The sequence below is a fragment of the Paenibacillus sp. FSL R5-0713 genome (assembly GCF_037973325.1).
Classification (GTDB): Bacteria; Bacillota; Bacilli; order Paenibacillales; family Paenibacillaceae; genus Paenibacillus.
The window spans coordinates 4383035-4440705 of sequence record NZ_CP150229.1; the positions used below are offsets into that span (position 1 = coordinate 4383035).

Consider the following 57671-nt stretch of genomic DNA (forward strand, 5'->3'; position numbering starts at 1 on the left):
TCGATGATACATACCGTTGTTTTCTCAACAACTTTATCACCTGCGCTCACAAAAGGACCCGCTTCCGGCGAGGAAGCTCTGTAAAAAGTACCTACCATCGGAGATACAATTTTATGTAAATGACTTGTAGTATCGACCTGCGGTGCAGCTTCACTTACCACTGCTGCCGGCTGTACTTGCGGAGCAGCAATCATTTGCGGTTGCACAGCAGCTGCTTGAACATACTCCGTTTTGCCCGGTTTGCGGATCGATAACCGTGATCCTTCATTTTCAATTTCCAACTCTTGAACGGAACTTTCATCTACCAGTTTGATCAGTTCTTTAATCTCACTCAATTTAAACATTTCCATTATTCACTCCTTCGGCATCATGCCAGTCTCACTAGGACGGTCATATGGCTTTATGTATTATATCATAATCATTAAAAATGGAAAGAGCCCGAGAGTGGAACAAGCTCCCGGGATTGCTTTTCCATGATTTGGATTACTGCTCTGTGACGTATTGCACACTGATTTTGTTCTGTGAAACGGCTAATTCTTTCATCACCAGATCCACAATGGATACCGCCTGTTTTACATCCAGTTTGTCACTGAGGACCACCACTTTATACTTGTCGGAATCTTCTTGAACAATCGCATTGGCGAACTGTTGGGAGAGGGTCTCCTCAATGCCTGTGATTTTGGCTTCTTTTTCTTCCAAGGTACGGAGTTGCTCCGTTGCTTTGGCATTCTCTTCTGGTGTTTTACTCAAGTCGCCTGCCACAGTCATCAGTTCTTCATACTTGCGATTGTTGCTCTCTTCACGCTGCCATTGATAGTTCTGGAACTGGCTGCTCGCAGATGCTGCCGTATTCTGCTCTTCCATTTCCTTGAGGACTTCCTCATCAGTCTTGGTTGCAGTGCCCCCAGCCTGACCGTCTGTCTCCGGTGTGGTTGCTGCCCCTTTGTCGGTCTCTTTGCCTGCTTCACCCTTATTCTCTCCCGGTTCAACAGCAGGTGTTTTCTCTGTATTTCCAGCTTCTTTACCTTCCGTAGCCGCCGGTTCTTCCACAGCGCCAGCCGCACTTGGATCACTTTCAACTTCGCCGCTACTTACTACTTCATTCACAACCAATCCTTCTGTAGGATCAAGAATGCCTGCCGTCTCCTTCGCTTCCCCTTGCTTGATTCCATCGACTTGCTGACTGTCAGCCACCGGCGCGTTGATTGGACCGGAATCTTCAGTGAACAGATAATACGCGGACAAAATGACCATCAGACTCAGCATGGAAACGAGCCATACCGTTTGACGTTTGTTATTCATTAGAACTTCCTCCTCAAATTGGCTTCAATCTTATGAGAATTGAATCTTGTGATTCAACAAACCAAATTAGTCTTGTTTGCGCGGTACAACCGAGATCCGGTAGGCTGCCACATTCAGTCCTTTTTCTACAGCATCGGTTATCAGGTCCTTCACAACCTTATTCTCTGCACCCCTCGCAACCACAAGCACACCACGGATCTGCGGTTTGAGCTTTTTGGTCACTATGGGTGTCTGATCCCCTGATATTTCGTACGTAATAATCTCACCATCACGGGTATACTGCGTCATATGTCGTTTGCCCCCGCTGGCATCCGTTTCTTCGGTAAGTTGCTGAGAATCCTTAACGTTCCGCTGAACGACCAGTTCTTCTGTGGAGTCCACGGTAACCATCACATCAACCGTCCCCACACCAACGATGTTTTCCAACACACCTTTGATTTTGTCTTCAAATGCAATTTCGATCGCCTGAAAAGGATTCTGTTCCGACGGATCACTCTGTATGGATGCCATGGATGTTGCAGGGTCCGGTGGTTCCCGACCGATATTTTCGGAATCAATTTTTTTGACATTGACAAAGGAATTGAACAGCATGATTCCCACGCCGATCAAACCAAGGATAATCAGCCAGCGGAAGGTTTGACTCCGCCTTGCCCCACCCTCTCCGCCACCCATCCAGGTTTCCATCTTTTTGAACCATTGTTTCATCGGATACCCTCCTTCTCAGAGCACTTCAGCACTTTTCGGTTCTGTCACTTGAACTTTATTTGCATCAACATCCCACTTTTCAGTCAACAAGGTAATAATCTGCACTGCATGTTCAGACCTTGTGGATGTCTCACCTTGCTGCTTAGTTTCATCTGCTTGATCACGTATAACAGGCTCGGAAGACGCTTCATTTCCAGCACGCTGTCCTTTATTTACATCAATCTGTACATCAGGCACTTCAATCTGACCGATCTGGATGGGCTGCTGCATTTGAGATGACTCATCCTTGTCGGTTGCTGTGTCTGTACCGAATATGGGTTGTGTATTTACAGCGACTTCTTGCTGTGTAGCTTTCACTTCACTTCCTGCGTCCTCTCCTGCCATCTCAACCAACACACGCTGGATCACAGGCAGTTCGACGGATGAGGCAGCTTCCATCTCGGTTTCATATTTACTCATTGCTAGCTGTACCTCTACGGATCGAACCCTCGCTCCTGTAGTTTCTTCAATCTGGCCTTTCATGACATTAGCCAGTTCTTTTGCTGTCCATTGCAGGGATTGTTCCTGTTCACCCGCTTGCAGTCGTTTTCCCTGAGCCAAAATCTGTTCAAGTGTTGCATTCCCATCCGATGGAGCATCCATTGCCGACATTGCCCGTTTCAGTTCGCCAACCGGATCACTTTTGAGCAGCTTGGTTATGGGTGATAAAAGGGTCAGCAGGATGAGAAGGCTCAGCACAAGCTTGACGTAACGTTCCATGGATCGATTCGGCAATAGCATATCCACGAAAGTCGCCAGCAGAACGATCATAATCAATTCCTGGAGCCAGTTGCTCAGCCACCCCATCCTTTCCATCCCCTTTCTTGCCAGCATACATTCAGCGCATCATGACAGTCAGATTGCCCGCGGTCAGCAGGATGGTAATTGCCAGGAAAAACATCAGTCCGACGGCTGCGAGCGCCGCAAATACATAAATCATGCTCTTACCAATGGCCTGCAGGCATCCTACAATCGGGGTGTCTCCTAGCGGTTGCATGATGGCTCCCGTTACGTTGTATATCAAGGCAAGGGCCAGGATCTTGAGTGCCGGAAAGGCACATAGAAACAAAATGATGATCACCCCGGTGAGCCCAATTGCATTTTTCACCAGTAGAGAAGCTGTAATGACCGTATCTGTCGCATCCGCAAATGTTCTGCCCACAACAGGGACAAAGTTACCTGCGATGTACTTGGCGGCCTTCAGGCTGACTCCATCCGCTACGGAACCCGATGCCCCCTGAACCGAGATTACGCCCAAAAACATGGTCAACAGGATACCCAGCAATGCCACACTAATATTGCGCAGGAGGTCTGCCAGCTGTGTCAGCTTGTACTTGTCAGACAATGAACTGACGAGATGCAGAACAGCTGAGAAGAAGAGTAACGGGAATACCAGCAAGTGAATCAATGTACTCACCAGATGAATCATGAAAATGATGAGTGGATGGGTCACGGAGACGGTGATGACATTCCCCATGGACGCGAGCAGTGTGAATAACAAGGGAACCATGGCCATCATGAAGTTGATCATGCCGGTAATGGCATCCTTGGCGTATCCAATCGCCACACTGAAGCTGTTGATTGCAATGATGATGATGACCATATAACAGATGGAATAGGCGATTTTGCTAATATTATTTTTCTCAAATGCGGTCTGAAGGGTCTCCAGAATCATGCTGAGTACGCTTAACATCACAATCGTGACCAGAAGCTTGCCATTATATAAAATTTCATGCAGCATGAAGGTGCCTATGGCTACAAACACCGATTTCAGGCTGAACCCTTCATTGCCGGGGATTAACATATCCATGAAGGAAGGGGTCTTCCCATCCGGGAAGAAACCACCGTATTGTTGCATCAGTTGGTCCCAGTATTTCTCCACCTGATCCTTGGGAAGCTGATCCGCCTGTTGCTCCATCCACTCACCGGAAGGTGCACTTGCAGTCACCTGTCCCAGGACTCCGAACAGAAAACAGAGCATCAGCACAACCGTAAGGCGCCACTGCGGCTTATGATGCATTAATTTCATATAAGTCCGCACACCCCTTCTACACCGGCATCAGCTTCATGACGGTTTCGATAATAATGCTGATGATCGGTATAGCAAGTACAAGGATCAATACCTTACCGGCCAGTTCAATCTTGGACGCAATGCTCTCCTGACCTGCATCCCTGACAATCTGCGCTCCAAATTCAGCAATGTACGCTATGCCAATAATTTTCAGCACCGTTTTCAGATAGATACTTTCCATGCCTGAGTTCTCGGCAAGCCGCTTCAACACTTCGATGACTGCACCAATTTTGCCAATCAACAACATGAAGATGACAATGCCGGTCGCGGCTGCAATCAGAAAGGCAAACATCGGTTTCTGTTCCTTAATGACCAGAATGAGTACTGTTGCGATGAGCGCCAAACCTACAACTTGTATAATTTCCACAGGTCACCACCATCCGGCTTTATGACCGTTTTTCATTGAAAAAGAAATATCGATTTGATCTCTTGCAGCAGGCTGTCCAACATACGGACCACCATGAACAATACAACGACAAATCCGATTACGGTCACCCAGTGAGCCATATCTTCCTTTCCCATTTGTTTCAGTACCGTGTGAATCATGGCAATGATGATTCCGATACCCGCAATTTGAAAGATTGCGTTCACTTCTAGATTCATGACCTTGGCACCTCACTATCCCGGCTATTTCAGAAGATCAGAATGACGATTAACGCTCCGACAAGCATCCCGAGGCTTCGGCTCATTCGTTCATATTTCATTTGATCCGCCTGAGCACGGGATTCCTCATGCATTAGTTGTTGAATGGCTAACGATATATGTTTGGTCTGATCCTGACGGTCACTTGTGCCAAGGCTGAAGCTTAATTGCATCATGACCTCACGCTCGTCAGCCTTCATGGCTGATCTTCCCCATGCCACATCCACGCCTGACTGCAGACTTTCGCGGGCGGTGAGTCCATGGGGAGGTTCCATCTGTGTGGCTGCATGAAGGAACAGCGTCTTAACAGGTTCTTTGGTCTGGGCTCCCATCTTACTCATGGCATCGGGAAGTGGAGTGAGCCCATAGTTAATCTCCGTCATTAGTCGCTGGAGGGCCGCAATGAGTTCTCGCAACTGTCTCGGTCTTAATGCATACTGTCTGGCCTTGTAAAAACCGGCGAGGGTGCTGGCTAATAGAATGATTACCGCACCAAGCATGTTAACCAAATCCTTCACCTCCCGCCCCGCTCTGCTGCAACCCACGCATTTTGCCATCAGCCAGCCGAAAGGTCATGCCCCGGCTCGTCCGTTGCAGCTGGACATAACGTTGAAACATCTGCTCTGTAATTAAGGTTCTGAGGGCGGGTCTGGCCGACAGCTCCGACAGGTCACGGCCATGAGCAGTCGCGATCACAGAGACTCCTGCATGCAGGGCTTCCATCACCGCCTCAGCATCCTCCGGGCGACCGATCTCGTCCACAATCAGGACATCGGGCGACATGGATCGAAGCATCATCATCATGCCCTCAGCCTTCGGACAACCGTCCATCACATCAGTTCGGGGACCTACGTCGAAGCCAGGTACTCCTTTGTAGCTACCAGCGATTTCGGACCTTTCATCCACAATGCCTACTTTCAGACGTGGACGAATGCCTTGAACCAGTTCATTGCCCCCTGTAAGCTTTGTACCACTGCTAATTTGTCTCGCCAGATCTCGCAGCAACGTCGTTTTTCCTTGTTGTGGTGGTGACAGGATTAACGTGTGCAGGACCTGTCCGCTCTTCATGTCGAGAAGGTAAGGAAGGATACGATCAGCCACTCCATGTACCTCACGGGCTATCCGAACGTTAAACCCGTTGATGTCGCGCAAGTATTCAACACGCCCATCACTTAGTACCGTCCGGCCAGCAAGTCCGATTCGATGTCCGCCAGGTATGGTGATGAACCCTTTGCGCAGCTCCTCTTCCAATGTATAAAGTGAATGATTACTGATCAGATCCAGCAACCTGTGGGTCACTTCTTTCTGAGGGACATACGCTTCATCAGGATTCCCGGTCGGACAACCTTGAGGTGTCAGGAAGTGGTATGTGTTGTCTGCATTAATCTCCAGGGGTCTGCCTTCACGAATACGTACTTCCTCCACTTGTTCCAATAGAGCGGGTGGCATCCTTCCGAGAATGGTTCGGATCGGTTCCGGAAAAAGTTCCTTCCAGTTCACCTTCATGAGTAGGCTCCTCCAACCTTGAGATCATTTGGTTCACGCTTCTGGCGCTTGTTCATATCTCAAGTTTATGCCTGTACATTTAATTTATGACGCTGAAATCTATCAATTCTTCAGAATACGGTTGAGAGTTGAAAGCATAGACCCACCTTCTGTTCTAGGCACCCGTCTAGATGCGCATGCATACAATAATGGCAGATAGGTAAGTTCCATTCGGGTTCAAAACAGAACTACCGATCCCCAGATACAGAAAGGAGCTGTGGGGAGTGCGAGTCGATGTCATTGGCAATGTGAATGAAGTACGTACCATTGATATTGCAGGGCGAAGTGCAGTTGTCATTGATGTATTGTGTACGACCAGTACAATTGTTACGGCTCTGGCGTATGACGCTTCGGCTGTGATTGCCGTAGAGACGGTTCCACAAGCCAAACAAATGGAAGTGAAAGATTGCATTCGAGGCGGAGAGCGTTTTGACAAAAAAATCACCGGATTTGAGGTGGGGAATTCCCCCTATGAATATATGACCGCAGGCATTGCAGATAAAACCATTATTCTAACCACAACCGATGGAACCCGTGCTTTGATCAAAGCTTCCAAGGGGAAACATGTATTCGCTGGTTCATTCCTCAATGTGCAGGCTGTTGCAGCAGTTCTATGTGAACTTCAACGAGATGTATTGCTGTTATGTGCGGGGAACCAGGATGAATTTGCACTGGAGGACGCTTTATGTGCCGGATGTATCATCGATGAACTGCACCGTCAATCCTGTTCTCCCCTCCAACTAAACGATCTCGGCACAGTGCTTCATCAAGCCGTATCCCAAAAACAGGAGAGCATCCCGGATCTGGTGCAAAAATCGGTTAGCGGGCGGAGGCTTGAAAAGTTAGGCAGAGTTCATGATATATCGTATTGTTCTCAATTAAACCTGCTGGATTGCGTTCCCGAGATGGGGGAGGGGAACCGCATGCAACCTTATAGAGGCATACGTGGGGGGAAGATGTTCAAGTTAATGTGAGAATGGCGATGAGTAAAACAAAAAAAGGTGTACTGCTGCCCGTTGGCAACAGTACACCTTTGCTAATTTACATACACAGAAACAACTTATCTGCGATCTTGTGGTCCACCGATAACGGCTTGCTCGGCAGTGTCGAGATCATATGCTGTATGCAATGCCTTAATGACGTCATGCAGCTTATCTCCATCAATAACACAGGATACTTTGATCTCCGAAGTACTCACCATTTTGATACTCACGCCTTCAGCGGAGATGACTTTGAACATCTTCGCAGCTACACCTGGGTGACTGACCATGCCTGCGCCAACAATGGAGATTTTAACGAGGTTCTCCTCTGATGTGACTTCACGGTAAGGCAAACGGCTGTGAAGGCCTTCAATGACACGCAATGCGTTCTCACGATCAGACAGCGCCACAGAGAAAGAAAAGTCCGCTTTGCCATCCATCACTCCGCTCTGAACGATAATGTCCACATCCAGCTGATTTGCCGCAAGTGCACCAAATACTTCGGCCAGAACTCCTGGTACATCCGGCACACCCAAAATACTGATGCGAGCCACATTTTTGTCATAGGCAATCCCACTAACCACTACGCCTTGTTCCATTGCTGCTTCCTCCTTCACAACCGTTCCTTCATTATGGTTAAAGCTGGATCTTACAATTAAAGGTACACCGGAATGCTTCGCGTACTCTACAGCACGCGGATGCAGCACCGCTGCCCCCAAATTAGCGAGCTCCAGCATTTCGTCGTACGATATTTCCTTCAACTTGCGCGCAACCTTAACGATCCGCGGGTCCGTAGAATATATTCCGTCTACATCCGTATAGATCTCACACGCATCAGCCTTAATGGCTGCTGCCAGCGCTACCGCTGTAGTATCCGAACCACCACGACCCAATGTTGTGATCTCGCCGTCTTCCGTCATGCCCTGGAAGCCTGCAACAATAACGATGTTGCCTTCAGCAAGTGCTGCATTCACACGGTCTGGATGAATATCATGAATACGTGCTTTTCCATGAACTGGCTCTGTGCGGAAACCCGCTTGCCAGCCTGTAAACGATACTGCCTTGCGCCCAAGCGCTTGAATAGCCATGGATAACAAAGAGATCGAAATCTGTTCTCCTGTGGTTAAGAGCATATCCATCTCACGAGCAGGCAGCTCACTATTCAGTTGTTTTGCCTGATCAATCAAATCATCTGTTGTATCCCCCATGGCCGAAACCACGACTACACACCGATGTCCTTCATCCGCTTTTTCTACAACACGTCCGGCTACACGCTTCATGCGTTCTGTATCTCCGACCGAGCTGCCCCCAAATTTCATGACGTACAATGACAACGCAAATCCACTCCCTACCTTGTGCAGTATGCATAATTGATGTCCATCGTCATTATTCTCTACGAGAAATGACTTTAACCCAGTATATTACGAAAGCGCCTGATAGGCTAATCTTTTTTCGAAAAAAACCCTCTGCCAAAGGAATGGCAAAGGGTTGTTAATACCGTTTATTAGCTTACAGCTTGTGAAAGTTACGCACGGGAAGAGTATTTGCCTTCACGTGTGTCAATCAGGAGAACGTCACCTTCGTTAATGAACAAAGGAACCTGTACGTTCAAGCCTGTTTCCACTTTTGCATTTTTGGTAGCGCCTTGTGCAGTGTTACCTTTAACACTTGGCTCAGTCTCGATGACTTTCAACTCAACGCTTGTTGGCAAGTCGATTCCGAGGATTTCACCTTGGTAGCTAACGATTTTAACGACCATGTTTTCTTTCAGGAAGTTCAATTCCCATTCCAGTTGATCACTAGTCAATGTGAACTGATCATAAGTTTCGTTATCCATGAACGTGTGCTCTGTACCACTCGCATACAGATAGGATACGCCGCGGTTTTCGATGATGGCACGACCAATGGTTTCGCCTGCGCGGAATGTTTTTTCAACGGTGTTACCATTACGCAGGTTTTTCAATTTGGAACGTACGAAGGCAGCGCCTTTACCTGGTTTAACGTGTTGGAAATCAAGCACGGTATAGATATCGTTGTCTACTTGCACGGTCAAGCCTGTTTTAAAATCGTTTACTGAAATCACAAAAAATCCCTCCTGATATGGTTGAAAAGTAGGTGATATAAGACGATGGGTTAATGTAAAGGTGGGTTTATTCTGAATTGATGACCATGTGCGATGTGACCGTTACGGGTTTGGATCGTTCCTCCGATCGCTGTTGTCTCCTCATTTTCCCGACTAGATTTTAATAAGGTTTAAAATGAGGAGACAAAGGCGAGCGCTTCGCTTCTTCAGAATCGATTCCGCTCCCTTCACTACTTTTGCATATGGTCCAAAACATTCAGCAATAACCTGTACCTTTATATTAAAAATCGTCTTATATCCCTTGTGGCTGTAATTTAGCCGATTACGGTGAACTTCTTGTCCGACTTCGTGAGAATATGAATACCCGTCTCGGTAATCACTACGTCATCCTCGATACGCACGCCGCCAAGCCCATCAATATATATACCCGGTTCAACGGTAACAACCATACCCGGTTTCAATACATCGTCGCTAAGCTTGGACAAGCGAGGAGCTTCGTGAACTTCCATACCCAGACCGTGGCCTGTGCTGTGTCCGAATTGATCTCCGTATCCGTGACCTGCAATGATATCACGAGCCAATGCATCTGCTTCCCGTCCGGTCATGCCCGGTTTCAGGTTCTCCAGCGTATGTAACTGAGCTTCCAGTACAATGTCATAAATTTTGCGCAGTTCAGGTACAGGTGTACCTGTTGCAATGGTACGTGTCAGATCTGAACAGTATCCGTCCAAAAGTGCACCAAAGTCAAATGTAATTAACTCATTTTGCCCTATAGCCTTGCTGCTCGCTACCCCGTGAGGCATAGCAGAACGTTCACCCGATGCTACAATGGTGTCAAACGAAGAGGACGTTGCTCCATGTTTGCGCATGAAAAACTCCATCTCCAGATCCACTTCCCGCTCCGTCATGCCTGGTTTCGCAAACTGCAAAACGTGGCTGAAGGTGGCATCTGCCAGATCTGCCGCTCTCTGCATGACCGCGATCTCGTCTTCATCCTTGAACATGCGAAGTTGTTCCACAATCCCGGATACAGCTTTCAGTTCAATAGATTGAAGTGCTTCAGAATAAGCAGAGTGCGTGCCGAATGTAACACTATCCTGCTCGAAGCCTACTTCTTTGATATTCGCGGACGCAAGCAGTTCGCGCACCGTATCCATCGGCTTAGCTCCATGCTCCACAACAGTGAATCCTTTGGCTTGCTGAGGCGCTTGAGCCATGTAACGGAAATCAGTCAACAAGAAAGCATCCTGTTCCGTAATCAGCACATATCCCGCCGAGCCTGTAAAACCCGTCATATAACGACGGTTAATCGGGTTTGTAATCAGCATTGCTCTGAGTTCACGCTCACGCATGGCTTCACGCAATTTATTAACTCGTTTGTTTTCCATCGGTAACCCTTCTTTCTCTCACATTCCCGGGTTCCCGGCTCAGGTTTGTTTGTCCAGATGACGCACAAGAGCCAGCAATCCCAGTTCATAGCTTACTTCGCCAAATCCGGCAATCTGCCCGATTGTTTCCGCTGCAATCACTGAATGATGTCTGAACGCTTCGCGTGCATGAATGTTGGATAGATGTACTTCCACTGTAGGGACTTTTACAGCATTGATTGCATCACGTATAGCATAGCTATAATGAGTAAATGCTCCGGCATTCAATATCATTCCGTCTGCTTCGCCCATCGCTGCATGAATACGATCAATGATATCCCCTTCATGGTTCGATTGATAAAAAGCGATGGAGACGCCAAGTTCATCAGCCTGTCTGCGAATTTTGTCCTCAATATCCTTCAGACTAAGCGTTCCATAGATGCCTGGTTCGCGTACGCCAAGCATGTTCAGGTTCGGACCATTGATCACAATAATTCGTTTCATCGCTGCTCCACCCTCTCTGCAAATAACCATCTGCTATTTTAACACAGGCATTGCCGGATTGAGAAGCTTTTTTGCGCTATGCCCCTGCTTGCTCTGGCTCGCGTTTGCGTTCATCCGTGTACTCCATGGCTACCGTGTATCCAATGAACAGCCCCCATAGCAAAAAGAAGCAGATTTCCGTGATGATGGAATCCCATGTTAAACCCTTCAAAGGCTTCATCATTCCCAGTTTTGGTCCGACCAGCACAAAGAGAATCAGCCACCAGACAAGTCCATACACCATGCCGGGTAACGGCCCTTTCAATTTTCTAATCGTAAACGTGTAGAGCAAGGAAGCCAAGACCGAAAAGACAATAAAAAACAGCCACCCTGTTAAATGCCCTGCTGCGGTATATATATATTGATGTTTGAAAAAAGGCTCTGCGAGAAATCCTACAGGCACAATCGTAAAGTGCAACAGATAGAATAGCCAGTGTAGCCCTCCCCAGATTAGACCTGCAAAGAAACCAAGCTCCAAAGCAAAGGAAAATGGCTTGGTATAGTAGTGCGCTTGACCCTGCCTCTGGGTAGGGCGCCTGCCCCTGTCTTTTGGCTGCCGTTCTCTCGGTCGTTGACCTTCATGATGTGATGTATCTTCATGCGTACGTTCTGTCATCGATATTCTCCTTCATTCAGTTGATAATCCCGCGTTATGCCCCGAATTTCCTGTCTGATTCTACGAGGTAGTATGTTCAAAACAGGACAATCTTAACAACATCCTTCAAGCTTTGACTCACAAACTAGAAATTGGTCTTAAAATTCGATACAATAGGGTTATTAAACTGCCTTTGATTGCGAAGGCCAAGAACAGAATAGGAAGGTGAATAATTTGCCTCAACAATCCAAGCCTGTCAGCTATGGGGGGCAAGCTGTCATTGAAGGCGTAATGTTTGGTGGGAAACATGTCAACGTTACAGCTGTTCGTAGAAAAGACGGCGAAATTACGTATCTGGAAGTTCCCAAGCAAGACAAGTCCTGGGTCACGAAATTGCGGCGGATTCCTTTATTACGCGGAATTGTCAGCATTATAGATTCAAGTGTCAAAGGTAGCAGACATCTCAATTATTCTGCTGACGCCTATGCTGATGATGAACTGGAACCGGAAGAGAAAGCCAAGCAAAAAGAGAAAGAAGGTTCGGGGTGGAGCCTTAGCATGATCATTGGTGTGACCGCCGTAGCCATCCTCTCATTCCTTTTTGGTAAAGTTGTGCTCACATTGCTTCCTGTTGTTATCGAGAATTTTCTATTCAAAAATGCATTCGACAATCAGTTTTTGCATAATTTACTGGAAGGCGGCATTAAGCTGATCCTGTTACTGGCCTATCTGTGGTTAATCTCACAGACGCCGATGATTAAACGTCTCTTCCAGTATCATGGAGCGGAACACAAAGTCATTAGCGCACATGAAGCTGGTGAAGAACTGACACCGGAGAACGTGCAAAAGTACAGCCGTCTGCACTACCGCTGCGGAAGCAGCTTCATCATGTTGACTGTCATTATTGGCGTGTTTCTATACTCCCTCTTCACGTACGATAACCTCTGGGAACGTATGGGTCAGCGTCTGTTGTTATTGCCAGTTGTGCTAGGCATTTCTTTTGAACTGTTAAAGCTCACGAATTCGGTACGCGATATTCCTGTACTGCGTTATCTCGGCTATCCGGGATTGTGGCTGCAATTGCTGACAACAAAAGAACCGACCAACGAACAGGTAGAAGTATCCATTGCTTCGTTTAACCGTATGCGTGAGTTGGATGCCAAGCTTGCCAATGTCTCTGCTACATCAGAAGTACCTGTTGCAACACTCGATCCTGTGAAAGGGTGAATGATATGAACAAGCAGGCAATCTTATTTTGGACGTTCATCGCACTAGCTGCTGTTGGAGTCTTGACTTGGCTGGGAAATGCTAGTCCATCCAGGATCATTATTCCTCTGGTCGTGTTCGGAGCCGTATTCCTGCTGTACAGATATCCGCCTCGTCGCTGGGCAAGCAAAACCAAATCACCGAAGATTAAGCCATCCGCACGAACCATGGCGAAAGTCAATGCACAGTCCAGTGCCAGAAAGAGCAGTGGTTCTTCAAAGAAACGCAAGGATTATCCTTTCCAGGTGATTCAGGGACAAAAGGGTAAAAGCGATGAAGATATACCGAAATATCACTAAAAGTTACTGAATGTACAAAAAGCAATTCTCCCATGCGGAGAATTGCTTTTTTCACGTTTATACAGGAATCTGCGGTGGAGCTTCTGCTTGTTTCTTGCGCAATTCTTTTCTTTGTTTGTCCAGCTGCTCATCATACATTTTCGTATTCCACCCGTTGAAAAATTCGCTTCCAGCGGTAACACCTGAACGGTATAAAGCCGTGCTGTCCTGTAACGATAAATGAAATTGTGTTGGTTTAATGCCAAGCGTTGGTATTTTCACGGTACGAAACCGGTTAATCTGTTCGATGTAGCGTTCATCATGTGCTGTGAGCATCGTCTCCACAAGGGCCTGAAGCATGCTTAGCGGTCCTTTAATCCGGGCAGGCTCCACCTCCGTTTTGCCCACCATTTTGAATCCGACGACCGGAATAACATCTCCCCCCTGTCCCGTACGATCACCATCGAAGAGCCACAACGGAAAATTGCTAAGCAACCCACCATCCACTACGTACACGAACTGATCTTGAAAAGGAAGCCCTTTGGAGAATACTGGCGATTTGCGTATGACAACTGGATCGAAAAAATACGGAATACTGCAACTCATACGTACCGCTTTTGCCACATCCAACTTAGCAGGATCAATGCCGAACCGCCGAATATCGTCCGGCAGCACCAAGATGGTCCCATTGGATATGTCCGATGCGGTTATAAGCAACTTGCCTTTCGGCAAGTCAGCGAATGTGCGAATCCCTTTTTGCTCCAGCATCTTGCGAATCCATGATTCCAGCGCTTCTCCCGAATACAGTCCTTTCTTCAAGAACAGCCTTGCTGCGGGTCCGATCCATCGGGTATTAAAAATGGGGGAACGACGCAGCAATGAAATAAAGGGTGTTTTCTCAATAATGTCTTTCATCTCTTCGGCCCGATAACCGGCGGCCAGCAGCGCAGCTACAATGGAGCCGGATGACGTGCCAGCTACCCGATTAAACTGAATGCCACAATCTTGAGCACCCTGAACAGCACCTGCAAGCGATATTCCCTTGACGCCTCCACCTTCAAATACCGCGTTAATTAACATCACAAAAAACCCCCGTTCTCCAGGCAGCACATTTCTACTGCCACTCTATGAGAACAAGGGTTTGTCTTATCACTATGTTGTTAAAATGTTTTATAGACCATAGTAGGCTTTCAATTTGGCAATCAACCCAAGAGGGTTCTTCGTCAGGTACTGTGAGCTAAAGAAAATGTCTCCTTTGACCGAGCCATACTTTTTGTTGTAGTTCAGCTGATCGATGATCTCCTGTGATGTCTGCCAGCCAATTTCCGGCGTGCCCAGCTTATAAGGAGCGTGACCAATGTACAATTTTACATTTGTGTTAGCCACTTCATTCGCCCACCAGTCCACAACTTTGTCGTATCGAGCTGCGCTTAGTGTCATACTCCAATACACCTGAGGAGCGACATAGTCGATCCACTCCTGATTGATCCATGTCCGCACATCTGCATTCATGCTGTCATACGCGGTTACTCCTGCTTTGGTATCAGAGCCGGTCAGATCAACAGATTTATTACGCCATACACCGAATGGACTAATTCCATATTCAACGTTCGCTTTTACCCTATGAATGCTCTGTCCGAGCTGCTTGACGAACTGATTAATATTGTCCCGACGCCATTCAGCACGGTCTTTCGTATTCAATGTGTTATAGGTTTTGAAGGCTGCATCATCATTAAACGTCACATTGGATGGATAGAAATAATCATCCAGGTGTACACCATCAATATTATATTGATTGACCACTTCCATGATTGTATCGATAATATGCTGTCTGGCTTCCGGGATGCCCGGGTTAATATACATTTTGCCGGATGCATTCACAATCCAGTCGGGATGAAGCTTGGAGATGTGGTTTGCAGCCAGATTGGATGTACTCGCTGAGTTGGTCGCCCTAAACGGATTAAACCAGGCATGGAACTCCAGGCCCCGCTTGTGAGCTTCCTCAATCATGAAGGCGAGGGGATCATAACCTGGATCTTTACCCTGTGTCCCTGTCAGCACACTGTTCCAAGGTACCAGACCTGAAGGATAGATGGCATCCCCGTTTGCTCTGACTTGGACAAATACGGCGTTAATGCCCATGCCTTGTAATGTATCAAGCTGTTTCGTATATTCTTGCTTTTGCTTCTCTACATTTCCCTTCGCCCCGGATGAAGGCCAGTCTCCATTTACAGTGGAGATCCATGCTCCCCGCATCTCTTCAGATGCCGGTACAGTGCCTGTGCCTCCAGGCTCTGCCGGGATTGCCGGAGTTGGTTCAGGTGTTGGTGTTGAAACGTCTCCTGTGTACAAATCAATGGTCTGGGCTGATTGGTTCCAATTCACCCGAATGCCAAGGTTCTCACTGACAAATCGAATAGGTACCATAACCCGACCCTGTTTCAATTCTACCGATGCATCCAGACCAACTACAGCGTTATCCACGTTCGCCTGCTGGCGTCCACTTGTCATTGTGATGACGGAATCGGACTTCTGGATGGTCACGGTACGAGTAGCCTGAGACCATAGTACAGATGCACCCAGTCCTTCGCTAATGACACGCAGAGGTACCATCGTTACATTGACCTTGGGCAAGATGTATGGTGATACATCCGACTCCAAGCGGTTGCCGTCCAGAAAAATAGCAATCTCCTTCTGTCCGGCTGCTTGTGCCGTCATGCCTGCTGTCTGTAATCCAAGTACAAAAATGAGCAGCAGCATCAATCCTTTACGAACATTCATTAGTGCAGTCCTCCAAAATCATTATAAATTTGCGGTAAATTCTACTAGTTTAATAGACGCTCCTATCGATCGTTTAGTTGCGATAATTCGCCAAATTATGGTGTTCATGCAAACAAAAAAATGCTTCCTGCCATTAAAACGGCAAGAAGCATCCTTTGATCACAGGATAAAATTCATTGTATATTACTTTGTTTAATGTACTGCTGGAACTCAAGACTCCGTATTACTCAAGACTCCGTATTACTCATGACGTCCTGAAGATTTTTGAGGTCACGTAACCGACTCTCATCCTGACGGAAGTATTCAACCAAGGACTCAATACATGTAATGGAGTCCCAACTCAGGTGATGTTCAATGCCTTCCACATCATTGTAGATATTTTCTTCCTGAACACCAATCGTTGTCAAAAATTGTTCAAGCAGATGATGGCGTTCCATCAAACGTTTGCCCATCTTTTTGCCTTTTGGCGTAAGCACCAGTCCGCGGTACTTCTCATAGATCAGGTACTCGTCTTTGTCCAGCTTTTGGATCATCTTCGTCACCGATGAAGGATGCACTTCCAGTCCTTCAGCTATATCAGACACACGAGCATAGCCCTTTTCATCAATTAATTTGTATATACGCTCCAAATAATCTTCCATACTGGGCGTTGGCATCTGCTTCCCTCTTTTCTCTCTGACCGGCCCCTATTCGTGCCTGGTCCCTATCTTATAATGATACATGTTATCAATACGCATTGGCAAGTCCTGCACATTTCGCAGCGCACGGTACACAAGTAATTGGCAGGCGTGACTTTTCACCGAACGAGGCAAACTAAGCTAAGTTCCGCATCGAAAGGAGTGATTTCGTGAGTACAAGTGTAGCTCAACCGCCAGTTCGCAAAGCAAAAGGTACTAAACCCTTTATTCCCGATTTGGTGTACTTTGAACCCGGTGCGCTGGAATATGATAAAGGTAAACGTATTATGGAGTGGGTGACTTCCAAAGACATCCCTTATCAGATGACCACATCGCATAACCGGATCACGAATCTACCAGGTGAAACCGAACAAGAAAAGTACCGGATGGCGAAGCGTACTCTGGTCGTTGGTGTGCGCAAAACACTTAAGTTCGACCAGTCGAAACCTTCAGCGGAATATGCCATTCCTATCTCTACAGGCTGTATGGGACACTGCCATTATTGTTATCTTCAAACTACACTTGGTGCCAAACCTTATGTCCGGGTGTACGTCAATACCGAGGAGATCATTCAGGCTGCCAAAGGGTATATCGAAGAGCGCGCGCCAGAAATCACTCGATTTGAAGCCGCCTGTACGTCTGATCCCGTAGGACTCGAGCATATCACGGAGAATTTAAGTGACTTGATCCGTTTTATGGCAGAAGAAGAATATGGACGCTTGCGCTTCGTAACCAAATATCATCACGTTGATCCGTTGCTGAACATTAAGCATAACGGCCACACCCGTATCCGGTTTAGTGTCAATTCGGATTATGTCATCAAAAACTTTGAACCGGCTACCTCCAGATTTGAGGAACGCATAGAAGCTGCTGGCAAAATTGCACACGCAGGTTACCCTCTTGGCTTCATTATCGCTCCGATTATGTGGTATGAGGGCTGGGAAGAAGGATATTCCGAGCTGTTGCAGAAGCTGGCAGATACACTTCCAGAGGAAGCAACCAAGGACCTTACGTTTGAGATGATCCAGCACCGTTTTACCAAAACGGCCAAAGCGACCATTGAAAAGCGTTATCCTAAGACCAAGCTGGAGATGGATATCGAGAAACGCAAGATGAAATGGGGCCGCTGGGGCCAGTACAAGTATGTGTATAAAGATGATCAGCAAGATGCGCTGCGCGAATTCATTACGGAACGGATCTTTGAACATTTTCCACTAGCCAATATTGATTACTTCACCTAAACGAAAAAACGGGACTGCCCTGCACGAATAGTGATGTTGGTATAAACATTCACACCAAACGATTAAAAAGCAGGTTACATGACCCAGAGTGACTCTGGTTAACATGTAGCCTGCTTTATCATGCATAATAAAAATCTAATTTCAGTTCATCCGTTTAAATAATCATCCAGTCTGGTGTAATCTGCTGCAACCAGATCGTAATCTTCGTCATCTGGTCTGTAAAAAGCAATATTCCAAGGAATAGCATCAATGCTCCCCCGATTTTCATCATGACATTGGAATACCGTAAGATCCAGCGTGTCGAACCAATAAAAAACGCCAAAATGAAGAACGGGATGGCGAACCCTGCAGTATAACCTGTAATCAGTGCCAGCCAGGTGGTGGGTTCACTCGCAGCCATTGCAATAATCGCTGTTAGAATAGGCCCAATACAAGGCGACCATCCTGCTGAGAAACCGATACCAAATATGAAAGAGCCCAGATAGCCTGCTGGTTTCCACTTCATATCCATCTTTCGTTCCTTCATTAGAAACTGCGGTTTGAACACACCAAGCAAAAATAACCCCATAAGCATAATCAAAATCGCAGACAATTGCCGAATCAGTTCCCGGTTATCATTGAAAAATTGGCCAAACAGTCCGGCACCCAAGCCAAGCGAATAAAACACAGCCGAAAAGCCCAGAATAAACGCCAGCGTGTGCGTCATGGTCTTAAAGCGGACTTCTCGCTGATTGCGGTCATCCTTCAATTGTTGCACCGTCATCCCTGTAATGTAAGAGAGATATGACGGATACAACGGAAGACAGCATGGTGATATAAATGAGACCAAACCTGCTACAAAAGCCATCCATACATTAACATCAGGCATGAAGCGGATGTCTCCCTTCCCCGGGCTCACGTGCTTGCTCGTTCCGTCGTCAGGCTCGGAACCCTTTTTTTCCAATCATCGTCAGAATCAGCATCATAATCAGCAATAATACGATCGTTGCTCCAGGTGCGAGGTTCCAAATGCCTGCAACAACCAATCCAAGGACTACAGCAATTTCACCGATCACCACGGACAGAATTATCGCGGATTTGAAACTTCGAGCCATTAACAGGCTGACCGCTACCGGAATGGTCAATAGCGCTGACACCAGTAGTGCGCCGACAATCTTGATCGCCGTACTAATAACGAGTGCTGTCATTACAGTGATTAACATGTTCAGAATTCTTACAGGCAATCCTGTAACCGCTGCTGCATCTTCCTCAAAGCTGAGCAGGAAAAATTCCTTATGTAACAATGCCACTACAATCACCACGATCAGCGTAACCACACCTACCAGCTTCAGATCCGTAGCGTCTAAGGTATATATGCTGCCGAACAAATAACTCATGACATCTGCATTATATCCTTTGCCCAGCGTGAAGAACAAGGAAGCAAGAGCGACGCCACCGGACATGATAATGGCAATCGATAATTCGGCGTAACTTTTATACGCTTTGCGCAATTTCTCTATCGCAAATGAAGCAAGCACGGCAAATATCAAGCCTACCGCAATGGGATACACTTCAATCAGGAATCCAAGTGCAACCCCGGCAATGGTCACATGAGACAAGGTGTCTCCGATCATGGATAACCGCCGCAAGACCAGAAACAGTCCGATTAACGGAGCGGTAATACCGATTAGCAACCCACCCGCCAGCGCACGCTGAAAAAAATCACTCATTAATATTTCCAAAACAAACACGACTCCTTCGGCCTTACTTACTCTAATCTAATGGGCCATACATACGGCTAGCGTACCTGTGCAGTGGTATGTTGCAGATTGGTTTCTGCACAATCCTGTACCTCGTGTGAATGACGGACATGGAAATTAATTTTGCCATTCGTTACGGCAGCTTCAGAACCCAGATAACTCTCCATCCGATCCATATCATGAGACACCATCAGAAAAGTCATGCGGTGATGTTCATGCATATGGGTAATCAATTCAAAGAAACTGGCCTGTGATTCGGCATCAATACCTACTGTGGGTTCATCCAGAATCAACAGATCCGGGTGATTGATAAGCGCTCGTGCCAAAAAAACACGCTGCTGCTGTCCACCGGACAATTGACCAATTCGTTTATTCGCCAGATCTTCAATCCGCATAACCTGCATCGCATCTGTGCACTGTTGCTGACATTTGCGAGACATACGACGGAACATGTTTTTGTTATTGTACAAACCGGACATAACCACTTCACGAACAGTTGCAGGGAATAACGGATTAAACGCATTCTTTTGAGGTACATACCCGATTCGTTCCCAGTCCTTGAACCTGCGGATCGACTCTCCGAATAGCTTGATATCTCCCTGCGCAGGAGGAAGAAGTCCTACCAGCATACGCAGCAATGTCGTTTTTCCCGCCCCATTGGAACCGATAATCCCGACAAAGTCCCGTTCCTGGGCCATAAAATTGAGATTCTCAATCACTCGCTGGTCCCCGTAGGAAAATGATAGTTTCTCGATCTCTATAATTGGATCATGACATAGTGGCATGATTTGCTGCATGGCAAAGCCGCCCTTCATTATATATAAGGATTGCATAGCGTTCTAAGAGCCTTCACCGCGAACGGTAAAGACTCTTCGACCTGAATCCTTCATTCTATCTTATTTTAATGCGATCAGCAGATTTTGCAAATTTTTCTCCATCAGGGTGAAATAATCATCCCCGTTAGTGGCCTGCTCCTTGGTCAATCCTTCTACAGGGTTAAGAACCATAGTCTCCACTCCTGCTTCACTTGCCAGTGTTTTCGCCAATTTGTCAGATACCAGCTCTTCGAAGAAAATGTACTTAATGCCTTCATCTTTAACCAGTTTCGCAAGTTTCACAATATCCTGCCCTGTCGGTTCAGCATCCGGGGAAAGTCCCATAATGGCATGCTGAGTTAGTCCATAATCACGTGCAAGGTAGCCGAACGCCTGGTGCGAGACAACAATTTCCTTGTTTGGCACTTTAGCCAATTCATCTGTAAAATGCTGATCCAGCGTCTCAAGCTTGGTACGAAGCTCTTCATAACGTTGTTCGTAACCTGCTGTGTGATCAGGATCTGCCTCAACCAGACTATTTTTGATGTTTTCAGCCATGATCATAGCAGATTTTGGACTAACCCACGTATGTGGATCAATATGATGATCAGCGACATCTTCTTCACTGGTAGCCTCATCTGCATGTTCGTCTTCATGCTCTTCGCCGTGACCGTGCCCATCGTCACCCTCTGCGGTCAACAGCTTCACGCCTTCGCTGACGGCAACAGACTTCACCTTTGTATCGCTATTCAACGACTTTAGGAAATTAGGCACCCATCCTTCCAGTCCAGCTCCATTATAGAAAAACAACTGTGCCTTGGACGTATTGACAATATCCTGACTCTTTGGAGTCCAGTCATGTGGTTCTACTCCTGTTGGCAGCAGGTTAATAACATTGGCATCTTCACCACCAATTGCAGCTGTAAAAGCATACACAGGATAAAATGTCGTCACCACGTTTACCTTACCTTCTACAATCGTCGCACTCTTGGAGTTATCCTGCCCACATGCAGACAATACCAGTAAACTGAGAATAAGGAAACCAGTCCACAGTAACTTCATATTGCCTCTTTTGCTTGTCTTCCCTGTCCGGTTATCCGGAACTTGATGTTGCACTTTATAAAATGTCATTATGATTCACTCCGTATCTCTTAATCGTAAACATTACTGAAAGAATTATAGGTAACATGAACCCACTTGTCAAGCTATACCTTCCTATTCATTCTTTCCTGAAGTACGGAGTTATAACAGTATATGCTTGTTCTCTACCCGTCAGATACGAAATTATATCAATAAAAAAAGGGACCCGAATTACATCGGGCCACCTTGAGTTATAGATACGACAATATTTGAATCAATTTCATAACTCATAAAAAAAGGATTATGATTTGATTCTTCTTATTTTACTTGTGCGCCATTAGGCATGCTGTCTGGTACTGTAGCAAGTGTAAGCTGGTCGCCATGGGATGCAGCAAGGATCATACCTTGAGACAGTTCACCACGAAGTTTCACCGGTTTGAGGTTAGTTACACAGATGACTTTGCGTCCAACCATCTCTTCTGGCGAATAGAACTTTGCGATTCCAGAGACAACCTGGCGCTGCTCATAACCCAGATCGAGCTGCAATTTCAGCAACTTATCCGCTTTTTTGACAGGTTCGCAGGAGATGACTTGAGCCACACGCAGTTCAACTTTAGCAAAATCGTCAATGCCGATCTCTTCCGTACCTTCAGGTGCAGTTACCGGTTCAACAGCTGCCGAAGCTCCAGCCTCTGCTTGACTTGCTTCAGGCTGTGCCGCTTTTTGGCCGCCAGTCATCGCTTCTGAGATATAGGCAATTTCCTGTTCGGAATCCAAACGCGGGAAGATTGGATCACCTTTTTGCAAAGCGTTTCCAACCGGAACAAGCCCCCATTGCTTGGCTGTATCCCACGCCGTGAGTTCACCTTCCTGAATGCCAAGCTGTGCCCAGATTTTATGCGGAGCACGTGTCAGGAACGGTTGCAACAGAATTGAAGCAATGCGCAAGCTTTCGATCAGGTGAGCCATAACGGATGCCAATTCATGGCGTTTTGCTTCATCACGAGCCAGCGCCCATGGCTGCGTCTCATCAATGTATTTATTGGTGCGGCTGACAAATTGGCTGATCGCCGTCAGTGCTACGGAAAACTGCAGGTTTTCCATCGCCTGTTCCACTTTTTCTACTGTAGCATGGCCTGCTTCTTCCAGCGAAGCATCAAATTCCGTTACATTCGATGCAAACGCAGGGGCTTTGCCTTCAAAATATTTGTCTACCATGGCAACTGTACGGTTCAACAGGTTACCCAGGTCGTTCGCAAGGTCGGAGTTTACACGTTCTACGAAGCTCTCCGGTGTAAACGTACCATCGGAACCAAACGGTACTTCACGCAGCAGGTAATAACGCAGTGCATCGAGACCATAGCGGTCAATCAGAGTCACTGGATCAACCACATTGCCTTTGGATTTGGACATCTTGCCATCCTTCATCAACAACCAGCCATGTGCGAACACTTTCTTCGGCAAAGGCAGATCCAATGCCATCAACATAATTGGCCAGTAGATCGTATGGAAACGAACAATTTCTTTACCTACCAGATGTACATCCGCAGGCCAGAACTTGTTATACAGGGATGCATCGGATGAACCATAGCCCAGAGCTGTAATATAGTTGGACAGCGCATCAATCCATACGTAGACGACGTGTTTTGGATCGCCTTTAACTTTGACACCCCATTCAAATGTAGTACGTGATACAGCCAAATCTTCAAGACCCGGCTTGATGAAGTTGTTGATCATCTCGTTCTTACGGGATTCCGGCTGAATAAAGCCCGGGTTCTCTTCATAATATTTCAACAAACGATCTGCATATTTGCTCATACGGAAGAAGTAGGATTCTTCTTTGACCAATTCAACGGGGTGTCCGCTATCCGGGCTCTTGGCTGAGATAATCTCGCCCTTCTCATTCTTCTCTACATCCACCAGTTGAGTCTCTGTGTAATACGTCTCATCTGGAATGCTGTACCAGCCTTCATACTCACCTTTGTAGATATCTCCCTGTTTCAGCAAACGGTCAAAGATATCCTGAACGACGGTTTTGTGACGCTCTTCAGTTGTACGGATAAAGTCGTCATTGGAAATGTCCAGCTTGTTCCACAGTTCCTTGATTCCCACAACGATATCATCGATAAAAGCTTGCGGAGTCTGTCCTTTCTCCTGGGCCTTACGCTCAATCTTCTGGCCATGTTCATCAGTTCCTGTCAGATAATGAGCATCATAACCACGCAGACGCTTGTAACGAACCATCGCATCTCCCGCCACAGTGGTATACGCGTGCCCAATATGCAATTTGTCACTCGGATAATAAATCGGGGTTGTTAGATAAAATGTTTTTTGGTCAGCCATGAATGACTTCTCCTCCTTCAAATGGTCCTGCTTCATGTGATCCTTTCGTCCAAAACAACTAAAAAAGAACACAAAAAACTCCCGCCCCTATGGGACGAGAGTTGCTCTCACGTGTTACCACCCAAATTCCCCATGTTTTTCGCAAAACACAGGCTCTGTCGGTCCTTCGACCGCCCATTAACGCTGGATCACGCCTCAGCCTTACGACAGCAGCTCTGAAATCGCTGTCTGCACGCTCGAAAGAGGTTCCTCCGGGACCATGTTCCATCCTCCTCCCAGACCGGTTCTCAGCTCATCCGGCTCTCTGCACTGGGGGTGTGTCTGTACTTATCCCTTCACTGGAAATCATATAGAAGTTGTTCAAAAAGTAAAACTAGACATTTTGAACTCGCATATATAGGAAAAATATACTGAAATGCGGGCCCCTTTGTCAAGTGGGCAGCAGCCTCGAGTTCAATTCCAGTTTGCTTCACGGCCACCCGAATACTTCAGGTTATAACGTTACTCGGATACCAGAGTAGACTTCTCCGCCTTTGGTGGCACCAGATCTACACCACCTGGATGAAACGGATGACATTTGGCAATACGTTTCGCTGTTAACAACGAGCCTTTGAGCGCACCGTGCACTTCAATCGCCTCCATGGCATAAGCCGAACAGCTCGGATAGAACCGACATGTTGGCGGCGTTAATGGAGAGATATAGTTGCGGTACACCCGAATGGGTGCCTGAGCGATTCTGCGCGATAACTTCATCGTCAGTGCTTCCCGTGAGCGTGATGTCCCGACGCCGCTTTGGCAGGAGCATGCTCAGCACAGTCCTTGCAATAGCCAAACACCTCAAACTTGTGGTCCACAACCTGAAATTGTTCAGGCGCATCCGCAAGCTGCATCGGGCAAAAAATAATAGGATACGTCTTCTGACACTTCAGACAGATCATATGATGGTGATGATGATCTTCACTACAGTGTGCTTTGAATTTAACGCCATCTTCGAAGATGACCTGTTCCAGTACACCCAGTTCCTGCATCACCCGCAGATTCCGATATACTGTGTCAAAACTCAGTCCGCTGTAAGTCTTACCCATATATTCATAGACGTCCTTGGGTGTAAGATACCCGGGGGACTCGGCAAATAACCGGGCCAGTGTTTTCCGCTGATCAGTAATGCGGAGCCCCTGTGAGGACATAGTCGAAATAATCTGTTCTGTCGACAGCATGATCTAAAGCACCTCCTGTCTTACGAGCATTTTGCCTCTTCTGTATACATCTAATAATGCATCAAATTACGATTAGAGTCAACGAAGACACCGGGTTAGGTCATTCCAACAACACATAAAAAGGACTCCATACACATGCATTGCCATTACGTTTAGCTTTGAGCTAATGACATTACATATTAATGGAGTCCCTTCCTGACGGTTCAGATGATCAATCGTTCGGGCGACTTTTGGGGTGAACGGGTATATATGATATAAGCTTTCACTCCAAACCGTCCGTGCATGTTCATGATATTACTTTTCAGCCGGAAGCGGCGTGAACAGCAGGTTAACAGGCAAGTTACTTCCTGGTGCCGCCGAGAAGAGAATCGTTACACTCTCGCCGTATGAACCTGTGCGATACATTACGCTTTGCTCATTAGGTGCAGTTACAGATTTACCTGTGGAAATCTGAACAACTTGTCCGTTCACGAGTGCCACACCTGAGTATCTGCCTCCACGAGGGTTAAATGAAATCAACGTGCGCGGAGCAACATTATTCAATGTAATTTTGTACAATACACCGAAGTTACCTGCGTTGGAAGCTTCTGTGTAAGCCATCGGGTCCGTTCCCACAAGGTTCGGATCACTTGCATTGTCTCCAAGTGGAAGACGTGCAGGCTTCGATCCTATTTCTTGATCATACGTGATGATCCGTGTTGCATTCGGGTACGTTCCGCGGTTGTGAACACCATCACGATCCAGAACCGGCAGGCTCGACAACACTTCCATCGGGTCCTTGTTTTCTTCGATCATGATAATGTTGTAATCCAGTTCATAGTCACTGAATACATCCGAATACAAGGAAATGACTTGTCCCTGTTTCATCGGGAGAACACTCAGATCATTAAGAATCAGCTTGCTTTCTCCTGGCTGGATGTACACTTTCTTTTGTCCTGTGCCATTCTGCATGGACTGGAACCAACGATCAATGGACAACTTTCCAGCTACCGTTGCAAAAGGAGATGGTCCTGCAAAGCCCATGTTTTGTTGTTCAATGGACGCCGTGTATGCATTGTTGTTTGTCGCTACAACATACATTTTCACGTTTTTGCCCGTGTTGTTCACATGGTGAATCATGAATCGTGTCTGTCCGAAGGAAGATTCCTTGTACACAATGCCTTCTGTATTCACGGTTTCCGGGCTGTTACTGCGGATCAGCAGACTGGGTTCATCATAATAAGTGAAAGGTACTTTCTCCAATGCGGGTACTCCACCACCGTCAAAAGTGAATTTCTCACCAACTGGTGTGAACAATTGATTGAAGTCGGACAAACTATACAGCGTTTCGCCCGTAATGTTGATCATCTTGGTGTAGCTATCACTAGCACCATGTTTATCGGTAACTGTAATCGTTACGGTCTTCGGTCCTGGAACAAAGAATGCAAGTGCATTGTTATCCCATTCGGTTTTAACAATTGCGTTCTCATCATCTGTGCTTTGATCAATATAAGTGATTTTCTCACCCATTTTGTATTCTTCTTTATCTGTCGTAAACATTGCAACAGGTGGTAGATTCGGTCTTTCAACCTTAATCGTAACCGAATACGGATCGCTCCATTGACCACTTGAATCCTGAACCGCATAGGTTACTGTGTATACACCTGGTTGGTCGAATGAATCCTGACGGCCTGTCCAACGCTCATCTACAATGCTGAGTCCCTTGGGAGAGCTGGATCTGGTGGTGTAGGTTACCTGGTCTCCGGCAAAGACCTCTTTTTGTACCGTGAAGCTTGCCACCGGTTTGGTACTCAGATTCAATACAACCGTTTTGGCAGATTGATTTACTTTATACGTAATGTCCAGAGCCTGTGTAATTGAAGTCAATGGCACCATGAACGTATTTTTTTGTTGATAAGCCGCGCCCTTCATCGTTCTGGATACACCATTAACGGTATAGATCTTGCTGTTGGTTTTGAAACGCAGCTCATCTTCACCACTAATAATGATCGTTTCTTTGGTTGTGTTATCGTATTTAACATCATAGCCAACCCGATCAACGAGAGCACGAATAGCTACATAGGATACACCATTTTTAACAGCCATTGGCTGCCCGGCAAGATATGTTTTGCCATCTTGCATCATTTTATTACTGTTCATATAAAGAGTAAGGTCTCCGCCTCCAGCAACAGATGAACTCCCCGTAGACGGTTGCTCTACTTCTGCTGGTGCAGGTGCTGGTGTTTCCTCAGCTGTACCTTCTTCGTCCGTCGGTTCCTCTACCGGATCAACTGGAGTAACATCTGTTCCTGTAGGAACATTGGTTTCCGGATTCACTTCTTCAGTTGTTTCAATATTTGATGTTGGCGTGTTTGTTTCGGATTTCACTTCGGATTCCGCGATGGTTTGTTCTTTCTTCACAACCTCCACGGATTTAACTTTGGCTGTATTCACTGGTGTAGTATCGCTCTGATCTGCTGACTGTGCATTGGCAGGAATCACTGCAAACGCCTGAAAAACAGCAAAAGCGGTAAGTATGGACAATTTCTTCTTCAAATTCATTCTTTGTCTTTGGCTCCTTCTGCTCCCATTTATAAATATCCCCCTCAAAAAGTCATATTATTAGACGCTTGCAACCGGGAAAAGTTGCTAAAAAGTTAAGAGGAGAATTGTAAACTTTTAATAGAAGGAAAATACTATGAAAATTGTTATCTATCAATAATCATTTCGGCATGGGATTCCAAAATTACCCATTGACAACTTTCAACAAAAAAATCTCTCTGCCATATGGTCTATCAGCACCATATCACAGAGAGATGTAAGGATTGAATAGATCTAGCGCAAACGGACAGGCAGGCGCCCTGTTGGCTGCAGTTCCCCTGTTAACACTTGGGACAGTGCCCGGACGACTGCTGGTGTATTCTCATAAGTACACACATAACTTCCCGGCCTCGAAATCTCCAGCAGATCATATGGATTGCGCAGAGCAATGACAATCAGCGAATGATTCTCACTCAGCTTTTCAACCAAATACTGTTGCCCTTTCGGAAGATGCCCTGCAGATGTGTACGTACATACGATAACTTGCTCACTCTCCGACACTTCAGCCAATATCCGATCTGCTTCATCATAAGTAGGCTGAGTTGTAATCTTGTGTTCACGAACTCTGCCTCGTAGTTGCGATAACGCTATACCAAGCGATTCTGTATGGGACCATGGTTCATCCACCTCTGTCCGCTGCACAACCTCAGGCCAGATGACATGCACGTCCTTCTCTGGATCCAACGGCAGTAGTCCATCATTATGAACGATGGTAATGCTGCTTGAAGCAATCTTGAACAGCGTCGATTCGTTTCGTTCACTGGGATCACTGGGTTCAGTGGATTCATTGTCGTTAACAGGTTCAACATCGGTTACTTCGATCGTTTCACTTGCTTTAGGCGAATCAAGACCAGTGTCCGGGTACCCGCAGCGCGCTGCCTTCCATGTAATAATACGTTCCAGTGCCTTGTTAATGATATCTTCCGTAATTCGCCCTGTTCGAACGGCTTGAACAATGGCTTCCACAGCAGCAACCTGATCTTGCAGGGTATGACTTACCAGAATCAGATCTGCTCCTGCCTCCACAGCACGAATGGCAGCTTCAGCTACCCCATACGGCTTGGATATTGCATGCATTTCTAGACAGTCTGTAATAATAATGCCCTCAAAGCCCATTTCTTCGCGTAGCAGACCAGTTAAAACTTTACGCGACAACGTTGCCGGAATGGGCTCGGGCTCAATTGAAGGGAACATCACATGAGCTGTCATAATAGCATCAACTCCGGCCTTAATCGCCTTGCGGAACGGTAACAACTCCATCTGTTCCAATCTGTTTCGATCATGAGGTACCGTAACCATACCCAGATGAGAATCTACGGCGGTATCTCCATGTCCCGGAAAATGTTTGGCAGTAGCAGCTATGCCCTGTGATTGATATCCGCTGATGGCTGCTACGCCATGAGCGGCCACACTTTCAGCATGTTCACCATACGAACGCACACCGATAACCGGATTGAGCGGGTTGTTATTCACGTCAACCACGGGGGCAAGGTTCATATCAACACCGATGCTTTTTAACTCACGCCCCAGAATTTGGGCACACGCCAGGGTATATTCCGGATTGCCTGTCGCACCAAGTGCCATATTACCCGGCACTTGCGTCATTCCCTCTTTGTCAATCCGTGCAACCATGCCACCTTCCTGGTCCACCGAAATCATGAGTGGAAATGCCCCCGCTGCAGCAGCCATATCTTGCAGTTCGGCGGACAGCTTTGTCAATTGATCTACACTGTGCACATTGCGCCGGAAATAAATGACGCCTCCAATATGATATTCACGAATTAATTGAGTAATCTGTTCATCTGCGTGCTGACCGTGAAATCCACACATCAACAATTGACCTACCTTTTGCTCCAATGTCAGCTCATTCAAGGGTTTCATTCGATCTCTCCTCTCGTTTCCGTTGCCACTATGAACCCAGTCGTTTGCTCTGTCTATACTCCGAAGGTTTCATGTGGAAGTGTTTGTGAAACACCTTGGAGAAGTAACGGCGCTCCTTGAACCCTGTTGCTTCCCCAATCGCTGTAATGCTCCATTCCGTTGTACTCAACAATAAAGCAGCACTTTCCATCCGTTTCTGGGTCATGTATTCCACAAAAGTAACACCCATTTGAGTTTTAAATAGCTGGCAGAAGTATCCCGGACTGATTCCGAGCCAATCGGAGACTTCATCTATTCCCAAGTCCTGTTGCAGCCGTGCATCCATATACTCACAAGCAGACAGGATCAGTTCCGATACGGAAGGACGTGGCTGCGTTTGTTTGCCCTGACAGGCTTGGGTAAGAACCTCTGCAAGTTCAAGCAGTTCCCTCATGGACACGGCCCCTTGCAGTGCATTCCAATAATTCACTTCATGCCCTTCAGCGATGGCCTGTACTTCGCGCAGTTCCCGAAGCATGTGTACAAGCATAAACCGAAGATTAGTTTCATCCATTCTATTGAAGGTGTGTCCTGAATTCCCCATTCGTTGTTTAAGCCGATCCAACACATCGCGTAACCCGTGCTTGTTCCCTTGACGAATCCACCGAGTAACCAGCTCCAGATCTTCTCTTGTAATCCATGAGTTAGCCCCTTTGGAGGTCGTGTGATCATACGATAAAGCGGTTTCGGGACAACTCGAACTCAGCACCCTGTCTTCACTCTCCGAATGGAACATCAGTATTTTTTGACAATGCCGGTATCGCTCCAGAATTTGACTTTCCCGGTTCACGGGCACATCATCCTGAACAACCCTGATCCTCACACTTGAATTCAAGGATACGATCGCATTCACTTCATGATACAGTTGATGGGCCAGTTCCTCTGAACGACATTTCCACTCACCCGATGCCTCCAGCAGGATGCACCACTCACCTTTGCGAGTCGAAAGAATCTGACAGTCCCCCGTCATGCTCTCTGCCACTTCCCGAAGTCTTGAACTGATGTTCTCATGCCATCGCTCATGCTGAAGCTCGGACCAGCCGATAGAATGGCGAAAATAACCGACCGCATCCACCAGCAGCAACGTATACGGTGCAGCCGCTGTTATGAACTCAGGAACAGAGGCAGGATAGGCAATTTTCTGCGGTGCTTCTCCCCGCAACAGGTCAATCAAATGTTTGTGTCTGATCCAGCTTTCCATCTCTTGGCTGCGATAACGTTGCGATTCGTTTTCCATACGTCTCTTCTGGATCTGCCCGGCAAGCTCACGCAGTTTATGTTCCAGATTCAAATAATCGATGGGCTTGCATATGTATTCATGCACGTTATATTGAATAGCGGTCCGAGCATACTCAAACTGCTGATAACCGGTCAGCAAAATAATTTCACACGTTTCACCCTGCTCTCGCAGCAACCGAATGAGTTCCAATCCATCCATGGACGGCATCCGAATATCGCATAAGAGAATGTCTGGATGAATTTCTGTTACTTTCCCCAGCGCTTCTGCCCCGCTTCTCGCTGTACCCGTAATTTCAATCCCCATCTCTTCCCAGGGTAAGATGTAGTTCAGATTCTCCAGAATCGGGAGCTCATCGTCAACCAGCATTGCAGTCAGATTCATCCGGCTTCCTCCTGCTCATATAATGGTATGATGCATCGAATCACAGTGCCATACCCCGGTGCAGAACATATGAATATGCCATACCCGGTCCCGTATTGAATACGAATTCGATCTGCCACACTTCGTAATCCCAATCCCCGGCGTTCCGTTATGGATGATAATGATTCCGTCCCTTTGACCAGCATGTCTTCCGGCGGATCTGCTGCCATGTACTCAAATCGTGCGAGCATTTCCTGGGGAATACCAATCCCATTATCCTCAACACATAACACAAGTTGATCCCGTTCTGCATATGCGCTTATCCGCAATACACCTGGATAGGTGATTCCCTCAAACCCATGTTGAATGCTATTTTCCACCAGAGGCTGGAGCGTCAGTTTGAGCAAAATTGAACTGTATAGATGGGGTGGTATGTCAATCTCATAGGTGAACAAATCACTGAACCTGTATTGTTGAATTTCCAGATAACTCTGCAAATGCCTTATCTCCTCACTCAGCGGAATCTCCTCCTGATCCTGAATGCTGATACGAAGCATATTGCCCAACCTGGTCACCATCTCGCTTACTTTGCGGCCCTCGCCACGTAGTGCCAATCCATTAATGGATTCCAATGTGTTAAACAGAAAATGGGGTTTGATCTGGGCTTGGAGTACACGTAGTTCCGCTTGGGCCTTCTGCTCTTGCTCAGCCCGAACACGACGGAATAATCCCCCAATACGTTCCAATAGCTCATTGAATCCTTGCGCCAGAAGCTGCATCTCGTCAAAACCCTTACCTTCCACTCTTGCGTTAAAATCACCATCATCCACACGGCGCATAAATCTTACAAGTACAGCAATATTGCCCGTAATGCGATTCATGAAAAATAGATTAAAGATCATGGCGGCGAACAGGCACGACAGAATAATAATGACAGACCAGCCTGCAAAAGCATTTGTTTCCGCAGATAAGGCTTCCCATGAAGTCACACTGACGAGACTCCAGTTATAGTTCTTCAGATGATATTGCGAAATGATGCTCTCTTTGCCGTCAAAGACCGTTCTGATGCTGCGAAAGCCGGGACCGTAACTGCCGGATTCTGCTCCAAGGTTCTGCATGTTCTCACCGTTATAACGCCCTGCTGGATCATAAACGATCAGTCCTTCTTCGTTAATTAACAGGAATGATGTATCCTGTGCCGAATCACTGATTTGCAGGTGACGAAAGATCCGGTCGATCTCTCCTTTTTTGATCTGAACAACAAGCACGCCGATATTTTGAAAATAACTGAGTTCCTTGACCAGTCTGATCTGGGTGAAAACAGGTTCTACTCCGGTTAATTCGGAATACTCCAGAGGTGCGAGCCATTTGGGCACGCCATTAAGTTGCTGAATTTCGTTGAATAAGGGATGCACTTTGAATTGCTGAAAAGGAAGGGCTTGAAAATTTTCTTTGGTGAAAATGGAGACAATCTGGTTGTTCTCGGAAGAACGCAAATCATATAAAAAGGCATAACTGATGAACGGATAATTATATAGAAGGGAACGGAAATTGCGCTGGCTGGCATTCAGGGATAACTGATTACCGGTGCCCAGATCCTGCTTGGTCGGGTCTTTCGCGTTCAATGCCATCTGGAAAACAGATGTCGCTATCCCGTTGTCGGTCACATTATTAATCTGCTGAAATACATTCTCGATATTGTAACTAATGGCCTGAAGCGCATATTCGGCCTGTTGATTGTATTTTTTCTCAATCGTATGTGATGTGACCAGAAACATGCCAATGCCCAGCGCACACATCGGTACAATGATCAGCAGCAGAAATGCCAAGGCCAGCTTCATTCGCAAGTTCATATCCCGTTCTCCCTATTCACTGGTTCATGGTATTAACCTTTGACACCGCCTGCAGTTACTCCTTCTATAATTTTCTCCTGGAGTATGGCGTAGATCACAAGTACAGGTACAACGCTGTATACAATACCTGCCGACATCTGAGCATAGTTCATCTGATATTGATCCCGAAACTGGACCATACCCACGGGCAGCGTGCGCAATTTATCGGTGGATAAGAAATAGTTGGCGAGTAAAAATTCGTTCCAGTTCCCGAGGAAATTAACGATAAAAACGGTAACAATAGCCGGAACCGTAAGAGGTATCACTATTCTAGCAAAGATACCCGGAGCCCTCAAGCCGTCCATAACCGCCGCTTCCTCAATTTCACCAGGCAGAGATCGCATAAAAGCCGCCAGTATAATAATGGTAAAGGGAATCGCATTCGCCACATAGGGAACGATCAATGCCAGATGTGTATCCAATATGCCCATTTTGCGTACAAGCAGATAGATCGGCAGCATGAGTGCATTGTTGGGAATAAGCATGCCAGCCAGAATCAAGCTGTACAGAAATAGACTCCATTTCCGGTGTCTCATCCGGGTTACGGCAAAAGCAAACATCGCACCGAGTGCAATTGTACACGCCGAAGACAGAATTGAGATGTATAGGCTGTTCCAGAAATACGTGCCAATCTTCGCATTCACCCAGGCCTCCACATAATTGTTAAACTCCCATGTTGTCGGCAGACCGAATGGATTCAAGGCAATTTCATTGTTATCCTGCTTGAAAGACGAGAAAATCACAAATAAAAAGGGAAACAAAATTGCGATTAAATACAACATTAACAACACATGAGGTATACTGCTTTTTATGTTTTTCGCCATCAATATTCCACCTTCTCGCTCTTTCTCGCCACCAGCAGTTGATACACCGCAGTAAGCACAAGCGTCAGAGCAAAGATCAGTACCGCAATGGTATTGCCATAACCATATTTGAAATTGGTAATCGCATATTTGATCATGTATGTCGCAAGAACCTCGGTGGACCCAGCGGGCCCACCTTTGGTCATGACAATCACGATGTCAGCTGCTTTCATAGCTCCTGCAATGGACAACATGATAACGACGGAAATAATTGGGCGAATCAGTGGCAGTGTTATCCGCATTGCACGTTGTACCGCCGTTGCACCATCGATTGCAGCTGCTTCATCCAAATCACGGGGAATCGCCAGTATGGCCGCCAGTACCATGACAATGTAAAATCCCGTCCACTGCCAGGCATTGGTAACCAAAATGGACAACATGGCAAATCGGTTATCGGATAACCAGTAGATTGGATCGATGCCCAGCACATGAAGCATTTTGTTTAATAATCCGATGTTGGGCTCATAGATGAACCCCCATAAGATACCGATCACGGCTGTCGACATAATGGATGGTAAAAAAACAGCTGTTTTATACAGACCTTTCAGCCTTTTCACATTGGCAATCAGTAGCGAAAACAGGACGATTAGAGGTACCTGAATCAGTACCGAAAATCCGATGAAAAAGCCGTTATTCCGTGTGGAAATCCAAAATCGTTCATCGGTCAGTGCCTTCACATAGTTGGATAAGCCCACAAAACGTGGCTCAGCGGAAACCCCATTCCAACTCGTCAGACTGTAATATAAGGAGCTGCCAATAGGATATAGAAAGAACATGATAAACAGAATCAGGGCTGGCATTACAAACAGCGTATAGATTAACGGGCTGCGGAGTGAAGTATTCATGGTCAGCCTCCTTAAGTCACTTCAACGATCGCAGTTTCAACTTGGATTGATTTATTCCACTGAAGCGTTTGCTTCCTCCTGTACCTTTTGCAGTTCTTCTGCCATTTTCTCTGGCGTAGTCTGCCCACCGATCAACTTCTGAATCTGCAGATTACTGATCTCTGTCGTCACATCAGCCTGAACGAGTGCATCAAATGCCGGGAACGACGTCTTGGACGCATTAAGCACGGCCACAATTTCTTTCATCAGATCATCGGTAATGCTATCGGTTAACACTTTTTCATCCAGCTTCATGGCAGGCAATACACCATCTTCCACAAGGCCGCGAACCTGCATATCTTCATTGTAGAAATTTTTGATAAAAGCTTTAACGGCTTCCAGCTTCTGCGGATCATCCGCCACGGCTGCCGAGAATCCATATCCATTGTTCACATCCCGCATCAAGGACGTTTGATCACCTGCTCCGTTCTCTACCGGAGGCATATTAAAGAATCCAACCTTGCCAATGAGCGATTCCCCGCTCTGGCCTTCCTTGAATACAGATGATTTCCATGTTCCGTCATACATTAATACCGCTTCTCCGCTGGTAAATTGCGTGGTGTATTCGGCATATTCGAAGCCCAGTTCACCTTTTTTGAAATAACCCTTATCAACCCATTCCTTATGTTTGGCAAAACCTTGGACAACACCCGGATCAGTCCACTTCGCTTCACCTGTTGCAAACTTTGCGGTAATCTCCGGCCCGGCATAGCGGGACCACAGGTGGTTGGTTAACATAAGCGGAACCCAGCCTGCCTTGGATGCAGAAGCAAGCGGCACTTTGCCATCAGCCTTAATCTCGGCCAACATGTTGTCCAGTTCAGCCATGGTCGTTGGAGCTTTCCATCCTTTTTGTTCAAAGTACTCTTTATTATAGAAAAAACCTTCGCCCGAACCGCCAATCGGCAGTCCATATACTTTGTCTTCATACGTAAATGGCTCAAGGGATGTAAACTGGTCCTGGATGCCCAACTCTTGAAGGATCGGAGTCAGATCAAGCAGCATACCTTCCTTGGCATACACTTTGGAATCCGGACTGCCGAACAGTTCAAATATATCCGGCGGGTTACCTGCCGCCATCTCCCCGCGAAGCTTCTCCTTGCGATTCACATCGGATTCGACACCATCCAGCGTAAAGGTCAGATTGGGTATCTCACCCTCCACTTTGTCCACAACGTCCTGCAGAATGGCCAATCGTTTCTGTTTGTCAGCCCCCACCTGCGTGTGCCGAAGGAGCATCTCAACCGGTTCCTTACTTGTTTCCTCCACAGGTGTATTGCCTGCGCCTTGCTGTGGCTCGTTACTTGAGCTTGCACATCCCGCCAAAGTCCATGAAGTGATAAGCAATAATGAAAGCAGCAATGTCATTCTTTTTTTCATCGGGTTGACCCTCCTCAAGATATTGAGCATTTGGCTTTACACTCTGATTATAAAAAGCCGGAGCTTACATCGTAAGGATGACAATTCATCAATGGAGGGATAAAATCCTTCACTGGACAAAAAACAGCCCCTGCGAAGTATATTCGCAAGGGCTGCTTGGTTGGTATATACGTTATATATAAATGTTGATCACTTATCGGAACAAGCCACGCCAGCCGTTTCCTGGCGACCTTGTTCGATTAGGCGATACGCCCGCTCCACTTCTTCTTCACTTGGTGAAGGAACGCCATCCAGTGGATATATTTTGCCGAGTGCTTCCCATTTGTAGATCCCCATCTGATGGTATGGAAGAATTTCGAACTTCTCGACGCCATTTAATGTTCCAATAAACCGTCCGAGGTTAAGCAGATCCTCTTCCTCGTTATGAATGCCAGGCACATACACGTGGCGTATCCACATTTTCCGACCTTGCTCCGATAACCACTTGGCCGTTTTCAACGTTCTCTCGTTCGACTTGCCTGTCAGCTTGATATGTTTCTCATCATCAATATGCTTGAGATCCAGCAGAACCAGGTCTGTGTGATCCAGCAGATCGTGAATCCGTTCCGGTTCGTTAAATCCGTTGCTGTCCAGTGTCGTATGCAATCCCCAGCGCCGCTTCACTTCTTTGAAGATTTCGCCTACAAAGTGGGCCTGTAACGTTGGTTCTCCACCAGATATCGTGAGTCCGCCTCCGGAGCTGCGGTAATAGGATAGATATGGCTCAATTTCAGCCAATACCTCCTCTAGCGTCATTTCTTTTCCACCATCCAGCGCCCATGTATCAGGGTTATGGCAGTACTGACACTTGAGTAGACATCCTTGCATAAAAAGCACGAAGCGGATGCCTGGGCCGTCAACCGTCCCGAAAGTTTCGAGTGAATGAATATGTCCGTTAACCATGCTGCCTCTTCCTTTCTGTATCCGCATCCGCTGTGCGTTTAATATGAGTTGGAATGTCTTGCTCTAGCGGTCTTCTACTTGCATATTACTTACATCGAGCCATGGAACGTACGGTTGATGACATCCAACTGTTGTTCACGAGTCAGTTTAATGAAGTTAACCGCATATCCGGATACCCGTACAGTCAGTTGCGGATAGTTTTCCGGGTGATCCATCGCATCAATCAGTTGCTGACGATCAAATACGTTAACGTTCAGATGATGAGCGTTTTGACCAAAGTAGCCATCCATCATCGCAGTGAGATTGGATTTACGTGTAGTCGCCTCTTTACCCAATGCTTTTGGCACGATGGAGAAGGTATTGGAAATCCCGTCAAGACTGTGTTCATAAGGCAATTTGGCTACAGAGCCAAGGGAAGCCAGTGCACCTTTTTTGTCACGACCATGCATTGGGTTCGCACCTGGAGCAAATGGTTCACCTGCTTTACGACCGTCCGGTGTAGTCCCTGTTTTCTTACCATATACCACGTTGGAAGTGATCGTCAGAACGGATTGTGTTGGTATTGCGTTACGGTATGCTTTGTGCTTACGAATCATGCCCATGAAGCTCTCAACCAGTTCAACAGCAATGCTGTCCACGCTATCTTCATTGTTACCGTAACAAGGGAAGTCGCCTTCAATTTCAAAATCAACAGCGATGCCTTGTTCGTTACGGATTGGTTTTACTTTGGCATATTTGATGGCACTCAGTGAATCTGCTGTAACCGAGAGACCCGCGATACCACAAGCCATCGTACGTACAATGTCACGGTCATGTAATGCCATTTCGATACGCTCATAGCTGTATTTATCGTGCATGTAGTGAATGACGTTGAGGGTGTTCATATACAGCTTCGCGAGCCACTCCATCATTGGTTTGAAGCGTTTCATGACTTCATTGTAATCCAGCACTTCACTAGTGATGGCAGGATACTCAGGTCCAACTTGTGCTCCGGATTTCTCGTCACGACCACCGTTGATCGCATACAGGAGAGCTTTTGCCAGGTTGGCACGAGCGCCGAAGAATTGCATTTGTTTCCCGATCTTCATCGCCGATACACAGCATGCAATACCGTAATCGTCACCATAGATTGGACGCATCAGGTCATCATTTTCATACTGGATTGAACTGGTTTCAATGGATACTTTGCTGCAATAATCTTTGAAAGCTTCTGGAAGCTTCGTGGACCATAGTACAGTCAGGTTCGGTTCTGGTGCAGGACCCAGGTTGTGCAGGGTATGCAGGAAACGGAAGCTGTTTTTCGTTACGCGTGTTTCACCATTCACTGACATACCGCCGATGGACTCCGTCACCCATGTTGGATCTCCACTGAACAGTTCGTTGTAATCCGGTGTACGCAGGAATTTGACAATCCGCAGTTTCATTACGAAATGGTCAACGAGTTCCTGAGCCTGTTCTTCGGACAGAATGCCTTCTTGCAGGTCACGTTCAATGTAGATATCCAGGAAAGAAGATACACGTCCCAGAGACATCGCAGCACCGTTCTGCTCTTTGATGGCAGCGAGATAACCGAAGTACAACCATTGGAACGCTTCTTTTGCAGTAGTCGCTGGCAAGGAAATATCGAACCCGTGCATATCACCCAATTGTTTCAATTCTTGCAATGCACGAATCTGCTCAGACAATTCTTCCCGCAGACGAATGACATCTTCATCAATAACATCAACTTCGAGTGCATTCAATTCACCTTTTTTGTTACGAATCAGGAAGTCTACCCCGTACAAAGCTACACGACGATAGTCACCGATGATCCGGCCACGGCCGTAAGCATCTGGCAGACCTGTAATAATCCCTGCTTTACGCGCTGCACGCATATCGGAAGTATAAGCATCGAATACACCCTGGTTATGTGTTTTGCGAATGTTTGTAAATATATCAATGACGCCTTGAGGCAATTCGAAGCCATATGCTTCACATGCATCAATCATCATCCGGATTCCGCCTGTTGGTTGAATGGAACGTCTGAATGGAGCATCCGTCTGAACGCCGACAATCTGTTCTTTGGATTGATCCAGATAACCTGGTTGGTGAGACACAATAGTCGCTGGTGTGTTCACATCAACATCAAGTACTCCGCCGTTATCCCGTTCTTTTTTGGTCAGATCAGATACGATCTCCCACAATTCTTTGGTATTCTGGGTTGCACCTGCTAGGAATGCTTCATCACCGTAATACGGAGTCAAGTTGTGTGCCAGAAAATCATTCACATCTACGGATTTGGTCCATGTTCCTTTGGTAAAGTTTCTCCAGCCTGTTTGTTGTTTGACATCTTTTTCAATCACCGACATCTTAATCCCTCCACTAATTTGGATTTCTGGACACATAACATCTTGCTTCATTCGTAGCATTGTGTGCCCAGAGCCGCGATTAATGTGAATTGTTTCACATAAACCGGATCATGTTCTCTCTACCTGGGAACCGGAACCGCGGGATGAATGTTTTTCTTACATTTTCAGTATACGTCTTGAGGCTTTCATCATCTGTGATTTTTGTCACAAAGTCAGTGAACTAACTCACTCCACCTGCGCTGTGTCCCATTGAACCCCCTTTAGATTCACACTTAGCCACTGCGCGGGCAGAACAACCTTCCAATCGCTGCTCACTATTTAAATTTACTGAAAAAGCGAATGAACATTAGGTGCCGTACACTGGCCACTGCAAGTAGAGAACAACCTTCCGATCGCTGTTATCCCCGGATTTTTTGATTCACTTTTTCAAAGGTGAAAATCCAGTGATAAAGGCGAACGCTCCGCTTCTTCAGGTTTTTTCTCTCCTCTCCGTTATCGTGTACATGTGTAATTCAACTGATAATACAAAAGGTCAAAATTTATTTCAAAGATGCAAGCTTCGCTTTTTCAGGTTTTTTCTGCCCACTCCGTTATTGTGTGAATATCTGGGTCAAACGACCTCATCACGGATTCCGGGTAACCTCTTTAGGACCATTGCTCCGTTAAACTCGGAGCAAACAAGGACTTAGGACTATTTCCTGAAAAACAGATGCTTCGCTTTTCTGTTTTTCTGCCCATTCTGCTTTGTTCGTCATCGTGTTAATATCTCACTCAATCACGAATTCCGTGTAACCTCTAAAAAGACGGCAATCGGGGCTCCCCTCTCGGGGAACCCTGATCTTCTTGCCGTAAGGCAGGTTTCGTTCTTTGTTATTCAAACTTTCCGTAGAAAGCGTTGCGGTACACATCAGCCAGTTCAGTTACCAGCGGCAACTTCGGATTGGCGGTTGTACATTGGTCTTCGAAGGCACGGTCTGCCAGATAATCTACATGTGCTTCGAAGTCTTTGGCATCAAATCCGATTTCTTGGAACGATTCTTCAATGCCCAATGTTTTGTTCAGTTTGCGAATGGCATTAATAAGACTGGTTACGCCTTCTTCTGTTGTACGTGCAGGCAATCCTAGAATCCGGGCAATTTCGGCATACCGTTCATCCGCTACAAAGTGCGAATATTTCGGGAACGATGCAAATTTGGTCGGTTTTTTCGCGTTGTAACGAATGACGTGTGGCATCAGGATTGCGTTGGTGCGTCCGTGTGCGGTGTGGTACTGACCGCCCCATTTGTGCGCCAAGCTGTGGTTAATGCCCAGGAATGCGTTGGCAAACGCCATACCGGCAATGGTGGAAGCATTATGCATTTTCTCACGTGCCAGTTTGTCACCTTGCAGTGCCGATTGCTCCAGGTATTGGAATACCAGTTGAATCGCTTTGATCGCAAGGCCATCCGTGTAATCATTCGCCATGACAGACACATAAGCTTCAATCGCATGAGTCAGTACGTCCATACCTGTATCTGCAACGGCTGTTCTAGGCAGAGAGTATACGAATTCCGGATCGACAATCGCTACGTCTGGTGTCAGCTCATAGTCGGCCAATGGATATTTGGTATTCCCTTGATTTTTATCTGTGATAACCGCGAACGATGTTACTTCAGAACCTGTACCGGATGTCGTTGGAATCGCTACAAATTTCGCTTTTACGCCGAGACGTGGATATTTGTAGATCCGTTTGCGGATATCCATGAATTTTTGTTTCAGATCGTTAAAGTCCGTGTCCGGATATTCATAGAACAACCACATGGCTTTCGCAGCATCCATCGGTGATCCCCCGCCGAGTGCGATAATGCAGTCTGGCTGGAAGCGGCGCATCATTTCGGTTCCGCGATCTACCGTTGTTGTGGATGGATCTGGCTCCACATCGGAGAATACTTCGATTGCTACCGGCATTTGGCGTTGACGCAGATAATGTTCTACCTTTTCAACATATCCCAGTTTCACCATCATGGCATCCGTAATAATCGCCACACGTGTGATGTCAGGCATTTTGGCAAGATACTGCGTTGCCCCTTTTTCGAAGTAGACTTTGTTCGGCACTTTGAACCATTGCATATTCACGGTACGGCGAGCCACCCTTTTCACATTGATTAAGTTCACAGCGGTTACGTTGGAAGAAGTCGAGTTACGTCCGTATGATCCGCATCCCAGTGTCAATGATGGCATGTTTGTGTTGTAGATATCCCCGATGGCACCGTGTGTGGATGGTGAGTTCACAATAATCCGTCCAGTTTGCAGACGATCTGCGAATTTGCCAATCACTTCTTCATTTGTGGAGTGGATAACCGAGGAGTGACCCATGCCGCCAAAAGCAACCACTTCTGCTGCACGTTCAATGCCCTCTGCTGCCGTTTTAACTTTGTAACAAGCCAGTACCGGGCTTAATTTCTCAGCCGACAATGGGAATTTCGTACCTACTCCTTCAATCTCGGCCACGAGAATTTTGGTGCCTGCTGGAACTTCAATTCCGCACAACTTCGCAATGCTCACCGCAGATTGACCAACAATCGCCGGGTTCACCGCACATTTCTCGGCATTAATCGCACCTGCTGTCAATTTTGCTGCTTCATCTTTGTTAACAAAGTAACAGCCATTCGCGATCATTTTTTTCTTCACTTGATCGAAGATCGGTTCTTCAATGATGACCGCTTGCTCGGAAGCACAGATCATGCCGTTGTCGAAGGACTTGGACAGGATTAAATCCGTTACTGCTTGATTGATATCCGCGCTTTTCTCGATAAAGCAAGGAACGTTACCCGGTCCTACGCCCAGTGCAGGTTTACCACAGCTGTACGCTGCACGTACCATGCCGGATCCGCCTGTTGCCAGAATGAGAGCCACATCATTGTGATTCATCAGTTCGTTCGTACGATCCATGGAAGGATCATCAATCCATTGGATACAATCCGCTGGAGCACCATGCTTCACCGCTGCATCGCGCAGGATTTTGGCAGCTTCGCGGCTACAATTCTGTGCAGATGGGTGGAAACCGAAAATGATCGGGTTACGCGTCTTGATGGAGATCAGTGCTTTAAACATCGTTGTTGATGTTGGATTCGTGACGGGTGTAATCCCCATAATAATACCGACCGGCTCCGCGATCTTCTGGAAGCTCTCATACTCGTTATCTTCAATCACACCTACGGTTTTGTCATACTTGATGCTGTGGTAGACATATTCTGTTGCAAATATATTTTTGGTGATTTTATCCTCATATACTCCGCGGCCTGTTTCTTCTACGGCCATCTTGGCGAGCATCATGTGTTTATCCAGACCCGCAAGCGCCATCGCTTGCACAATCCGGTCAATCTGCATCTGATCCATCTTCATGAATGCAGCGTGTGCTTTATTCGCTTTGTCGATTAACGTTTGAATATACTGACCTGCTGTCGGTTCTTTTGCTGGGGCGACTTCGTTCTTTACAGCCATCTCCCTCATCCTCCTAAAGGTTCGTATTGGTTTGTCTCTCTTCTTTACATTCACATCGTAACATGACCATAAACTTAATTATGTGATTTTTTTCACAAAGTATAACGAATTTAATTTAAGTTTTGTAGTGTCCTTCATCCAACCATTTTCACTTCCTATTTAAAGTATAGGGCTGTAAAAATCATGCTCTCCAAGAAAAGTGAATTTAATCACAATGTTTGAAATTTCGTCATTTTTGCCCCCTTTCCTTCCCCCTCAAACGGTAAGATTAGGTATATACTGAACTTAAAAATTGAACCACCGCAATTTGTACCGTCCTTCCTCCCGGCCGAGATGACCCTGATCAGGACGGCAACGGTTTGCGGCAAACCTCGGAGGCTACTGCAGACTACAGGAGTCCATCCGACGGACACAAAGGGGAGATAGACTTATGTTAGAACTAACAACTGTACTGGAAAAACGCGGCAATACGAACTGTTTCTCGGAAGCGAATTTCAACCATCTGCTGGTTACCATGAAAGATAGAACCTATCCGGAAGGTACACATCTGTACTGGGAAGGAGACGTCTCTGACAAACTTTATTATATGAAACGGGGCCGTGCCCAGATCACCAAATCCACGGATGAAGGCAAGGAACTAATCATGTACATGTATCAGTCCGGTGATATGATTGGTCAGGCTGATCCCTTCTTTGGCTCGAAACACACCTTCTCAGCGGAAGTACTGGAGGATAGTGAGATCGGTGTACTGGAGCATAAGGACCTGGAGATGCTAATCTGCCAGCATTGTGACTTCGCGATCGACTTTATGAAATGGATGGGCATCCACCACCGGTTGACACAGACGAAGTTCCGGGATCTCATGTTATATGGCAAACCAGGTGCGCTTTGCTCCACCCTCATTCGATTGTCGAATTCGTATGGTGAGCCTCATGGAGAGCATGTCATTATTCATAAAAAAATTACCCACACGGACCTGTCCAATATGATTGGAGCTACCCGTGAAAGTGTAAACCGCATGTTAAGCGATCTGCGCAAGAAAGATGCGATCGAATATGACAATGGCATGATCGTCATCAAAGATCTGAAGATGCTGCAAGGGATCTGTCACTGTGAACTTTGCCCGAACGAGATCTGTCGTATTTAATAATTGACTATGCTAATCGAATGTTGCTTATAATTTTAATGAAAAAAGCCCAGTTCTCTTAAATAGAGATTGGGCTTCTTGGTATGCTTAGGATGCATTGGTCAATTCAAGCTTCACCGCATCACGTGGATTCAATTTCATGTCCAAACCATTTTCCATTAGTTCTTTGTCGTTCACCATAATGACCCACCGCTCATTCATTCGGGGTGTGACATTTTCGACCGAAACGACGAATTTGTTATTCTCTGACATTCTTACAATTCCGCTGGACTTCAACACATCGCGAACGGTACACTCTTGAACGTAGACTCCGGCATATTGACGATTGAGGGTTGGCATAATGTTTCCACCGCTCACCTTGAGTAACGTTGTCTGATATGCAACGCCATCCCCCCCACTGTCAGCGGCTTTCACGTAAATGATCACTTCATCTTTGGCATGAAGCTCCATGTCCCAATCTTCCTGTTCAATGTCCTTGCCATTCAATTTGACAGCCCAGCTAAGCGAAGAATCCAGAGAAACTTCACCAACGGATTGTATCCGTTTGCCATCTGCCGTAAAATCAACCAGTCCGCTATTGAGTAATGCCTTTTTGAGTGTCAAACCTTCGCTAAAATCTCGCTTAATGGACTTGGTTGCATCAGGCAAAAACGTACTGCCATCTACAGCCACTGTAATCGTATTCGCTGTTTCTGTCTCTTTGACAATTGGCTGTTCAGAAGGCTGTGTCTCACTACAACCAGCCAAGATCGCCAGTAAGAGCAAACATACACCTATGTAACCGGGGATTTTCTTCATCATGTAGGTAACACCACCCTGCGTAAAATCATTCACCCTGTTGTCCATAACCTCTATTATGGCACAACCTTCAGCAAAAAAAAGTGTCAAAGCCGTTACTTTTAAGGGAGTGCCTCTCCAAATAAGGCTTGTACAAGAAAGAGAGCCTGCACACAGGCTCTCCAATCTGAATCATTTTCTCGATTTCATTGGTTCTGCTGTTACTGGACACTAGCCTGCATGTATGTCCGTCCTCCATCTCCATCTTTCAGATATGGATTAAGTCCGAAGAACTGTTCTTCAGACACATATACACCTGTCAGCAATCGCCCTTCAAGCAAGCCTCCGTCCACCTGCACGCAACATGAAGGTGCATCTACATACTCCTGATATAACGGAATCTGCCCATATGGTTGATGTATCTTGAACACCTTGCCTTGCTCATGCAAAGGCCGTTCCGAGAAATAGGTAGGCACAATATAACGGGCAATGACATCCAGTTCCTGAACGCTATAGAAGGCGTCATCCCCAAGCCAAGGTGCAAACATTCGAATCTTCTCATATTGAGACCAGACAACCGCCTGAATCAGCATTTCTGCGTGAACCAACCGACCTTCTCCGATATCCAGAAGCAACTGCTTTTCGTCGATTGTTTCTTCCATCTGAGACATTGTTAAATCAGGTTGTCTCAGTTCACATCCGATACACTTCCAGCCCCTGGACGTTTGAATCCATTTTTGCAGCACAGCCGGAGCTAATCTCGGGCCTTCGCTGTTCACAGAATGTGTATTCACTTCGGTCAGATCATCTTTAACCGAACGGGAGTATGCTGTGCGCTTAAATAACTCTGCAGCTTTTTTGTATATTAGATGGACCTGAATGGATGCGCTCTCAAGTTCTGCAATATCTTTCTTGCCGTAGCGTACTTCACGGGATAAGCTTTCTTCTCTCATGACAAGTGGGCCTCCTTCGCTCCGGCCGTCTGTGGCCATTTTCTATAGATTATACTACAACTCATGACAACATGTGCAACGCCTAAGAGAAAAACGGCAATCCACGTTATTTTTAAGACAAAAACCCCTGATTTCCACAGAAATCAGGAGTCTATGTCATTCATGCAACGAAAGTGGGTGATGTTGCTTAGACGTTAGTCAACCCACTTCTCAGCCCAGTCTTGAATTTGATTCATGACAGGCTGGAGCGCTCTACCTTTATCCGTCAGTTCATATTCAATACGAACCGGCGTCTCAGGATAGACGTGACGAACCAGAATACCTTCACCCTCCAGATCTTTCATCCGTTCGGATAACATCTTATCACTCATGGATGGAATCAGATTGGAGATATCCTTGAATCGCTTCGAACCACTCATCAACGTTTGAATAATTAAACCATTCCAGCGCTTGCCCAAAAAGGAAAACGCCGTCTCAAAACGCGGACACATCCGCAAGTCTTGACCTTCCACATTAATCACCTCTTTAGAGATCACTCAACTTACATTTTGTTAGTATATTTCATAATAACATATTTAAGCATTAAAGAAAACGTCTGCCCCTAAAAAGTTTAAATTTTAGAAGTATTACTTGTTATATCCCAGTATACCTTACATCCCACCTCGTAACCATGGGAAATATCGTATAACTTCCCCATAATACTATCTTACCCAAAAGGAACCCAACTGCCACAGTCATCATCGACTTGCAGAAGGGTTCCTTGGTATGGATATGTTATCCCAGATTTTTTGATTCCTTTCTAGGAATAAAGCAAATTGTGAATTAAACCAGCACGCCACCAAATGGTCTTACAGGTTCGCTCTTGCCAAATTCCGGCTTAAAGCTGCGGGCAGGATATGCCCATTTTACTGCGTTACTGATTACTCGCAATATTTCCGGTTTGTAATAGGTCGGATACGTCTCATGACCTGGTCGGAAATAAAAGATTTTACCTTCACCACGCCGGAACGTACATCCGCTCCGGAATACTTCCCCACCCTGGAAGTTACTTACAAATACCAGTTCATCCGGTACTGGAATATCGAAGAATTCACCGTACATCTCTTCTTTTTCCAATACAATCTTGCCTTCAATGCCATCTGCAATCGGATGAGATGGATTAACACACCATACAATTTCCTGCTCGTCAGCTACACGCCATTTCAGATCGCAGCTGGTTCCCATCAGCGCTTTGAATGGTTTGGAGAAATGACCTGAATGGAGCACAATCATTCCCATCCCGTTCAGCACTCGCTGCGCAACCTTCTGTGAGATCTCATCGCTTACACGATCATGTGCCATATGTCCCCACCATATAAGCACATCTGTGGAATTCAGCACTTCATCACTCAATCCGTGTTCAGGCTGATCCAGTGTAGCCGTACGAATAGCAAAGCCTTCGCCGCCAAGTCCGTCAGCCAGTGCTCGATGCAGACCATCCGGGTAGACTTCCCTTACTTCATCGTGAATTTTCTCATGGACAAATTCATTCCAAATGGTGACGTTGATCATAATCAATTTCCCCCTAGTGTAGCTCTAAACCCACCACATATCGCCCAGCGGTTCTTCAATCAATACTTGCTGGAGATTTTGTACGGCTTTAGAGAATCCTTCTTCAACCGACATCAGACCGTCCTCGTGTTCAATACTTACTACGTAATCATAACCGACCAGACGCAAGGCACTAATAATATCTGCCCATGTCTTGTTATCATGTCCATAACCGACAGAGCGGAACTGCCAAGCGCGATCCAGCATATTCGTATAATCTTGCATATCCGTTACACCGTGTTTGTTCACGTTTACCGGATCAATTGTTGTATCTTTGGCATGGAAGTGATGGATGGCTCCTTCACGGCCCAAGATGTGAATGGCCTGAACCGGATCAATACCTTGCCACCACATGTGACTTGGGTCCAGATTGGCTCCGATTACTTCACCTGCTGCCTCACGCAGTCTCAGCAAGGTTGCTGGTGTATGAACGGAGAATCCACCGTGCAGCTCCAATCCGACTTTTACGTTACGATCTGCTGCAAATTTACCCCACTCTGTCCAATACGGGATCACTTTGTTCTCCCACTGCCACTTCAGGACCTCCTGGAAATCATTCGGCCATGGTGCAACAGGCCAGTTCGGATACTTGGCATCCTCATGGTCTCCCGGACAACCGGAGAATGTATTCACTACAGGCACTTCCAGCTTCTCAGCCAGTTCTACCGTTTTAACAAAATCATCGTGGAATCCCTTCGCAATATCCTTTTGCGGATGAAGCGGGTTACCGTGACAGCTCAATGCACTAATTGTCAAACCACGTAACTCCACTGCGTTTTTGAAGTTTTTAAGTGCCGTAGGGTTGCTTAACAATTCATCCGGCTTACAATGTGCATTGCCTGGATGTCCACCTGTTCCGATCTCTACTGCTTTTAATCCCTTGGATGCTACATAATCAAGAGCATCCTCCAATTTACGTCCTCCGAATAGTACCAAAAATACGCCGAGTTTCAAGTGCGATTCCTCCCTGGATTAGATATCGAATAATTGCTGAATTCATGAAAATTGAACTGTATACATTTACCGCTCAGAATCATATGCCTGTTTGCTTAGTGTGGAAAATCGAGAGTGTTTCTATCCTGAAATTGAACGTAAGAATACTGGTTATTCTGTACCATTCGTATGGGCATCAAGCGTTAACACTTGTTACTCATACTAGAGCGATTCCACGCTTTCAATCTCAGTTTGAACTGTGCGAGTTACTGCAAAAGCGTCATAGTCGCTCTCCAGATGTATGTGCTTGCCTTCAAGTGAAGAACGCTGGAATGAATGCATAGCTTCCAGTACGTGATAAGCGAGCTTGCCACTGGCTTTGTGTTCGCGTCCGGCACGAATGGATTCAACCATTTCGGTTACGCCGATGCCTCGTTCGTTTTGTCCACTTTCGAAGACTGGTTTGATCGTCTCCCAAGTGTCTTGACCGTATCTGCGAACCTTCACTTCCCCGTTAAAATAGTTGGGGTCCGGTACACTAAGCGTACCTTCTGTACCGTAGATTTCAATACGTGGCAGATCCGAAGCTCCGCGAATATCGAAACTGGTAATCATGGTCGCAATGGCACCTTCTGCGAAATCAATGGTTCCTGCCAAGTGGGTAGGCGTCTCTACTTGCAACGCTGTACCTTCCTTCGGCCCGGAGCCGATCTTGCGATCTGCAATCTGTATGCCTGCCGAGGCACTAATTCTGCGTATCGGTCCAAGCAGCGTAATCAGAGCGGTCAGGTAGTAGGGTCCCATATCAAACATCGGTCCACCACCTGCAACATAAAAGAACTCCGGATTAGGATGCCAAGCTTCCGGTCCTCCACCCATGAAGAATGAAGTCGCTGCAATCGGCTTGCCGATCAGGCCATCCTCAATCGCTTTACGAGCCGTTTGAATGCCTGAACCAAGGAACGTATCCGGTGCAGAACCCACGTACAATCCCTTTTCTTCAGCCAGTTCAACAACCTTGCGACCATCCTCAAGCGAAATTGCCAGCGGCTTCTCGGCATACACATGTTTGCCTGCTTCGAGTGCAGCCAGATCGGTCATGGCATGACTGCCAGGAACCGTAAGGTTCAACACAAGTTCAATTTCGTTATTTTGCAGCAACTCATCTACATTGTAAACGTTTGCGATATTAAATTCATCTGCCCGTTCCTGAGCGCGTTCACGAATCAAATCCGCAACAGCCACGACTTCAATGACCGGGTTGTTTTTGAGATTTTCCAGGTAGATGGCGCTGATGTTACCACACCCGATGATGCCTGCTTTCATTTTCTCCACTGTGACGTTCATCTCCTTACGCATGGTGAAAATCTGCGTTTGAATGGTTGAGATACATATGTTTTGTTGGATGTTTCCTGTTCCTTAAATCTAATACTATGGTATTCCGTTTCAGCTTCAATTAAAATGAATAATATGATTGAAACATGAACTATCTGGTCATAATTTTCAAATTGCAAGGAGTATGCCCATGTCGACAGATCAATCCTGCCAAGTTCTTACAGCAGGCTTTTCATTTCATCGTAAACCCTACGCTATGGTGCAGCCTGAAGGGGTCAAGAACTACCTGTTAAGACTGCAAACAGACGGACGTTGCCGTGCACGCATTGACGGGGACATGTCCCTAGTGGATGCGGGCGATCTGCTTCTTTTTGATCCTGATGAGCCCTATGAGCTGAGAATAGACAATGAAATTAATCCGATGGGAGAACGACTGGTGGAGAGTGGTGACTATCACATCTTCTTCAATGGTTCCTGGGTGGATGAGTGGTGGAAGCGTCACAAACGGCCGACACGGATCAAAGTCGAACTGACGGAAAGTCTTTTAGTCCTGTTTCGACAGCTCGTGCTGGAGCAACGCCGCATCTCTAATCCTTATCCTGAAATTTCAAGTTATTATATGCGAATTTTATGTCTCGAAGTGGATCGTCTGCTTGCGGAGCATCCAACGATAACCAATACCAATTATGTGGCTTATGAGATCAAGAACTACATTGAAGAAAACGCTTCCTCTTTATTCAAGCTGGATGATGTGGCAACACACATTGGCATCAGTGTCTCACGGGGTGTTCATCTCTTCAAAGAGGCATTTGGCAAAAGCATCATGCAATACACGCTTGACGTACGGCTGAACATGGCCAGGGAACGGATTATTTTCAGTCCAATGACCCTGGAGCAAGTGTCCGAATCTTCCGGCTTCAACAACTATACCTATTTCCATCGGGTATTCCGTTCCCGGTTCGGCATGTCCCCGAAGGAATTCCGCGTCATTCACCGGGAACAGATGTAATCATACCAGTATACGTAAGTTGAACTTATTTGCGCGCGGCTATGGCCTCGGATACAACCATCGCCAGATCTTCATTGCCAAACATGGACAACACGCCAAGTACCGTATCATCCGGGATCTCACCGGCTTCCTCCTTGGATACAATCAGCTTCTGCACCTGCTGCAAACGCTCGTTGCTCTGCTGATTCGGGTAGGCTTGCCGGTACATCTCTTCCGGGTCCAAACCATTATTCACACACCACTGGGCAAATACGAGGATCATCATCTCTTCTTCCTGTTTATAGGTTTCAATGACCGCTTCCTCGATCTGCTTGTTACGTTCCTTTTCATATTCATCCATGACGTGTAATCCTCCGTAAGTGTATTCTCTAACTATTTGCGAATCAATTGTTCAGCCAGTTCATGACTGTCCATGACATGACTTGCACTGATCAGGCAATCATCTGGCGAGTCCAGACAAGCCAGGAAATTATCAACTGCTCCGCTAAAACCTCTGCGTGCTAACACGGTGTCCCAGCTCCCGAACGCTTCTTTGGTTTCCAGACTCCCCTGTTCCAAGTAGCTAATCGTGTCCATGTTCACCACTTCAGCAGAACGCCCACCACCATGCAATTCGACCTTCTCCAGATCTGCCCCAGCTTCACGCACCATATCGAATCGACCGTAGGCTGTTCTACCCAGCTTGGCCGTTCCGGTTGAATGCAGTAATCGGTCCAGATCATTCTTCCGAATCCATTGGTGAAGCAGCTCCACATTATGATTCGAGTACCACAACATCAGATCGAGCAGATGGATGAGATCATCATAGATCGTTTCTGCCGCAGGACGATCCTGAATGCCTGTACGATGTTTGGTCACTGTCAGGGAGTCGAAGCCTTTTCCACCCTCCATCCATTGTTTCGCTTTTTGATACATCGGTGCGAATCTGCGGTTGAAGCCCACGGCCAGCAACAGACCTTGTGCCTCGGCAAAAGCAGTCATCTCTTCCGACTCCCGAAGCGTATAGGATAACGGCTTGTCTACATACACGGCTAATCCCTGTTCCAGACATTGCATGACAATGTCAAAGTGCGCTTCTGTTGCTGTATGTACAAACACCGCATCCAAGTCCCAGGACAACAGTTCTTTCAGATCCGTTGTTCCACGTTCTAATCGATACGCCTCCTGAACGGCTTTGACCGGCTCCGGAGATCGGTTCATAATGCCTACAATCTCCACGTTCGGATGAGCGGTTAACAGCGGCAAATATACTTTACGTGCAATATCGCCGAGGCCGATAATTGCAACTCGTTTACGTTGGGTTGTTTCCATGATGATCATTCCACCTTCAGTTCGGTTCTATATTTCCACGTCCTATAGTGTAACCCTTCGGACAGCAACTTGCCAGTGATTGCAGCAGACTTCTCACGAATTGTTCAGACCATGGGCGAACGTGGTAAACTTATAATGAAAAGCAGTACAGATCGGGACACGACTAGACCTGCCTGATCTGAAAGGAGCGTTTGGGATTTTGCGAAAATGGTTATGGCTTCTGTTATATGTTTTACTTGCAGGAGTCACGTTTATTTACAGATATGAACTGCTGGCCTGGACCGATCTTCATCAGTCCATACCGCTTTTACTCGCCATGGCAACATTGTTTGCTCTTGTGCCTGTAATTCCTTATAAGTTTGTTATTATCGCCTTTGGTTATAGTTACGGTACCACCACGGCAGCCTGGATATGCTGGCTTGGCACTACACTTGCTGCCATGCTCGTCTATGGCGGAGCAAGAACCATCTTCAGACATCAGGCGAGATCGTACCTCGAACGCATTCGGGGTCTGAGCCGTTTTACCACATGGATGGAAGCACATCCATTTATGGGTGTTATGTCGATGCGATTGTTGCCCGTCGTGCCCCAGATGGCCGTTAATATCTACGCAGGTATAACGTATACGCCATTCTGGGTCTTCATGGTCGCTACGGCTATTGGCAAAATGCCCGCGATTTTTGTTTTTGCCTATGTAGGTGCACAGGCTGAAACCTCGATCTGGTTGAGCTTGGCGATCCTTGCCGGATACCTGGTGTTCATGGCCATTGTATTGCTCTTATTTCGCTTTCGGTCACGCAACAAAGCCTGAATTCAGAATTCGCAAGTATTCAGATCCAGTTTGTTTTCAATCCTGCTTGGTTGGCTTGCCAATTCAGGATATAATAGAAGAGCAAGCCCAATGCTTGTGGTAACAGGTTTTATAAAAATGGTAGATTGCTGGAGCTCGAACACGAGCACTAAATCTTCATCAGAAATGGAGTGACTATAGCATGGAACAACATTCAAATGAGTTAGCAACTTTTGCAGGCGGATGCTTCTGGTGTATGGTATCCCCCTTTGAAGAACTGCCCGGTATTCACAAGATTGTATCGGGTTATACAGGAGGACATACCGAAAATCCAACATATGAAGAGGTCTGCTCGGAGACAACAGGACATGTAGAGGCTGTGCAAATTACATTCGACCCTGCTATCTTCCCTTATAAGAAACTGGTTGAACTGTTCTGGCAGCAGATCGACCCTACGGATACAGGCGGGCAATTCCATGACCGCGGATCTTCCTATCAGACGGCCATCTTCTATCACAGCGAAGAGCAGCGTCAGATTGCCGAAGCGTCCAAAGCGGAGCTGGGACAAAGCGGGCGTTTTGACAAACCCATCTTCACTCCGATCTTGCCAGCCAAACCGTTCTATGAAGCGGAAGAACATCACCAGAATTATCACCGGAAGAACCCTGCCCACTACAAACGGTACAGCAAAGGTTCTGGACGCGTAGATTTCATCGAACGCAACTGGTCCGGCAAGGTGGACAAAGACGGACTGAAAGAGCGTCTGACGCCGCTTCAATATGAAGTGACCCAGAACAGCGCGACCGAACCTGCATTCCATAACGAATTCTGGGATCACCACGGTGACGGGATCTATGTGGACATCGTATCCGGCGAGCCATTGTTCAGTTCTGCTGACAAATACGATTCGGGTTGCGGCTGGCCGAGCTTCACACGTCCATTGCGTGACCACAATGTGAAGGAAAAAACCGATCTCAGTCACTTCATGATTCGTACCGAAGTGAGAAGTCGTGAGGGGGATTCCCATCTGGGTCACCTGTTCAATGATGGTCCTGCTGAAGCTGGTGGAATGCGTTATTGCATCAACTCTGCGGCACTTCGTTTTGTACCCAAAGAAGACCTTCAAAAAGAAGGATACGGTGAGTACGCCGTCCTTTTCCAATAAGTTTGAGTACCAAAAAGAGCAGTGGGATGATCCCGCTGCTCTTTTTGGCACTTTACAATCACATCATATTTACAATCCAACCAATCCAATACGCAAATGGAATTAATAACAGCTGTGCCACCAGTGTACCGAATAAACGGGATACGAGCATACAGCCATAAATCTGGTTCATGCGATCCAAACGGATCTCACCCCGTAATGATTTGTCACTGAGCAAGGAAATCCGCGGATCAATCAGGATAGTTAGCAAAATAGTCGCTATGCCATTAATTAGCCCGGTCGATTGAGAGGCAGCTACAGCCTGACCGGGGTAAAGGTACGCTGCATATAAGCTGGACAGGACACCCGTGGTATAGATCGCGGTTACCGCTACATTCAGCATCATTAATCGTCTTGGCATCCCATGCTGTACCAATCGTTTGGCCATCTTCAAGGATGGCGGAGTGATGTAATACATTGCATTTCTAATCTTGCTGCGCTTCAGCATCCCGCGAACCATCACAGGAATGGAACCCGCTGCTTCAAAATGCACGACCATTCGGGATGAGAGTTTAACCATGGTCGGAAAACACAATATGGCTAATGCGGTTCCGATGGTAGCCGCCCCCATCAGCCAATGTAGTTGTGCTGCAAAGTGAGGATTAGCTCCACGTGTTGCGGTATCCACCAGATTACCTACCATCGGACCCTGAGCCATATTGGAAGTTCGAGAAACCAACAGCAAAATACCAGCCAATGAAATGGCTAGCGCGATTCTGCGCGTACGCAAGCCACCTAGACGAAGTGCATAAGATAGGCTGTCTGCTGCATGAATCAACATAGTGAATATCATCGGTATTGCCAGACTGAGGCTAAACATATGTATGTACTCCTTTATCTTCCTTTTGTTGAACTTATTTCTTTCATGCACAGCATTATACTCTTCTGTGTTCTAAAAGTATAGGAACGAGATCCTTCTATATTCGTTGTACTAAAGTATATTTACACTTGACACTCCGATGACAGAACAACCTTCCGATCGCTGTTATCCCCAGATTCTTTTGATTCCTTTATGCTTACGGAGTAGCTTTTCACAGAAAGCTTTTAGCTCTGCTTCTTCCCGTTCCTCTTCATCGTTTATCTCTTCCCTCACAGGGTAATATACAACTAATCCATTATTGTACAGGAGGGATTCATATGCCTTGGAACAAACAGGATTATCCGGTATCCATGAAGAACCTGGAACCACGTGTCAGACACAAAGCAATTGAGATTGCGAATGCGCTGCTCGAAGACGGGTATGAGGAAGGACGTTCGATTGCCATAGCGACAGCTAAGGCGGAAGAATGGGATGAAAATCATCCCACACCGGAAGGGTCGAAATCGAACTCCACATCTTCTTCCGAAAATTCTAACCATAAAGAGTCATCTTCCACGCAGCGTCGGCATTCCGAACCTGTCTCATCGTCCAAGAGTCATGACAACATTCATGTGGTGCCTACCGACTCCGGTTGGGCAATTAAGGAAGAAGGAAAGTCTACCTATCTGTCTACATTTGAAACGAAAGCTGAAGCTGTGGATGAAGCTAAAAAACGCAGTAGCCATCAACATATTCGCGCCATTATCCATAATCAGGATGGGCAGATTGCTTCTTCGATTAAGCCTTGAATGAATTGCATGACACCGGAAAATGGCCGTATTCATTGTTGGCTGTTATTCTACAGTTCAGCGAATAATTAATCATAATCTGAATGAAAAAGCAAAATCCCTTTTGCTGCTGACATGCAGTCAAAAGGGATTTTGTATGAACGTAACCGTCAATTAAGATCTCAACAAGATCCATACAGGTTATGATTATTCTGAAACGTAAGATCAATGGGATACCCCTCTAGCCACCGTAGTCCGCTGTGAAACAGCAGCAGCATTAACTGCTTTGGCTGCAGCCGATGGCATCGGCAATTTCACAGCCGAAGTTGTTACCACGGTTCCACGAGCCGGAACACTAACGACGTACGTAATGACTTTGCTGGCGATCCATACGGCCAGAATCGTATATAAAGTTTCTTTTACCGGAAGAAAGAAAAGCGACAATCCCAATACAAAAGCATCACTGACAAAGAAAACGGTCCCCAGCTTCCATCCCTTCCAGCGGCTAACCAGCACGGCGAGAATATCGTCTCCGCCTGTCGCTCCGCCGAAACGAAGCACAATCCCAGCGCCTACTCCAGTCAATACACCGGATAGAACTGCCGGAATCCACAGATTTCCGTTAAACGACAACACCAGTGTGGAGTATCGTTCAAAGCCGTCATAGAATAGGGAAAATGCAGCGACGCCAAGCAATGCCTGAATCATGAATTTCCAGCCTTTGAGGAACCAAGCCAGGATCATGACCGGAATGTCGAGCAACAACATACCGATGGCAGGCGATAAGCCTGTTGCGTATTTTCCGAGCAGGGCCAGACCAACAAATCCGCCCTCCGATAAATGATTCTGAAAGTTAATGTGATAATAGGCAAAAGCTAATATAAATGTACCGAGCAGCATAATGGCGAATTTGATCGCCTCTGTTTTAACGTGTTGTAAGGTTAACGATGTTCTCTTCATTCAGGTTCCCTCGCAGTTTGTAGGTTGGTTTTTTAGACCGACCGTACCCTGCAAAAGGTAAGCCTGGAAGAAATCATCGTGTGTGTCCTTCGAATGTTCATTCCAATCCCCTCTTTCGCAGAGTCAGCCGTTTTTTTGAACCGGTTGATGTACTCTACAAGGGGCGCTATGTGTATGAGAGATCGTAACGTTTCCAGATTGTCCTTGGGGAGATTGTCCTTCGGGGACTCATGGTATCCTGATCCTTTCTGTTCTGTTGTGGTTAGCTGTGCTTGGTTAAACATTATACTTTACACTATAACACTTCGATAACAGTACCCTCTTCCGATCGCTGTTATCCACAGATTTTTTGATCCCATATTTTAAATGGGAAAATCCGTTGATAAAGGCGAGCACTTCGTTTCTTCAGACGGGTTCTGCACTCTTCGTTACCGTGTAAAGATTCTGCTTAAACACCAAAGCTAACTTGCTTGTTCTTCTATTATATAACACCAACGTGACCGGGTCTAAACAGCGGACCCGTCAAATATGCGCATAAAGCAGCATCTGGGCTGCTCCAGCAGTCATACGGGCACACCAGGAGTAGCAATGCTTGCTAATGGTGCAACCTGCTCCTTTATTCTATGACCAAAGCTTCCAAAAATAACTGTCAGTCACCCAACTGTGACAAATTGGGGCCTTTTTTTATTTTCTTGTGCTTTTTAAAGGAATCATCTCCCTTTCACACATACACTATAGCAAACGTAATCGGCTTATGATTTGTCCAGTTCAGACGTTTCCAGACTTACTCTGCTGTTTATGGTATAATATAACAATTGAATCCCACTACCGTTTAAGCGAGGCGGATTGATGAAAACGTTAAAGCCAAGAGTCT

General features: G+C 46.5%; 54 protein-coding genes (2 of these 54 running past the window's edge). 10 read left to right on the forward strand and 44 right to left on the reverse strand.

Features of this window, described 5'->3' with window-relative positions:
* The 9 genes from accB to spoIIIAA all read right to left on the reverse strand — a co-directional run.
* Positions 1-344, reverse strand: partial view of an acetyl-CoA carboxylase biotin carboxyl carrier protein gene (accB, locus tag MKZ12_RS19520; RefSeq protein ID WP_036614903.1) — the 5' portion only. Its footprint begins 121 nt before the window's first position; the window shows 344 of its 465 coding nt (coding positions 1-344); it begins with the start codon at positions 342-344; its stop codon lies beyond the left edge, outside the window.
* Positions 345-483: 139 nt separating this feature from the next.
* Positions 484-1302 carry a SpoIIIAH-like family protein gene (locus tag MKZ12_RS19525; protein ID WP_339256205.1) on the reverse strand — a complete coding sequence of 273 codons (819 nt, stop codon included), beginning with the start codon at positions 1300-1302 and terminating at the stop codon, positions 484-486.
* A gap of 66 nt (positions 1303-1368) precedes the next feature.
* Positions 1369-2007 carry a stage III sporulation protein AG gene (gene spoIIIAG, locus MKZ12_RS19530; RefSeq protein ID WP_017687589.1) on the reverse strand — a complete coding sequence of 213 codons (639 nt, stop codon included), beginning with the start codon at positions 2005-2007 and terminating at the stop codon, positions 1369-1371.
* A gap of 15 nt (positions 2008-2022) precedes the next feature.
* Positions 2023-2853, reverse strand: coding sequence for a stage III sporulation protein AF (spoIIIAF, locus tag MKZ12_RS19535; RefSeq protein WP_339256206.1), 831 nt, complete (start codon positions 2851-2853; stop codon positions 2023-2025).
* A gap of 31 nt (positions 2854-2884) precedes the next feature.
* The gene (spoIIIAE, locus tag MKZ12_RS19540) at positions 2885-4075 is read right to left on the reverse strand and encodes a stage III sporulation protein AE (protein WP_339235484.1); all 1191 of its coding nucleotides are present in this window, start codon (positions 4073-4075) and stop codon (positions 2885-2887) included.
* Between the two features lie 19 nt (positions 4076-4094).
* Positions 4095-4484, reverse strand: coding sequence for a stage III sporulation protein AD (gene spoIIIAD, locus MKZ12_RS19545; protein WP_017687586.1), 390 nt, complete (start codon positions 4482-4484; stop codon positions 4095-4097).
* Positions 4485-4516: 32 nt separating this feature from the next.
* Positions 4517-4720, reverse strand: a complete 204-nt coding sequence (gene spoIIIAC, locus MKZ12_RS19550; RefSeq protein ID WP_017687585.1) for a stage III sporulation protein AC — start codon at positions 4718-4720, stop codon at positions 4517-4519.
* Positions 4721-4749: 29 nt separating this feature from the next.
* Positions 4750-5268, reverse strand: a complete 519-nt coding sequence (gene spoIIIAB / locus MKZ12_RS19555; RefSeq protein WP_339256208.1) for a stage III sporulation protein SpoIIIAB — start codon at positions 5266-5268, stop codon at positions 4750-4752.
* Positions 5261-6265, reverse strand: coding sequence for a stage III sporulation protein AA (gene spoIIIAA / locus MKZ12_RS19560; protein WP_339235487.1), 1005 nt, complete (start codon positions 6263-6265; stop codon positions 5261-5263). Before spoIIIAA ends, spoIIIAB begins: the two co-directional genes overlap by 8 nt.
* Positions 6266-6528: 263 nt before the next feature.
* On the opposite strand from spoIIIAA, the gene MKZ12_RS19565 reads away from it, so the two are divergent.
* Positions 6529-7278 (forward strand): 2-phosphosulfolactate phosphatase, encoded by a 750-nt coding sequence (locus tag MKZ12_RS19565; protein ID WP_339256210.1) that lies wholly within the window; start codon positions 6529-6531, stop codon positions 7276-7278.
* 86 nt (positions 7279-7364) lie between these two features.
* Here MKZ12_RS19565 and MKZ12_RS19570 read toward each other — a convergent pair whose 3' ends face one another.
* From MKZ12_RS19570 to MKZ12_RS19590, 5 genes are all read right to left on the reverse strand, one after another.
* A complete protein-coding gene (locus tag MKZ12_RS19570; protein WP_339235492.1) occupies positions 7365-8618 on the reverse strand; it encodes an aspartate kinase in 1254 nt (417 codons plus the stop codon).
* Positions 8619-8809: 191 nt separating this feature from the next.
* A complete protein-coding gene (gene efp / locus MKZ12_RS19575) occupies positions 8810-9367 on the reverse strand; it encodes an elongation factor P (protein WP_017687580.1) in 558 nt (185 codons plus the stop codon).
* Positions 9368-9681: 314 nt separating this feature from the next.
* A complete protein-coding gene (locus MKZ12_RS19580; RefSeq protein WP_339256212.1) occupies positions 9682-10755 on the reverse strand; it encodes a Xaa-Pro peptidase family protein in 1074 nt (357 codons plus the stop codon).
* Between the two features lie 39 nt (positions 10756-10794).
* Positions 10795-11238, reverse strand: coding sequence for a type II 3-dehydroquinate dehydratase (gene aroQ / locus MKZ12_RS19585; RefSeq protein ID WP_339235497.1), 444 nt, complete (start codon positions 11236-11238; stop codon positions 10795-10797).
* Between the two features lie 76 nt (positions 11239-11314).
* Positions 11315-11893 (reverse strand): YqhR family membrane protein, encoded by a 579-nt coding sequence (locus MKZ12_RS19590; RefSeq protein WP_339235499.1) that lies wholly within the window; start codon positions 11891-11893, stop codon positions 11315-11317.
* Positions 11894-12106: 213 nt separating this feature from the next.
* Between MKZ12_RS19590 and MKZ12_RS19595 the strand changes: the two genes are divergently transcribed.
* On the forward strand, positions 12107-13099 hold the full coding sequence (locus tag MKZ12_RS19595; protein ID WP_062835280.1) for a DUF1385 domain-containing protein: 993 nt from the start codon (positions 12107-12109) through the stop codon (positions 13097-13099).
* Positions 13100-13104: 5 nt separating this feature from the next.
* Positions 13105-13437 carry a hypothetical protein gene (locus tag MKZ12_RS19600; RefSeq protein ID WP_339235501.1) on the forward strand — a complete coding sequence of 111 codons (333 nt, stop codon included), beginning with the start codon at positions 13105-13107 and terminating at the stop codon, positions 13435-13437.
* Between the two features lie 57 nt (positions 13438-13494).
* Here MKZ12_RS19600 and MKZ12_RS19605 read toward each other — a convergent pair whose 3' ends face one another.
* The 3 genes from MKZ12_RS19605 to mntR all read right to left on the reverse strand — a co-directional run bounded on the left by MKZ12_RS19605 (position 13495) and on the right by mntR (position 16853).
* Positions 13495-14496 (reverse strand): patatin-like phospholipase family protein, encoded by a 1002-nt coding sequence (locus MKZ12_RS19605; protein WP_339256214.1) that lies wholly within the window; start codon positions 14494-14496, stop codon positions 13495-13497.
* A gap of 90 nt (positions 14497-14586) precedes the next feature.
* The gene (locus MKZ12_RS19610) at positions 14587-16197 is read right to left on the reverse strand and encodes a family 10 glycosylhydrolase (RefSeq protein ID WP_339235506.1); all 1611 of its coding nucleotides are present in this window, start codon (positions 16195-16197) and stop codon (positions 14587-14589) included.
* Between the two features lie 227 nt (positions 16198-16424).
* Complete coding sequence (gene mntR, locus MKZ12_RS19615; protein WP_062835284.1) at positions 16425-16853, reverse strand: transcriptional regulator MntR; 429 nt, start codon at positions 16851-16853, stop codon at positions 16425-16427.
* A gap of 191 nt (positions 16854-17044) precedes the next feature.
* Here mntR and splB point away from each other — a divergent pair, with 191 nt between their 5' ends.
* Positions 17045-18115 carry a spore photoproduct lyase gene (splB, locus tag MKZ12_RS19620; RefSeq protein WP_339235508.1) on the forward strand — a complete coding sequence of 357 codons (1071 nt, stop codon included), beginning with the start codon at positions 17045-17047 and terminating at the stop codon, positions 18113-18115.
* A 154-nt stretch (positions 18116-18269) separates the two neighbouring features.
* Here splB and MKZ12_RS19625 read toward each other — a convergent pair whose 3' ends face one another.
* The 17 genes from MKZ12_RS19625 to adhE all read right to left on the reverse strand — a co-directional run bounded on the left by MKZ12_RS19625 (position 18270) and on the right by adhE (position 43201).
* Positions 18270-18983 (reverse strand): cytochrome c biogenesis protein CcdA, encoded by a 714-nt coding sequence (locus MKZ12_RS19625; protein ID WP_339235511.1) that lies wholly within the window; start codon positions 18981-18983, stop codon positions 18270-18272.
* A gap of 49 nt (positions 18984-19032) precedes the next feature.
* Positions 19033-19836, reverse strand: a complete 804-nt coding sequence (locus tag MKZ12_RS19630; protein ID WP_017687569.1) for a metal ABC transporter permease — start codon at positions 19834-19836, stop codon at positions 19033-19035.
* 56 nt (positions 19837-19892) lie between these two features.
* Positions 19893-20651 (reverse strand): metal ABC transporter ATP-binding protein, encoded by a 759-nt coding sequence (locus tag MKZ12_RS19635; protein ID WP_339235515.1) that lies wholly within the window; start codon positions 20649-20651, stop codon positions 19893-19895.
* A gap of 99 nt (positions 20652-20750) precedes the next feature.
* A complete protein-coding gene (locus MKZ12_RS19640) occupies positions 20751-21731 on the reverse strand; it encodes a metal ABC transporter substrate-binding protein (RefSeq protein ID WP_339243136.1) in 981 nt (326 codons plus the stop codon).
* A 336-nt stretch (positions 21732-22067) separates the two neighbouring features.
* Positions 22068-24128: a methionine--tRNA ligase gene (gene metG, locus MKZ12_RS19645; RefSeq protein WP_339256216.1), complete on the reverse strand. Its 2061-nt coding sequence runs from the start codon at positions 24126-24128 to the stop codon at positions 22068-22070.
* A 465-nt stretch (positions 24129-24593) separates the two neighbouring features.
* A complete protein-coding gene (gene yidD, locus MKZ12_RS19650; RefSeq protein ID WP_091018158.1) occupies positions 24594-24845 on the reverse strand; it encodes a membrane protein insertion efficiency factor YidD in 252 nt (83 codons plus the stop codon).
* Positions 24846-24847: 2 nt separating this feature from the next.
* Positions 24848-25309 (reverse strand): Fur family transcriptional regulator, encoded by a 462-nt coding sequence (locus tag MKZ12_RS19655; protein ID WP_339235519.1) that lies wholly within the window; start codon positions 25307-25309, stop codon positions 24848-24850.
* A 294-nt stretch (positions 25310-25603) separates the two neighbouring features.
* Positions 25604-27850: a stalk domain-containing protein gene (locus MKZ12_RS19660; RefSeq protein WP_339256218.1), complete on the reverse strand. Its 2247-nt coding sequence runs from the start codon at positions 27848-27850 to the stop codon at positions 25604-25606.
* Between the two features lie 273 nt (positions 27851-28123).
* Positions 28124-29770, reverse strand: a complete 1647-nt coding sequence (gene nagZ / locus MKZ12_RS19665) for a beta-N-acetylhexosaminidase (RefSeq protein ID WP_339256220.1) — start codon at positions 29768-29770, stop codon at positions 28124-28126.
* A gap of 28 nt (positions 29771-29798) precedes the next feature.
* Positions 29799-31430, reverse strand: a complete 1632-nt coding sequence (locus MKZ12_RS19670; RefSeq protein ID WP_339256222.1) for a response regulator — start codon at positions 31428-31430, stop codon at positions 29799-29801.
* Positions 31427-33262 carry a sensor histidine kinase gene (locus tag MKZ12_RS19675; RefSeq protein WP_339256224.1) on the reverse strand — a complete coding sequence of 612 codons (1836 nt, stop codon included), beginning with the start codon at positions 33260-33262 and terminating at the stop codon, positions 31427-31429. Before MKZ12_RS19675 ends, MKZ12_RS19670 begins: the two co-directional genes overlap by 4 nt.
* Before the next feature lie 32 nt (positions 33263-33294).
* Positions 33295-34125, reverse strand: a complete 831-nt coding sequence (locus MKZ12_RS19680) for a carbohydrate ABC transporter permease (RefSeq protein ID WP_339256226.1) — start codon at positions 34123-34125, stop codon at positions 33295-33297.
* On the reverse strand, positions 34125-35009 hold the full coding sequence (locus tag MKZ12_RS19685; RefSeq protein WP_339256228.1) for a sugar ABC transporter permease: 885 nt from the start codon (positions 35007-35009) through the stop codon (positions 34125-34127). Before MKZ12_RS19685 ends, MKZ12_RS19680 begins: the two co-directional genes overlap by 1 nt.
* Before the next feature lie 51 nt (positions 35010-35060).
* A complete protein-coding gene (locus tag MKZ12_RS19690) occupies positions 35061-36428 on the reverse strand; it encodes an extracellular solute-binding protein (protein WP_339256230.1) in 1368 nt (455 codons plus the stop codon).
* Between the two features lie 189 nt (positions 36429-36617).
* Complete coding sequence (gene pflA, locus MKZ12_RS19695) at positions 36618-37370, reverse strand: pyruvate formate-lyase-activating protein (protein WP_339256232.1); 753 nt, start codon at positions 37368-37370, stop codon at positions 36618-36620.
* A gap of 89 nt (positions 37371-37459) precedes the next feature.
* Positions 37460-39718 carry a formate C-acetyltransferase gene (gene pflB, locus MKZ12_RS19700; protein WP_339256234.1) on the reverse strand — a complete coding sequence of 753 codons (2259 nt, stop codon included), beginning with the start codon at positions 39716-39718 and terminating at the stop codon, positions 37460-37462.
* 870 nt (positions 39719-40588) lie between these two features.
* Entirely contained in the window at positions 40589-43201 is a 2613-nt protein-coding gene (adhE, locus tag MKZ12_RS19705) for a bifunctional acetaldehyde-CoA/alcohol dehydrogenase (RefSeq protein WP_339235545.1), read from the reverse strand.
* Positions 43202-43631: 430 nt separating this feature from the next.
* On the opposite strand from adhE, the gene MKZ12_RS19710 reads away from it, so the two are divergent.
* Positions 43632-44348, forward strand: a complete 717-nt coding sequence (locus MKZ12_RS19710) for a Crp/Fnr family transcriptional regulator (RefSeq protein WP_339235547.1) — start codon at positions 43632-43634, stop codon at positions 44346-44348.
* An 87-nt stretch (positions 44349-44435) separates the two neighbouring features.
* Here the strand turns inward: MKZ12_RS19710 and MKZ12_RS19715 are convergent, their stop codons facing one another.
* The 6 genes from MKZ12_RS19715 to MKZ12_RS19740 form a co-directional block, all read right to left on the reverse strand.
* Positions 44436-45149, reverse strand: a complete 714-nt coding sequence (locus MKZ12_RS19715; RefSeq protein ID WP_017687552.1) for a hypothetical protein — start codon at positions 45147-45149, stop codon at positions 44436-44438.
* Between the two features lie 197 nt (positions 45150-45346).
* Entirely contained in the window at positions 45347-46078 is a 732-nt protein-coding gene (locus MKZ12_RS19720; RefSeq protein ID WP_339256236.1) for a hypothetical protein, read from the reverse strand.
* Between the two features lie 194 nt (positions 46079-46272).
* A complete protein-coding gene (locus tag MKZ12_RS19725) occupies positions 46273-46569 on the reverse strand; it encodes a helix-turn-helix domain-containing protein (protein ID WP_253442681.1) in 297 nt (98 codons plus the stop codon).
* 331 nt (positions 46570-46900) lie between these two features.
* A complete protein-coding gene (locus MKZ12_RS19730) occupies positions 46901-47629 on the reverse strand; it encodes a trehalose utilization protein ThuA (protein ID WP_017687549.1) in 729 nt (242 codons plus the stop codon).
* Between the two features lie 24 nt (positions 47630-47653).
* Complete coding sequence (locus MKZ12_RS19735; protein WP_339256238.1) at positions 47654-48622, reverse strand: sugar phosphate isomerase/epimerase; 969 nt, start codon at positions 48620-48622, stop codon at positions 47654-47656.
* Positions 48623-48823: 201 nt separating this feature from the next.
* Positions 48824-49936 (reverse strand): Gfo/Idh/MocA family oxidoreductase, encoded by a 1113-nt coding sequence (locus MKZ12_RS19740; RefSeq protein ID WP_339256240.1) that lies wholly within the window; start codon positions 49934-49936, stop codon positions 48824-48826.
* Positions 49937-50126: 190 nt separating this feature from the next.
* Between MKZ12_RS19740 and MKZ12_RS19745 the strand changes: the two genes are divergently transcribed.
* The gene (locus MKZ12_RS19745) at positions 50127-50945 is read left to right on the forward strand and encodes an AraC family transcriptional regulator (RefSeq protein ID WP_339235562.1); all 819 of its coding nucleotides are present in this window, start codon (positions 50127-50129) and stop codon (positions 50943-50945) included.
* A gap of 25 nt (positions 50946-50970) precedes the next feature.
* On the opposite strand, the gene MKZ12_RS19750 is transcribed toward MKZ12_RS19745, so the two are convergent.
* On the reverse strand, positions 50971-51285 hold the full coding sequence (locus MKZ12_RS19750; protein ID WP_091028755.1) for a hypothetical protein: 315 nt from the start codon (positions 51283-51285) through the stop codon (positions 50971-50973).
* Between the two features lie 32 nt (positions 51286-51317).
* Complete coding sequence (locus MKZ12_RS19755) at positions 51318-52256, reverse strand: Gfo/Idh/MocA family oxidoreductase (protein WP_339256242.1); 939 nt, start codon at positions 52254-52256, stop codon at positions 51318-51320.
* A 199-nt stretch (positions 52257-52455) separates the two neighbouring features.
* Between MKZ12_RS19755 and MKZ12_RS19760 the strand changes: the two genes are divergently transcribed.
* Together MKZ12_RS19760 and msrA are read left to right on the forward strand one after the other, a co-directional pair.
* The gene (locus MKZ12_RS19760) at positions 52456-53067 is read left to right on the forward strand and encodes a VTT domain-containing protein (RefSeq protein ID WP_339256243.1); all 612 of its coding nucleotides are present in this window, start codon (positions 52456-52458) and stop codon (positions 53065-53067) included.
* Positions 53068-53248: 181 nt separating this feature from the next.
* Positions 53249-54211 carry a peptide-methionine (S)-S-oxide reductase MsrA gene (gene msrA, locus MKZ12_RS19765; protein WP_339256245.1) on the forward strand — a complete coding sequence of 321 codons (963 nt, stop codon included), beginning with the start codon at positions 53249-53251 and terminating at the stop codon, positions 54209-54211.
* Positions 54212-54269: 58 nt separating this feature from the next.
* On the opposite strand, the gene MKZ12_RS19770 is transcribed toward msrA, so the two are convergent.
* Complete coding sequence (locus MKZ12_RS19770; RefSeq protein ID WP_339256247.1) at positions 54270-55070, reverse strand: lipid II flippase Amj family protein; 801 nt, start codon at positions 55068-55070, stop codon at positions 54270-54272.
* 317 nt (positions 55071-55387) lie between these two features.
* Here MKZ12_RS19770 and MKZ12_RS19775 point away from each other — a divergent pair, with 317 nt between their 5' ends.
* A complete protein-coding gene (locus tag MKZ12_RS19775; protein ID WP_339256249.1) occupies positions 55388-55858 on the forward strand; it encodes a DUF2188 domain-containing protein in 471 nt (156 codons plus the stop codon).
* A 204-nt stretch (positions 55859-56062) separates the two neighbouring features.
* On the opposite strand, the gene MKZ12_RS19780 is transcribed toward MKZ12_RS19775, so the two are convergent.
* Positions 56063-56797 (reverse strand): YitT family protein, encoded by a 735-nt coding sequence (locus MKZ12_RS19780; protein WP_339256251.1) that lies wholly within the window; start codon positions 56795-56797, stop codon positions 56063-56065.
* Positions 56798-57646: 849 nt separating this feature from the next.
* Between MKZ12_RS19780 and MKZ12_RS19785 the strand changes: the two genes are divergently transcribed.
* Positions 57647-57671, forward strand: partial view of a nucleotide-binding protein gene (locus MKZ12_RS19785; protein ID WP_339235578.1) — the start only. 1013 nt of this gene lie beyond the right edge of the window; only the first 25 of its 1038 coding nucleotides appear in the window; its start codon is at positions 57647-57649; its stop codon lies off the right edge, out of view.

What these genes read in the sequence shown, in the direction of transcription:
- MKZ12_RS19525 (WP_339256205.1), bottom strand. Translation starts at nt 1,302, where the DNA reads ATGAATAACAAACGTCAAACGGTATGGCTCGTTTCCATGCTGAGTCTG.
- spoIIIAG (WP_017687589.1), bottom strand. Translation starts at nt 2,007, where the DNA reads ATGAAACAATGGTTCAAAAAGATGGAAACCTGGATGGGTGGCGGAGAG.
- spoIIIAF (WP_339256206.1), bottom strand. Translation starts at nt 2,853, where the DNA reads ATGGGGTGGCTGAGCAACTGGCTCCAGGAATTGATTATGATCGTTCTG.
- spoIIIAE (WP_339235484.1), bottom strand. Translation starts at nt 4,075, where the DNA reads ATGAAATTAATGCATCATAAGCCGCAGTGGCGCCTTACGGTTGTGCTG.
- spoIIIAC (WP_017687585.1), bottom strand. Translation starts at nt 4,720, where the DNA reads ATGAATCTAGAAGTGAACGCAATCTTTCAAATTGCGGGTATCGGAATC.
- spoIIIAA (WP_339235487.1), bottom strand. Translation starts at nt 6,265, where the DNA reads ATGAAGGTGAACTGGAAGGAACTTTTTCCGGAACCGATCCGAACCATT.
- MKZ12_RS19580 (WP_339256212.1), bottom strand. Translation starts at nt 10,755, where the DNA reads ATGGAAAACAAACGAGTTAATAAATTGCGTGAAGCCATGCGTGAGCGT.
- aroQ (WP_339235497.1), bottom strand. Translation starts at nt 11,238, where the DNA reads ATGAAACGAATTATTGTGATCAATGGTCCGAACCTGAACATGCTTGGC.
- MKZ12_RS19590 (WP_339235499.1), bottom strand. Translation starts at nt 11,893, where the DNA reads ATGACAGAACGTACGCATGAAGATACATCACATCATGAAGGTCAACGA.
- MKZ12_RS19600 (WP_339235501.1), top strand. Translation starts at nt 13,105, where the DNA reads ATGAACAAGCAGGCAATCTTATTTTGGACGTTCATCGCACTAGCTGCT.
- MKZ12_RS19605 (WP_339256214.1), bottom strand. Translation starts at nt 14,496, where the DNA reads ATGTTAATTAACGCGGTATTTGAAGGTGGAGGCGTCAAGGGAATATCG.
- MKZ12_RS19610 (WP_339235506.1), bottom strand. Translation starts at nt 16,197, where the DNA reads ATGAATGTTCGTAAAGGATTGATGCTGCTGCTCATTTTTGTACTTGGA.
- mntR (WP_062835284.1), bottom strand. Translation starts at nt 16,853, where the DNA reads ATGCCAACGCCCAGTATGGAAGATTATTTGGAGCGTATATACAAATTA.
- MKZ12_RS19625 (WP_339235511.1), bottom strand. Translation starts at nt 18,983, where the DNA reads ATGCCTGATGTTAATGTATGGATGGCTTTTGTAGCAGGTTTGGTCTCA.
- MKZ12_RS19635 (WP_339235515.1), bottom strand. Translation starts at nt 20,651, where the DNA reads ATGCAGCAAATCATGCCACTATGTCATGATCCAATTATAGAGATCGAG.
- MKZ12_RS19640 (WP_339243136.1), bottom strand. Translation starts at nt 21,731, where the DNA reads ATGAAGTTACTGTGGACTGGTTTCCTTATTCTCAGTTTACTGGTATTG.
- metG (WP_339256216.1), bottom strand. Translation starts at nt 24,128, where the DNA reads ATGAAGCAGGACCATTTGAAGGAGGAGAAGTCATTCATGGCTGACCAA.
- yidD (WP_091018158.1), bottom strand. Translation starts at nt 24,845, where the DNA reads ATGAAGTTATCGCGCAGAATCGCTCAGGCACCCATTCGGGTGTACCGC.
- MKZ12_RS19655 (WP_339235519.1), bottom strand. Translation starts at nt 25,309, where the DNA reads ATGCTGTCGACAGAACAGATTATTTCGACTATGTCCTCACAGGGGCTC.
- MKZ12_RS19660 (WP_339256218.1), bottom strand. Translation starts at nt 27,850, where the DNA reads ATGAATTTGAAGAAGAAATTGTCCATACTTACCGCTTTTGCTGTTTTT.
- nagZ (WP_339256220.1), bottom strand. Translation starts at nt 29,770, where the DNA reads ATGAAACCCTTGAATGAGCTGACATTGGAGCAAAAGGTAGGTCAATTG.
- MKZ12_RS19670 (WP_339256222.1), bottom strand. Translation starts at nt 31,430, where the DNA reads ATGAATCTGACTGCAATGCTGGTTGACGATGAGCTCCCGATTCTGGAG.
- MKZ12_RS19675 (WP_339256224.1), bottom strand. Translation starts at nt 33,262, where the DNA reads ATGAACTTGCGAATGAAGCTGGCCTTGGCATTTCTGCTGCTGATCATT.
- MKZ12_RS19680 (WP_339256226.1), bottom strand. Translation starts at nt 34,125, where the DNA reads ATGGCGAAAAACATAAAAAGCAGTATACCTCATGTGTTGTTAATGTTG.
- MKZ12_RS19685 (WP_339256228.1), bottom strand. Translation starts at nt 35,009, where the DNA reads ATGAATACTTCACTCCGCAGCCCGTTAATCTATACGCTGTTTGTAATG.
- MKZ12_RS19690 (WP_339256230.1), bottom strand. Translation starts at nt 36,428, where the DNA reads ATGAAAAAAAGAATGACATTGCTGCTTTCATTATTGCTTATCACTTCA.
- pflA (WP_339256232.1), bottom strand. Translation starts at nt 37,370, where the DNA reads ATGGTTAACGGACATATTCATTCACTCGAAACTTTCGGGACGGTTGAC.
- pflB (WP_339256234.1), bottom strand. Translation starts at nt 39,718, where the DNA reads ATGTCGGTGATTGAAAAAGATGTCAAACAACAAACAGGCTGGAGAAAC.
- adhE (WP_339235545.1), bottom strand. Translation starts at nt 43,201, where the DNA reads ATGGCTGTAAAGAACGAAGTCGCCCCAGCAAAAGAACCGACAGCAGGT.
- MKZ12_RS19710 (WP_339235547.1), top strand. Translation starts at nt 43,632, where the DNA reads ATGTTAGAACTAACAACTGTACTGGAAAAACGCGGCAATACGAACTGT.
- MKZ12_RS19715 (WP_017687552.1), bottom strand. Translation starts at nt 45,149, where the DNA reads ATGATGAAGAAAATCCCCGGTTACATAGGTGTATGTTTGCTCTTACTG.
- MKZ12_RS19720 (WP_339256236.1), bottom strand. Translation starts at nt 46,078, where the DNA reads ATGAGAGAAGAAAGCTTATCCCGTGAAGTACGCTACGGCAAGAAAGAT.
- MKZ12_RS19725 (WP_253442681.1), bottom strand. Translation starts at nt 46,569, where the DNA reads ATGTGTCCGCGTTTTGAGACGGCGTTTTCCTTTTTGGGCAAGCGCTGG.
- MKZ12_RS19730 (WP_017687549.1), bottom strand. Translation starts at nt 47,629, where the DNA reads ATGATCAACGTCACCATTTGGAATGAATTTGTCCATGAGAAAATTCAC.
- MKZ12_RS19745 (WP_339235562.1), top strand. Translation starts at nt 50,127, where the DNA reads ATGTCGACAGATCAATCCTGCCAAGTTCTTACAGCAGGCTTTTCATTT.
- MKZ12_RS19750 (WP_091028755.1), bottom strand. Translation starts at nt 51,285, where the DNA reads ATGGATGAATATGAAAAGGAACGTAACAAGCAGATCGAGGAAGCGGTC.
- MKZ12_RS19755 (WP_339256242.1), bottom strand. Translation starts at nt 52,256, where the DNA reads ATGGAAACAACCCAACGTAAACGAGTTGCAATTATCGGCCTCGGCGAT.
- msrA (WP_339256245.1), top strand. Translation starts at nt 53,249, where the DNA reads ATGGAACAACATTCAAATGAGTTAGCAACTTTTGCAGGCGGATGCTTC.
- MKZ12_RS19770 (WP_339256247.1), bottom strand. Translation starts at nt 55,070, where the DNA reads ATGTTTAGCCTCAGTCTGGCAATACCGATGATATTCACTATGTTGATT.
- MKZ12_RS19775 (WP_339256249.1), top strand. Translation starts at nt 55,388, where the DNA reads ATGCCTTGGAACAAACAGGATTATCCGGTATCCATGAAGAACCTGGAA.
- MKZ12_RS19780 (WP_339256251.1), bottom strand. Translation starts at nt 56,797, where the DNA reads ATGAAGAGAACATCGTTAACCTTACAACACGTTAAAACAGAGGCGATC.